At 37.9% G+C, this 57671-nt stretch carries 50 protein-coding genes and 2 tRNA genes (2 of these 52 only partly in view); 28 read left to right on the top strand and 24 right to left on the bottom strand.

Going from position 1 to position 57671, the window contains the following annotated elements:
* The 4 genes in view from H4J38_RS08040 to rlmKL are tightly spaced (at most 25 nt apart) and all read right to left on the bottom strand, a layout consistent with a single transcriptional unit that may run on beyond the window.
* Nucleotides 1–1045, bottom strand: partial view of a DUF3466 family protein gene (locus H4J38_RS08040; protein WP_182131193.1) — the 5' portion only. The gene continues 728 nt to the left of window position 1, outside the view; 1045 of the gene's 1773 nt are visible here — the first part of the coding sequence; its start codon is at nucleotides 1043–1045; the stop codon falls past the left edge of the window.
* 25 nt (nucleotides 1046–1070) lie between these two features.
* Complete coding sequence (locus H4J38_RS08035; protein ID WP_182131191.1) at nucleotides 1071–2972, bottom strand: ATP-binding cassette domain-containing protein; 1902 nt, start codon at nucleotides 2970–2972, stop codon at nucleotides 1071–1073.
* A gap of 3 nt (nucleotides 2973–2975) precedes the next feature.
* A complete protein-coding gene (locus H4J38_RS08030) occupies nucleotides 2976–3206 on the bottom strand; it encodes a glutaredoxin family protein (RefSeq protein WP_182131189.1) in 231 nt (76 codons plus the stop codon).
* A 1-nt stretch (nucleotide 3207) separates the two neighbouring features.
* On the bottom strand, nucleotides 3208–5337 hold the full coding sequence (gene rlmKL / locus H4J38_RS08025; protein ID WP_182131187.1) for a bifunctional 23S rRNA (guanine(2069)-N(7))-methyltransferase RlmK/23S rRNA (guanine(2445)-N(2))-methyltransferase RlmL: 2130 nt from the start codon (nucleotides 5335–5337) through the stop codon (nucleotides 3208–3210).
* Between the two features lie 323 nt (nucleotides 5338–5660).
* Between rlmKL and H4J38_RS08020 the strand changes: the two genes are divergently transcribed.
* Nucleotides 5661–5737: transfer RNA gene (locus H4J38_RS08020), tRNA-Met, on the top strand.
* 96 nt (nucleotides 5738–5833) lie between these two features.
* A tRNA-Met gene (locus tag H4J38_RS08015) sits at nucleotides 5834–5910 on the top strand.
* Between the two features lie 256 nt (nucleotides 5911–6166).
* Here the strand turns inward: H4J38_RS08015 and H4J38_RS08010 are convergent.
* Complete coding sequence (locus tag H4J38_RS08010) at nucleotides 6167–6364, bottom strand: hypothetical protein (protein WP_182131185.1); 198 nt, start codon at nucleotides 6362–6364, stop codon at nucleotides 6167–6169.
* A 459-nt stretch (nucleotides 6365–6823) separates the two neighbouring features.
* Between H4J38_RS08010 and H4J38_RS08005 the strand changes: the two genes are divergently transcribed.
* The 21 genes from H4J38_RS08005 to H4J38_RS07905 all read left to right on the top strand — a co-directional run bounded on the left by H4J38_RS08005 (nucleotide 6824) and on the right by H4J38_RS07905 (nucleotide 24909).
* Nucleotides 6824–7681 carry an AraC family transcriptional regulator gene (locus H4J38_RS08005; RefSeq protein ID WP_182131183.1) on the top strand — a complete coding sequence of 286 codons (858 nt, stop codon included), beginning with the start codon at nucleotides 6824–6826 and terminating at the stop codon, nucleotides 7679–7681.
* Nucleotides 7682–7736: 55 nt separating this feature from the next.
* Complete coding sequence (locus H4J38_RS08000; RefSeq protein WP_182131181.1) at nucleotides 7737–9272, top strand: L,D-transpeptidase family protein; 1536 nt, start codon at nucleotides 7737–7739, stop codon at nucleotides 9270–9272.
* A gap of 254 nt (nucleotides 9273–9526) precedes the next feature.
* A complete protein-coding gene (locus tag H4J38_RS17170; protein ID WP_259365444.1) occupies nucleotides 9527–9790 on the top strand; it encodes a Flp family type IVb pilin in 264 nt (87 codons plus the stop codon).
* A 57-nt stretch (nucleotides 9791–9847) separates the two neighbouring features.
* Complete coding sequence (locus H4J38_RS07990) at nucleotides 9848–10390, top strand: prepilin peptidase (RefSeq protein ID WP_182131179.1); 543 nt, start codon at nucleotides 9848–9850, stop codon at nucleotides 10388–10390.
* A 69-nt stretch (nucleotides 10391–10459) separates the two neighbouring features.
* Complete coding sequence (locus H4J38_RS07985) at nucleotides 10460–12007, top strand: AAA family ATPase (protein ID WP_182131177.1); 1548 nt, start codon at nucleotides 10460–10462, stop codon at nucleotides 12005–12007.
* A gap of 75 nt (nucleotides 12008–12082) precedes the next feature.
* Entirely contained in the window at nucleotides 12083–12907 is an 825-nt protein-coding gene (cpaB, locus tag H4J38_RS07980; RefSeq protein WP_182131175.1) for a Flp pilus assembly protein CpaB, read from the top strand.
* A gap of 37 nt (nucleotides 12908–12944) precedes the next feature.
* Entirely contained in the window at nucleotides 12945–14408 is a 1464-nt protein-coding gene (locus H4J38_RS07975) for a type II and III secretion system protein family protein (protein WP_182131173.1), read from the top strand.
* 2 nt (nucleotides 14409–14410) lie between these two features.
* The gene (locus H4J38_RS07970) at nucleotides 14411–14737 is read left to right on the top strand and encodes a hypothetical protein (protein WP_259365443.1); all 327 of its coding nucleotides are present in this window, start codon (nucleotides 14411–14413) and stop codon (nucleotides 14735–14737) included.
* 11 nt (nucleotides 14738–14748) lie between these two features.
* The gene (locus H4J38_RS07965; protein WP_182131171.1) at nucleotides 14749–16050 is read left to right on the top strand and encodes a Tad domain-containing protein; all 1302 of its coding nucleotides are present in this window, start codon (nucleotides 14749–14751) and stop codon (nucleotides 16048–16050) included.
* A 9-nt stretch (nucleotides 16051–16059) separates the two neighbouring features.
* Nucleotides 16060–16518 carry a TadE family protein gene (locus tag H4J38_RS07960; RefSeq protein ID WP_182131169.1) on the top strand — a complete coding sequence of 153 codons (459 nt, stop codon included), beginning with the start codon at nucleotides 16060–16062 and terminating at the stop codon, nucleotides 16516–16518.
* 56 nt (nucleotides 16519–16574) lie between these two features.
* Nucleotides 16575–17030 (top strand): TadE/TadG family type IV pilus assembly protein, encoded by a 456-nt coding sequence (locus H4J38_RS07955; protein WP_310733455.1) that lies wholly within the window; start codon nucleotides 16575–16577, stop codon nucleotides 17028–17030.
* Between the two features lie 98 nt (nucleotides 17031–17128).
* Nucleotides 17129–18397 carry an AAA family ATPase gene (locus tag H4J38_RS07950; RefSeq protein ID WP_182131165.1) on the top strand — a complete coding sequence of 423 codons (1269 nt, stop codon included), beginning with the start codon at nucleotides 17129–17131 and terminating at the stop codon, nucleotides 18395–18397.
* On the top strand, nucleotides 18369–19694 hold the full coding sequence (locus tag H4J38_RS07945; protein ID WP_182131163.1) for a CpaF family protein: 1326 nt from the start codon (nucleotides 18369–18371) through the stop codon (nucleotides 19692–19694). The genes H4J38_RS07950 and H4J38_RS07945 overlap by 29 nt, the downstream gene beginning before the upstream one ends.
* Before the next feature lie 11 nt (nucleotides 19695–19705).
* Nucleotides 19706–20674 carry a type II secretion system F family protein gene (locus tag H4J38_RS07940; RefSeq protein ID WP_182131161.1) on the top strand — a complete coding sequence of 323 codons (969 nt, stop codon included), beginning with the start codon at nucleotides 19706–19708 and terminating at the stop codon, nucleotides 20672–20674.
* 3 nt (nucleotides 20675–20677) lie between these two features.
* On the top strand, nucleotides 20678–21649 hold the full coding sequence (locus H4J38_RS07935; RefSeq protein ID WP_182131159.1) for a type II secretion system F family protein: 972 nt from the start codon (nucleotides 20678–20680) through the stop codon (nucleotides 21647–21649).
* 2 nt (nucleotides 21650–21651) lie between these two features.
* On the top strand, nucleotides 21652–22629 hold the full coding sequence (locus H4J38_RS07930; RefSeq protein WP_182131157.1) for a lipopolysaccharide assembly protein LapB: 978 nt from the start codon (nucleotides 21652–21654) through the stop codon (nucleotides 22627–22629).
* 474 nt (nucleotides 22630–23103) lie between these two features.
* A complete protein-coding gene (locus H4J38_RS07925) occupies nucleotides 23104–23325 on the top strand; it encodes a transposase (RefSeq protein WP_259365442.1) in 222 nt (73 codons plus the stop codon).
* 137 nt (nucleotides 23326–23462) lie between these two features.
* Entirely contained in the window at nucleotides 23463–23954 is a 492-nt protein-coding gene (moaC, locus tag H4J38_RS07920; protein WP_182131155.1) for a cyclic pyranopterin monophosphate synthase MoaC, read from the top strand.
* A gap of 11 nt (nucleotides 23955–23965) precedes the next feature.
* Nucleotides 23966–24214 carry a molybdopterin synthase sulfur carrier subunit gene (gene moaD / locus H4J38_RS07915; RefSeq protein WP_182131284.1) on the top strand — a complete coding sequence of 83 codons (249 nt, stop codon included), beginning with the start codon at nucleotides 23966–23968 and terminating at the stop codon, nucleotides 24212–24214.
* 1 nt (nucleotide 24215) lies between these two features.
* Nucleotides 24216–24686, top strand: coding sequence for a molybdopterin synthase catalytic subunit MoaE (gene moaE, locus H4J38_RS07910; protein ID WP_182131153.1), 471 nt, complete (start codon nucleotides 24216–24218; stop codon nucleotides 24684–24686).
* A gap of 16 nt (nucleotides 24687–24702) precedes the next feature.
* A complete protein-coding gene (locus tag H4J38_RS07905; RefSeq protein ID WP_182131151.1) occupies nucleotides 24703–24909 on the top strand; it encodes a DUF1653 domain-containing protein in 207 nt (68 codons plus the stop codon).
* A gap of 388 nt (nucleotides 24910–25297) precedes the next feature.
* On the opposite strand, the gene prsT is transcribed toward H4J38_RS07905, so the two are convergent.
* Nucleotides 25298–28090: an XrtA/PEP-CTERM system TPR-repeat protein PrsT gene (prsT, locus tag H4J38_RS07900; RefSeq protein ID WP_182131149.1), complete on the bottom strand. Its 2793-nt coding sequence runs from the start codon at nucleotides 28088–28090 to the stop codon at nucleotides 25298–25300.
* Between the two features lie 235 nt (nucleotides 28091–28325).
* Here prsT and H4J38_RS07895 point away from each other — a divergent pair, with 235 nt between their 5' ends.
* The gene (locus H4J38_RS07895; RefSeq protein ID WP_182131147.1) at nucleotides 28326–29063 is read left to right on the top strand and encodes a PEP-CTERM sorting domain-containing protein; all 738 of its coding nucleotides are present in this window, start codon (nucleotides 28326–28328) and stop codon (nucleotides 29061–29063) included.
* Nucleotides 29064–29284: 221 nt separating this feature from the next.
* Here the strand turns inward: H4J38_RS07895 and H4J38_RS07890 are convergent, their stop codons facing one another.
* Nucleotides 29285–30253 carry an NAD(P)H-quinone oxidoreductase gene (locus tag H4J38_RS07890; RefSeq protein ID WP_182131145.1) on the bottom strand — a complete coding sequence of 323 codons (969 nt, stop codon included), beginning with the start codon at nucleotides 30251–30253 and terminating at the stop codon, nucleotides 29285–29287.
* A 96-nt stretch (nucleotides 30254–30349) separates the two neighbouring features.
* Entirely contained in the window at nucleotides 30350–30619 is a 270-nt protein-coding gene (locus H4J38_RS07885) for an acylphosphatase (RefSeq protein ID WP_182131143.1), read from the bottom strand.
* A gap of 158 nt (nucleotides 30620–30777) precedes the next feature.
* Between H4J38_RS07885 and H4J38_RS07880 the strand changes: the two genes are divergently transcribed.
* Nucleotides 30778–31968, top strand: coding sequence for a class I SAM-dependent methyltransferase (locus tag H4J38_RS07880; protein ID WP_182131141.1), 1191 nt, complete (start codon nucleotides 30778–30780; stop codon nucleotides 31966–31968).
* Nucleotides 31969–32042: 74 nt separating this feature from the next.
* Here H4J38_RS07880 and H4J38_RS07875 read toward each other — a convergent pair whose 3' ends face one another.
* The 6 genes from H4J38_RS07875 to H4J38_RS07850 all read right to left on the bottom strand — a co-directional run bounded on the left by H4J38_RS07875 (nucleotide 32043) and on the right by H4J38_RS07850 (nucleotide 39663).
* Nucleotides 32043–32342, bottom strand: a complete 300-nt coding sequence (locus H4J38_RS07875) for a PilZ domain-containing protein (RefSeq protein ID WP_182131139.1) — start codon at nucleotides 32340–32342, stop codon at nucleotides 32043–32045.
* A gap of 82 nt (nucleotides 32343–32424) precedes the next feature.
* Nucleotides 32425–36411 (bottom strand): ATP-dependent RNA helicase HrpA, encoded by a 3987-nt coding sequence (gene hrpA, locus H4J38_RS07870; RefSeq protein ID WP_220465477.1) that lies wholly within the window; start codon nucleotides 36409–36411, stop codon nucleotides 32425–32427.
* A gap of 214 nt (nucleotides 36412–36625) precedes the next feature.
* Nucleotides 36626–37045, bottom strand: a complete 420-nt coding sequence (locus tag H4J38_RS07865) for a CBS domain-containing protein (protein ID WP_182131137.1) — start codon at nucleotides 37043–37045, stop codon at nucleotides 36626–36628.
* A 145-nt stretch (nucleotides 37046–37190) separates the two neighbouring features.
* On the bottom strand, nucleotides 37191–37973 hold the full coding sequence (locus H4J38_RS07860) for a hypothetical protein (RefSeq protein WP_182131135.1): 783 nt from the start codon (nucleotides 37971–37973) through the stop codon (nucleotides 37191–37193).
* 129 nt (nucleotides 37974–38102) lie between these two features.
* On the bottom strand, nucleotides 38103–38624 hold the full coding sequence (locus tag H4J38_RS07855) for a CreA family protein (RefSeq protein ID WP_182131133.1): 522 nt from the start codon (nucleotides 38622–38624) through the stop codon (nucleotides 38103–38105).
* Nucleotides 38617–39663, bottom strand: a complete 1047-nt coding sequence (locus H4J38_RS07850) for an isoaspartyl peptidase/L-asparaginase family protein (protein ID WP_404842600.1) — start codon at nucleotides 39661–39663, stop codon at nucleotides 38617–38619. Before H4J38_RS07850 ends, H4J38_RS07855 begins: the two co-directional genes overlap by 8 nt.
* Nucleotides 39664–39875: 212 nt before the next feature.
* Between H4J38_RS07850 and H4J38_RS07845 the strand changes: the two genes are divergently transcribed.
* Entirely contained in the window at nucleotides 39876–40685 is an 810-nt protein-coding gene (locus H4J38_RS07845) for a crotonase/enoyl-CoA hydratase family protein (protein WP_182131131.1), read from the top strand.
* Nucleotides 40686–41242: 557 nt separating this feature from the next.
* Nucleotides 41243–43234 carry a methyl-accepting chemotaxis protein gene (locus H4J38_RS07840; RefSeq protein WP_259365441.1) on the top strand — a complete coding sequence of 664 codons (1992 nt, stop codon included), beginning with the start codon at nucleotides 41243–41245 and terminating at the stop codon, nucleotides 43232–43234.
* A 465-nt stretch (nucleotides 43235–43699) separates the two neighbouring features.
* Here the strand turns inward: H4J38_RS07840 and H4J38_RS07835 are convergent, their stop codons facing one another.
* Both H4J38_RS07835 and H4J38_RS07830 read right to left on the bottom strand, forming a co-directional pair.
* Nucleotides 43700–44212, bottom strand: coding sequence for an AAA family ATPase (locus H4J38_RS07835; RefSeq protein ID WP_182131129.1), 513 nt, complete (start codon nucleotides 44210–44212; stop codon nucleotides 43700–43702).
* A 37-nt stretch (nucleotides 44213–44249) separates the two neighbouring features.
* A complete protein-coding gene (locus H4J38_RS07830) occupies nucleotides 44250–45500 on the bottom strand; it encodes an RNA-guided endonuclease TnpB family protein (RefSeq protein WP_182131127.1) in 1251 nt (416 codons plus the stop codon).
* 92 nt (nucleotides 45501–45592) lie between these two features.
* On the opposite strand from H4J38_RS07830, the gene tnpA reads away from it, so the two are divergent.
* Nucleotides 45593–45934 (top strand): IS200/IS605 family transposase, encoded by a 342-nt coding sequence (gene tnpA, locus H4J38_RS07825; protein ID WP_220465476.1) that lies wholly within the window; start codon nucleotides 45593–45595, stop codon nucleotides 45932–45934.
* 75 nt (nucleotides 45935–46009) lie between these two features.
* Here the strand turns inward: tnpA and H4J38_RS07820 are convergent, their stop codons facing one another.
* The 8 genes from H4J38_RS07820 to H4J38_RS07785 form a co-directional block, all read right to left on the bottom strand.
* Nucleotides 46010–46210 (bottom strand): DUF2986 domain-containing protein, encoded by a 201-nt coding sequence (locus H4J38_RS07820; RefSeq protein WP_182131125.1) that lies wholly within the window; start codon nucleotides 46208–46210, stop codon nucleotides 46010–46012.
* 98 nt (nucleotides 46211–46308) lie between these two features.
* Nucleotides 46309–46569 (bottom strand): DUF5062 family protein, encoded by a 261-nt coding sequence (locus H4J38_RS07815; RefSeq protein WP_182131123.1) that lies wholly within the window; start codon nucleotides 46567–46569, stop codon nucleotides 46309–46311.
* Between the two features lie 149 nt (nucleotides 46570–46718).
* The gene (locus H4J38_RS07810) at nucleotides 46719–47105 is read right to left on the bottom strand and encodes a VOC family protein (RefSeq protein WP_182131121.1); all 387 of its coding nucleotides are present in this window, start codon (nucleotides 47103–47105) and stop codon (nucleotides 46719–46721) included.
* A 22-nt stretch (nucleotides 47106–47127) separates the two neighbouring features.
* Nucleotides 47128–47697 carry a DUF3087 family protein gene (locus H4J38_RS07805; RefSeq protein ID WP_182131119.1) on the bottom strand — a complete coding sequence of 190 codons (570 nt, stop codon included), beginning with the start codon at nucleotides 47695–47697 and terminating at the stop codon, nucleotides 47128–47130.
* Between the two features lie 54 nt (nucleotides 47698–47751).
* The gene (gene recD, locus H4J38_RS07800; protein WP_182131117.1) at nucleotides 47752–49854 is read right to left on the bottom strand and encodes an exodeoxyribonuclease V subunit alpha; all 2103 of its coding nucleotides are present in this window, start codon (nucleotides 49852–49854) and stop codon (nucleotides 47752–47754) included.
* The gene (recB, locus tag H4J38_RS07795) at nucleotides 49847–53638 is read right to left on the bottom strand and encodes an exodeoxyribonuclease V subunit beta (protein WP_182131115.1); all 3792 of its coding nucleotides are present in this window, start codon (nucleotides 53636–53638) and stop codon (nucleotides 49847–49849) included. The genes recD and recB overlap by 8 nt, the downstream gene beginning before the upstream one ends.
* Nucleotides 53635–57405, bottom strand: a complete 3771-nt coding sequence (gene recC, locus H4J38_RS07790) for an exodeoxyribonuclease V subunit gamma (RefSeq protein ID WP_259365440.1) — start codon at nucleotides 57403–57405, stop codon at nucleotides 53635–53637. Before recC ends, recB begins: the two co-directional genes overlap by 4 nt.
* A 117-nt stretch (nucleotides 57406–57522) precedes the next feature.
* On the bottom strand, nucleotides 57523–57671 hold the 3' portion of the coding sequence (locus H4J38_RS07785; RefSeq protein WP_182131276.1) for an SRPBCC domain-containing protein. Its footprint extends 214 nt past the window's final position; the window shows 149 of its 363 coding nt (coding positions 215–363); the start codon falls outside the window, past its right edge; its stop codon occupies nucleotides 57523–57525.

Raw genomic sequence — 57671 nt, 5'->3', positions numbered from 1 at the left:
AACCATGAGCATAACCAACGGCAACACCTTGATTGTTTATAGCTTGAGCATAATTAACATACTCACGAACATCATCAACATGAGGAGTAACTAACTGCCCTAATATTTCTGAGTTAATAATACCGTTTTCATCAATAGTCCACTTTATCGCTTGAGTATTATAAATTTCGTTAATAACCTGCTGTACACAAGCTTTATACGGCAAATCATCAAGTACATTGGGATCAGCACAACCACCAGTTTCATCATTGAAAAAATCAATGGCATTTTGATCAATACTTGTACTGGCATAACCAACCGCAAAATGGGAATCACTAATATCTAATATCGCTGACTCACCACCAAAACGTTGTTCTTCAGGTAAATCTGTCTCACTAGGCGGAATTATTTGGGTAATAGTAGCACCACCATCCGAAGAGAAAAAACCACGCGTGGTAAATTCACGTAACCAGTGAGTAACTTCTTCCCCATCACTTTTAGTAAAATCTAACGGCAAATAAGGCGCAGAGGCATTTCCGTAAACCCAACCTTCATTGGTAATACCGTTAATATATTCTTTCGTTGAACGAGTGAAAATATCTGTGCCTTCAAGTTTTTCATCAAAAACATTAAATAATTCAGTTTGACCATTAAAATTAGTCATGGCAAAAATATCGCCTACTTCTTGGTACAAACTATTATTTGCTCTTGATTTTAAAAACCTAATAACCCAGGCAAGATCATTAGCGGTAGGGTTGCCAGCACGTAAAGCGGTTTCATCTTCAATATTTTCTAAGTCGTGAACGGCTTTGTGACTGTTATCAGCTAAAAGGACAATAAAGTCATAGTCTTCTTCGTCAAAATATTGAAACTGTACAGGAAAGTTATAGATATCAGTGCCAGAGATAGCAGCTTCACCATTATTATTTTCTTGTTGTGAATAGGTATACTTTAATGATGAAACATTACCTTTATCAATAACTTGGTATGTTGCGGCATTAACGGCGGATAATCCTAATGCACTAGTGATACCTAATGCTAAAATTGATTTAAAAAATTTGTTCATGTAGCTACTTAACTCACTTTCGTTATTAATTATCTAATTCTTGCCATCTAGCGTAGGCAACTTCGAGTTTCGACTCACTAATCGCTAACTCGTTCAATATTTTATTGCTTTGCTCTTGGCTTTGATTGAAAAAGTCAGCGTGATTCACCTTTTGTTGCAGTTCATCGATTAAGGTTTCAAGCTCATCAATAAGGCCAGGTAAATCTTCTAATTCTTTTTTCTCTTTAAATGAGCGCTTTTTCTTAACTTGCGTATTAACCTTGCTATCAGCCTTTTCAACTGCAGCACTTTTAATAACTGGCTTGCTCATTGTTTCACGTTGCTTGTCTTTATAAGCTAAGTAATCATCAACATCATCATAACCACCAACGATTTGTGTTACTTGGCCGGTGCCATCAAAGTACAGGCAGCTACTAACACAATTATTAACAAAGTCACGATCATGGCTAACTAAAATAACCGTTCCTGCATAATTTGCAACGACTTCTTCCAATAATTCTAAGGTTTCAATATCCAAATCATTAGTCGGCTCATCCAGAATCAACAAGTTACTTGGGCGTAAAAACAACCGAGCAAGTAATAAACGATTTTTTTCACCACCAGATAATGCTCTAACAGGCGTACGTGCACGCTTTGGGCTAAAGAGGAAATCTTGTAAGTAACCCAGTACATGTCGTGGTTTACCATTTACCACAACTTCTTGCTTACCTTCGCCAACAATCTCTTGTACTGTTTTCTTGAGATCAAGCGCATCGCGATGTTGATCAAAATAAGCAATATCTAAATTAACCCCTGAACGCATTTTACCGCTAGTGGCTTCAAGATTCCCCATGATCATTTTGATCAATGTCGACTTACCCGTACCGTTGGCACCAATAAATGCTATGCGATCATTTCGAGTGATTAATAAATCCAAATCTTTGATGATAACCTTGTCATCAAAAGCAATGGTTAAATTTTCTGCTTCAAATACCAGCTTACCTGAGCGATCGCCTTGAGTAATATTCATTGTGCTTTGGTTGCGCACTTCTCGGCGAGCTTGGCGTTCACCTCTCAATTTTTCAAGTGCTCTTACTCGACCTTCATTGCGAGTGCGACGTGCTTTTACACCTTGTCTGATCCAAACTTCTTCTTCAGCCAGTTTCTTATCAAATAGCGAATTTTGTTGTGATTCAACCTGCAAGTCATGAGCTTTTTGTTCTATATACAGGTCATAATTCCCTGGATAGCTTTTCAAAACACCACGATCAAGATCTATGATGCGAGTTGATACGCCACGAATAAACGCTCTATCATGACTAATAAACAGTATGGTGCCGGCAAAGTCTTTTAAGAATGACTCAAGCCATAGAACACTTTTAATATCTAAATGGTTAGTTGGTTCGTCTAGCAGTAAAATATCAGGTGCTGTCACTAATGCTTTAGCTAACGCTAACTTACGTAACCAACCACCTGAAAGGTCACAAATTTTATCATCTGGATTTAAAGCCAAAGTTGTCATCACTTGTTCGATACGCTGTTCATCTAGCCAAGCGTTAGCTACTTCAAGTTGTTCTTGAATCGTAGCCATTTTAGCAAGGTTTTTTTCTGATGGGTCTTCGGTAACGTCATGAATAATTGCATGATAACGTCTAATTAAATCAGCATTTTCCTTTACGCCTTGGGCGATAAAATCAAAAACACTTATATCTGAAGATTCTGGTGGATCTTGCCCTAACATGGCAACTTGCATAGTGCTAGATTTAAGCACTTGGCCATCATCTAAGGTTTGAAAACCCATTAATACTTTCATTAATGTTGATTTTCCAGCACCATTTCTACCGACTAAACAAATTCGTTCGCCCGTTTGTACACTCAAGTCCGCTTTATCTAAGACCTTGTCTTCACCGAAGGCTAATTCACCTTGGGAAATACGAATTAATTCCATAAACTACAATAACTCCAAAATTTGTTTCTGTTCAAATGGCCAAAATAATTTTTCATGATCTGATAAACGCTCTAACACAGGAATACTAATACGGTACAACTCAAGTAATTTTTCATCATCGAGAATATCTACCACGCAAATATCTGCTGCTGGCATTACTGCCAAGCATAATGCCAAAGCATCTTCACATAAATGACAGCCTTCGCTGCCATAAAGATTAAATTTTACCGACATGCTAACTCGCCTTACGCGTGATCAGCCAACTGTTGTGAATGTGTTTATTACGCTGAAAATCTTTATCTCGCGTTTTATCGCTAATCTCTTGCACGTTAAAACCTAAGGCAGCAATAGCGTCAAAATCCATTTTAAAATTACGCTTATTATTGGTAAAAATTAACTCGCCACCATCGCTAAGTGAATTCACCCCATCAGTAATTAAACCCACGTGATCGCGTTGCACGTCAAAACTTTCGCCCATACGCTTTGAGTTGGAAAATGTTGGAGGGTCAATAAACACCACATCAAATTTTTGCTCGTTTTTCTTCAACCACTGCAAACAATCAGCTTGAATAAAGTCATATTTATGACCACTGAGATTATTTAATACAAAATTATCTTGCGCCCAACTTAAATAAGTATTCGACATATCAACCGTTGTGACCGTGTTTGCGCCATGTAATGCAGCTTGCAAAGAAACCGAACCGGTATAAGCAAATAAATTCAATAATGATTTGCCCTTGGACTTTTTCGCGACAATTTGACGAGTTTTACGGTGATCCAGAAATAGGCCAGTATCTAAGTAATCCCAAAGGTTCACTTTTAACTTCGCACCGTGTTCATGCACCACCATAGACTTTTTGGTTTGTTCAACACGTTGGTACTGCTCTTTACCTTTTTGTTTAGCTCGGGTTTTAATAATAACTTTATCAGTAGGGACGCCAAGTACTTTAGGAGCAAAATAAACCACTTCTTGTAATCTTTTCGCTACTTTTTCTGGATCAATAATAGCGGGCGCTGTGTATTCATGAATAACAAGATGATCGCCATAAACATCAACAGCAACATTATACTCAGGAATGTCAGCATCATATAAGCGGTAACACTCAATGTTTTCTTGCTTAAGCCAGCCTTTTAAATTCTTTTTATTTTTCAATAATCGATTACCAAAATCCGAGTCTTTTTGCTCAAATTCAGTATTAACATTACTACTCGATACTTGCTTGTCATCTAAATTATACAGCGCAAATTGACAATCTAATGGACCATTTTTAAACTTATAACGTTTTAAGGTAACCATTTTCATCATGGCTAACAGTTCAACATTTGCGGTTAAAACAGCCACACGCCAATTAACAAATTGCGCTTTAAACGTCTGTCCTAACAAGGCAAAGCTTTCTACCAACTCCGGTAATTCACCAATTCGTTCGCCGTATGGCGGGTTAAATAAAATAGTACCTTTAGGCCCAAAGCCATTTTTCATGTCATTGGCATTTTTACAAGAAAACTCAATAAACCGTTGCACGCCAGCATTTTTAGCATTTTGCTGTGCGGTTTTTAATACACGACTATCAAGGTCAACACCGAATACTTTAGCTTTAAGTTGCGTTAAACCAACATGTGATTGCTCAATAGCGGCCGATTTGGCAGCTTTCCAAGCAACTGGCTGATGGCCTAACCAAAAATCAAAACCCCATTGTGCTCTATCAATACCGGGTGCATAACCAGCTGCCATTAATACAGCCTCTATTACTATTGTTCCAGAGCCACACATAGGATCGACTAAAGGTTTTGTTGTATCTTCTAACCAGCCAGAACGGGTAATAATCGCAGCGGCTAAATGTTCTTTCAGTGGTGCAGCGCCCGAGTGTTCTCTGTAACCCCTTTTGAACAAACTACGACCAGAAAAATCTAGATAAATAACAACTTTTTCTTTTAACAACCTTGCTTGAAAACTCACTTGTGGCGTAGATTTATCAACGGAAGGACGTTCTTGCTCTAAATCGCGAAAATGATCAACAACAGCATCTTTAACCGTTAACGCACCGAATTGACTATTTCTTATTTCGTCGCTTGTACCGACAAAATCGACAGCAAAAGTGCTATCAACAGAAAATAGATCTGACCAAGTTATAGATTTTGCTGCGGCATACAGCTCATCTTTATTCCTAGCGTCACCTTCACCCAACTTCAAAAGTATGCGAGTTGATAAACGAGAGCGCAGACAAATGTGGTATGCATGCTCAATAGTTGAAGTGAAATATACGCCTTCAGGCTTTTGAACAACTTGTTCGGCTTTCAAATCTTTAAGTTCTTGCGCCAGTAATATTTCTATACCTGGAGAGGTTAATGCTAAAAATTGCTGCATATAGGTTTTCCAATCTAATTTATGCCGCGATTATAAACAAAGACACGTGCTACTTATAGGCATTTTACAAATTAGCGCAAACTATCTAAGAAGTTGTCGGGTTTTATTAGAAATTTAGTCGTATTTCAATTAATCGGCTGAAATACGAGTCATTCAAGAGCAAAAAAACAGCAAGTGCAAAATAAAAGGGAATAATGCATAAAATAAACTTAAAACAGGTTGCAAATCAGATCATGTATCCTTATTATACGCCTCGCTTTCAGGGAGCAATTTATTGCACCTTAGAAGTATTCTTAAGCAAGAATTAAAACTAGCTAATCGGACGCGGGATGGAGCAGTCTGGTAGCTCGTCGGGCTCATAACCCGAAGGTCGTAGGTTCAAATCCTGCTCCCGCAACCAATTCTTTTAGAATGAATAAAAACTTCTAAGACTTTAACAAATTCTTGAGTTTGAATTAAAACAACTTGGCTTGTCTAATTTATTAGACCATTCGGACGCGGGATGGAGCAGTCTGGTAGCTCGTCGGGCTCATAACCCGAAGGTCGTAGGTTCAAATCCTGCTCCCGCAACCAACTTTACCTCATAAAATTCAACAATTTAAACCAATCTAATTTATTACATCACCCTAATTTTATCAAAATCAGTGTAACGTGACATAAAATTACGTCACGTAAAATTGATTACTAATTTAAATGTATGGATTAAATATTTTTTCACTTGTCCTTCGTTTTACTTATCTATACAAAACACCAAAAAACAGGTAAAAACTTGTTTATGACCTCAGTGAGACATTGCGTCTCGTTTTGCTCTTTTTTGACTCCGCATAAATCAAACAAAAAGCGCATGTCCAATAATGCGCACCTGAACATGCTTCCATTGCAATAAGGCAAGGCGGTAATTGAGAAAAATAGCCAACACGTCTCGTCTTTTTAACATTTTATTTTTGACTATTTTCCCTGCTTGATTACAGCCGATAAAATGAAAAACATTTTTTGTTATATCTAAACCTACTTTTGTAATATTCATAACGGCCTCTTCCTCTGTTAACTTTATTTTCAAAACTAAGTTTGGCACATTACGATGCCGTTAGGAGGAGGAGACCATTTCATCGTTACCATTCAAGATGCAGGTTTCAGAGTGCTTGAGCAATTTCAATTCAAGGCGCTGTGATGAAATAATGGTTGTTCAGGAGAGTCTGCTCCTGCATTCTCTAATAAGCTACATCCATGTAGCGCCCTTATAAATCAAGGCAACAATGGAGTGATGTTGCTCAAGCGCTAACTTCTACAAAGTGTGAAATGCGACTAAATAAATTCGAAATAATATTTTACCAAGCTATTATAATAATGAAAGACCTTATCATTGCATGTTTTCAATAGTGCTAAATAGCCCTCAAAGTTTAGCCATTTTTCGGTGGCGCTTTATTTCAGGTGGCGTGGGATGTGCTTTAACGACCCAAGATAAAATGATAATTAAGGAATAATTATGATAGCTCATCAACCAAAAGAATATTTTGGTATTGTAGGTAATAATCAAGAAATCGTTAACGTGATTTACGAAGGTTTAGCGAGCAAGATACACTCAAAAATTATTACTTCGCTAAACGTTATAGCACAACCTAATACCGCTTTAGGCGCCATAGCGTATTTAATGGACTATCCGTCCGAGCTGCATAAGAACAATTTAGAATACATTTATCGAAATTGCCCACAAAAGTCACTTTATATCGTCAGCAATCAAATCTCTATTCCTATGTTACATCATGCCCTTAGATTGAGAGTCAGGGATGTATTTAAGATACCACTTGATATTAAGACAATCGACAAGCTTGCACTGGAATTGAGTCAAACGACTAAAATTGACTGTATTGAACAGCCTTTTTTACCCCCTTGTTCTATTCTGTCAACACAAGCGTTAATAACTCATCCATTAGAAGCTTTATTTACAATAATTGAAGAAAATTTTGTTGCTCCTCCCTCGTTACTCGACGTTTCGAGAAGCATGTTTTTAAGCCCCAGTCGAATTAGTCACCTGTTTAAAGATCTGTGTGGTATTGGCTACTGTCAGTATATTTTATGCCGACGTTTAGAAGAAAGTGAATATTTACTTTCTCTACAAAATGCTATAATAACCAATATTTCCTTTCAATTAGGGTTTTCAAATCCATCACATTTTTGTCGAAATTTTAAAGAACATCTTGGCCTAACACCAACGGCTTGCATTAACAACGAAAAAGGCATTGAGTTAAGTTGTCTGTATCAACGTTATCTAAAACTAAGAATGGAACTGTTCGTAGTATCAAGTGCTAAACAAAGTAAACTTAGTCGTTTAGCTAGTCGTTAAGCAGAGTCCAATAGACGATATTGCAATTGAAACCAGCATAGTTAATGGAGATAAAATGAAAATAAAAGCCGTTTTGTCCATAATTATACTGTTGAGTACTCATGCTCTTGCCAATGAAAAAAGTATTCATATTAATGAGCAAATTGCTAAGCAGATGTTTATTGGAGCAGCCGACAATCGTTTTGCGCTGCTAAATAATGAGCAACCCAACTATCAGCATCTTATCGCTAGCTTGGGTCAACAATATCTGTGGTTTGATAACAATAAACTTAATTTGTCAGGGCTTTCATTAGTGAGCTTACTTAATGATTTGGGCATTAAAGGTTTACCTTTTGAAATTATTGATAGTTCAATTAACTTTTCTGAGGCTGATCAACAGCTAAGTCAACAATTGTTTTATATCGCCAACTTATTTAATGGCTATCAGCTCAAACCGGTAGAAAACCCCACTAAAGAGATTATTCAAGCAGTAAAAAATAATAACTTAGCAAGCTATGTCGACCAGTTATTACCACAATTTGATCAAGTCGTTCGACTGAGATCTGCCATTGCGTATTATCGACAATTATCAAAAAGTACCTGGCCAAGGCTTGATAAAAAGCTAAGCTTTACATTAGGTCAAGGGCATCAAGAGATCGTTAAAGTACGTCAAATGTTGTCTGCTTTAGGTGATCTGGAAAAAGGGCATTACTCAAGGTACCGTCAGCATATTTTTGATCCTGAAATTATCATTGCGCTGAAAAAATTTCAGGCACGGCACGGTTTAAAAACTAATGGTAAATTAAACGCGCAAACTATTTCTGCACTTAATATAACACCTGAAAAACGCATAAAAATCATGCAAATAAACTTGTGGCGCTGGTTATCATTACCAAGTATTCCTCCTCAGCGTTATGTGATAGTTAACATCCCCTCTTATCAATTGTCCTTAATTGAAAGCCAGCAAGAAAGCTTAACAATGAAAGTGATCGTAGGTGATATTGAACATCCTACGCCAATAATGGTGACTCAAGTCAATAGTGTCACCATCAATCCTACTTGGACGCCAACCTATAATATTGTTCATAAAGAATTACTGCCAGAAAATACCAGCAACCCAGGCTCGCTAAGAAGGCAAAATTTTAAGTTAACGAAAGGTTATGGCAATAAACGCATTTTTCAACCCGTATTTGATGACAGTGGATCAATATTAAAGGCCCTCGGTAACTATCAATTAGTACAGGCATCAGGTAAAAATAATGCCTTAGGAAAATATAGATTTAATATTAAAAATTTTCATTCCGTTTATTTACACGACACCCCCGCCAAAAATCTTTTTAATAAAACCAATAGAGCCCTGAGTCATGGTTGCGTTAGGTTACAATCGGCAGACAAACTTGCTAAGCACTTTTTAGTTATGCAAGAGGGATCTCAGCAAGGGTTAGCTAAAAAACAGCAAGTTAACAAGGCAATCCACTCAACCAATACTCAACACTTTGCGCTAGCACAGTCAATTCCAGTTTATCTGACCTACCAAACCGTTTTAGTAACCGCGGCGGGAAAACTGCAATGGCAAACTGACATTTATCAGTTAGATGCAAAAACTCCTTAAATTCGCAATCTAGTACTAAAATTAGCAATAGGGTGTTAGCCAAGCAATAAAATCTCGCCTATCTTTTTAACACGCTCATTGATGTTGTTGAGTGAATTAGCAAGGATCAGCTTTATTGCCACCTATGTTGTTATCAATTTTTTAATTGCACTGTAAATGCACAGCATAACTTCATTAGATAAAACATTCCTCGCTTGGTTAATACTTAATACTTAATACTTAATACTTAATACTAATTTATTGGAGAATATATTATGGACAAATTAACAAGTTTTATTAAAAATTTTATTGAAGATGAAAGTGGATTAACCGCCGTTGAATATGCCATTGCCGGTGGTTTGGTGGTTGGCGGCATGGTTACGGCATTTATTGCTTTAGGCAATAATGCTACAGGACAAATTAATGAACTGGCCTGTGCCGCTAATGGGCAAACCTTTACACCTGCTACAGCTGGAACACCTGAAACTTCAGACGGTGCAGGTGATGCTATAGCTGGAACAGATGCATCTTGTGGTTAATTTACTCTTTATTGATGATTATTAAATAGAATGCTTTTACTTATAAGTACACTGATTTTGTTATCAAGTGCCTTATATCTTGATCTGCGCTATCAACGCATTCCTAATAAACTGTGTTTATATGCCTTTGTATTGGCACTGCTGCTGCAAAGCATCAATGGTCAATGGCAAGGTTTAGCACAAGCGTTATTGGGCGCAGGTTTGGCATTCGCCTTGTTATTACCCGCCTATGTTTTTCGCTGGTTAGCGGCTGGCGATGTAAAACTAATGATCGCCGTAGGTGCGCTGTCAGGACCACAACTACTTTTGTGGTCGGTGCTGTACGGCATTATTTTTGGCACATTTACTAGCTTTGCGCTGGCGCTTTATAAAGTGGGTTGGTCAGGCATGAAAAAAATGATGAAAAAGCATTTTGTTCATGCTGGTGTTAATGGCGGCGTTAAAGCAGGAGTTGATGGTGCTGACATTCATGGTGTTGCAGTACCTGTATTACAAGTACCCTATGCCCCCGCGCTGGCGCTTGGTTGGTTAATGGCGTGTTATCTCGACCCTAGCATAATGTTATTAGTGAATAATTTTGGTGCTAGTTATTTTTATTAATGTTTTGTTTATTAACACTTTATTAAAAATAGCTTTTTGATACTTACCGGTAAGTTAAAAGGAATAATGATGGACTCATCCTCAAGTTTTACCAATAAGTCAATAAGCACTAAGCGCTTAGATGTAGCCATGGGCGCGAGTACCGAGGTTACACGTTCAACTTTTACCAAGGTACTATTAGATAGTCATGTGGCTATTGAAGCTGATTCGTCAACTGATATGAGTGATTTAGGTACTTTAGAAACACTTTCTGCAACTGAATCAGAGTCATCAAATTCAGAGCCATTAAATTTAGAAAAATCAACTAAGCCACAGCAAACGCATAAAAATCAGCTTAAACAAGACGCAACCCCTTATTCTAAAAGACCATGCACAGTAGAAGATACTGGTTTATCTGAGCAGCTGTTATTAAAATTATTAATCAAACATATTTTAGTTGAGCATGTTATTAGCGTACGGCAATTAGCCAATAAAATGGCCTTAAGTGGCGGTATTATTCAAACACTATTAGATCAGGCTAAAACAATAAACTGGTTGGAAAATCGACAGTCAGATAAACAAGGCACAATGCGTTATGCCCTCAGTGCGTTAGGAATTTTAGAGGCAGAAAAATCCTTTAGTCACGATGGCTATTTAGGTGTTGCGCCAGTGCCATTAGCGCAATACTGTGATATTTGTATTAAACAAACTAGCCGTAATACCCTAGTGATAAAAGAACGATTACAGCAGCGCTTTAGCAAGCTGATGTTTTCACCTGAGCTAATTTCTACTATAGGGCCGGCGCTTAACTCCACTAAACCGATATTAATATATGGCGCACCTGGGGTTGGCAAAAGTTACCTGTGCAGACATTTAAATTTAATTTTTGGTGATGATGTCTTAATTCCAATGGCCATTGAAATTAACAATATCATTATTCAAGTATACGACCCACAAGTTCATGTACTCAGTGATAATGTTCAGCAAGCTAATAATGATGCAACACAATTAGTCTCGTTAGAGCAAGGTTATGATCCCCGTTGGCACTTATGTCAAAGGCCGTTAATAATCACTGGTGGTGAATTAACCGCAGCTATGTTGGAGGTTAATTTTGACGCCACCAGTCGTACTTATAAAGCGCCGCTCCAACTAAAAGCTAATAATGGTATTTTATTATTAGACGACTTAGGCCGACAAAAAATTTCCCCTGTGCAACTGTTTAATCGTTGGATTATTCCCTTAGAAGAGCGCCGTGACTTTCTTTCTTTACCAAATGGTTTGCACTTTGAAATTCCTTTTGAACTTATTTTGCTTTTCTCTACTAATTTAGCGCCGAAAGAGCTGGTTGATGACGCTTTTTTACGTCGTTTGGGCTACAAAATAAAATTTGAAGCCTTGTCTTTTGAACTTTATAAAAAACTTTGGTTTATAACCTGCGCTGAATATCAACTTGAATGTGATGAAAGTATTTTTAATTATTTGATTGAGCAACACCACTATGTTGATCAAAAAGATTTTTTACCTTGCTTACCTCGAGATTTATTAAGCATTGTCAGTGATCAAATAAAATTTAATCAATTAGCACCACAAGTTACTCAAGCACTTATATGTTTTGCTTGGCAGCATTACTTTGTATGAGCTGCTTTGTTTAAAGCTCAATTATTATTAATTACCAAAAATTCGTAATCAATACCGCAATTTAAGGAATAAATAATGAACAGAAATACGATAGCTTTTATCACCCTATCCGCGGTGTTTGGTTTAGGCGCGGTATTTATTGCAAAAAACTGGCTTGAAAATAGCCAACAGGAATTAACTGAAGAACAGGTCAACGTGGTTATGACTACAGTGAACATTCCTGCAGGTACCATAATTGAGACAAAACATGTTCGTTTAGCTGTTTTTCCAAAATCGATGTCGCCAGAAAAAACCATTAATAACCTAGAAGATACCGTAGGTAAAGTGGCTAAAAACCAACTCTATATTGGTGACATTGTTCGGGCAGAAAGATTAGCAAACCAAGGTGACGGTAGCTATTTGGCCAGTTTGATTAGTAAAAATATGCGTGCTGTCACTATTCGTGTCAACGATGTGGTGGGCGTTGCCGGCTTTATATTACCAGGCAATACCGTGGATATTCTTAATACTTTCCAACAAAGTGGTACCGCAACTACTGAGGTCATTCTTTCTCAAATAAAAATATTAGCCGTTGATCAACGTGCTGCCAGTGGTGAAAACAAACCACAATTAGTACGCGCTGTTACGGTAGAGGTTAATTTAACACAAGCCGAAATATTAATGAACGCCAGAAGGAATGGTTATTTACAGCTTGCATTACGTAATCCTATCGATAATAAAGAGGTCTTAATTGCCAGTGAGCAGCAAGATGAAGATGTTTTACCTCCCGAGCCAATAGTAAAAGTAAAAGCGGAGTCAGCCATTAATACAGTCCTTAAAACAGTCCCAAAAATACTCGAAAGGCAGAAGGTTGAGTTAATCCGAGGCATCAAAAAACAAACGGTTCAGGTTGATATTTAATTGATATCTGAGTATCAATAATAATAAGGATATGGTCATGAAAACAGGAATACATAACAAGAAGGTCTTTATCAGTTTGTCTTTGTTGTTGGTAATGGCACAACTACTCATAGTTAATACTGTAGCAGCTGGCGGGCCAACCAGCGTTGTCTCAGATGTTTTTAAGGTACCTATTTTTAAATCGAAAAATTTAACAATAAAACAAACTGTTAGCCGTGTTTCTATTGGTAATGAGCAAATTGCAGATATTTTGATATTACGGGCTAAAGAGCTTTATATTGTTGGTAAAAAGCTCGGCACAACCAACGTAATGGTCTGGGACGAAGAAGATAAGTTAGTCGATGTAATTAACCTAGAAGTGACCCATGACTTAGTAAGCCTGCGCCAGCGATTGCATCATTTTATGCCCGATGATGAGCTTAGCGTACAAACCTCTCAAGGTCAGTTGGTGATCAGCGGGCAAACATCGTCATTAGAGAAAATGAATACAGCGGTTGAATTAGCGCGAGGTTATGCTGAGGCGGCATCTGTTGGTAAAAGAAGCAGTGAAGTATTGAATATGATCTCCATAGGTGGTGGTCATCAAGTGATGTTAGAAGTAACTGTTGCTGAGGTAAGCACAGAGGTATCACGTAAATTTGATTCAAAAATGTCGTTAACTTTTAGTGGCTCAGATGGTACTGGCGGTATTATCAATGGTATAGGCGCGGCTGGTGGCGCAAGCCTGAGTAGCGGTTTTTTTGGCTCGTTGACCAGTGGCGATATGCAGTTTGATTTTGCCTTAGATGTAGCCAAACAAAATGGTTTAGCCAAAATACTAGCAGAGCCTAACATTACCGCTTTAAGTGGTCAAAAGGCAGAGTTTTTAGCGGGTGGGGAGTTTCCTGTTCCTGTTCCTAGTGAGGACGGTACAACCATACAATTTAAAGATTTCGGTGTTGGCGTCAGTTTTGTACCAACTATTTTAGACTCGGGTAAGATCAATCTTAACCTTAAAGTGCTCGTTAGCGAGTTAAGCAACTCTCATGGCGTTGGGGTAACGCCGCAAGGTTCAACCTCAACCTTAGTGGTGCCGTCTATTGTTAAAAGAACCTCTGAAACTACGGTGGAACTTGCCGATGGTCAAACCATTGCCATTGGTGGTTTGTTAAGCGATACCCTGCGCGATAGTGTTAATAAACTGCCCGGTTTAGGAGATTTACCTATATTAGGGCAATTATTTAGCAGTCATGAGTTCATCAGCGGGCAAACTGAACTGGTTATTATGGTAACGCCGCGTTTAGTCAGACCTTTCAATAAAAAAGGCATTGTTCTACCAACCGATGGTTTTGTGCCTGTTTCTGATCTCGAGTTTTACCTACTTGGTAAAATGACTGAACAAAAAACGTCTCAATCAAGGGGATCTCCTAATCAAGAGATGAGTGTTAGCGATACTATTTTAACCAATGATGGTGGTACTAATCAGCGTTATGGCCATCAATTAAAACCTAGTGAGGATTGATGATGAAAATTAATAGCTTAGTGACTAATTTTTTAGTAACCAATGCATTAGCAAGTAAAGCGATAGTGGTAAAGTCTTTAGTAAAGTATGCCCTGCTAACGTTTACTTGTTTATTGGCTTTAGGTTGTGCACAGCAGCCAGATTATATTTTGGCTGCCTCGAATAAACAGATTAAACAAGTTCAAATACTTGATCCTAATGCTCCTGAGCGTAATGACGGCATTATGGCGACTTTGGATGGTACCTATGGCAAAAACGTTGTCAAAAAGTACCAAAGAAGTATTTATGACATGAAGTCTTCTCGTCAAATGGTACTAACTGGTCAATAAGGTACTTCATCATGTTGAGAGCTTATTATTTAGTTAAAAACAATAACATTAGGAAACCGCTCAGGTATCAATCGGGTAATGTGTTAGTGCTTTTTGTTATCAGTTTGCTGGTCCTTCTTATTATGGCGTCACTGGCGTTAGATGGAGGACATTTATTATTAAACAAAGGTAGATTACAAAATTTAGTTGACGCCGCCGCATTGCATGCAGCAAAAGAAATAGATCAAGGCGCTACACGCGCTGATGCCTCGGCTGCTGCGGTCAATTTACTGAATATTAACCTTACACATTCAGATCAATCTGAATTAGCGCGCGCTATAGATTTAGGTGATACCGATGATAATAGCACCGCCGTTTTAACGATAGAATATTCTGAATTCCCTGATCCCTTTGCTGTAGCGGGCACCGACATAGATGCGCCCTATGTCAAAGTTTCACTTAGCCAGCTTAGTCTTGATAACTTCTTGGCAAATGTTTTCAGTTTTAATAAACGCATTTCAGCCACCGCGATGGCAGGTCCAAGTACAGCCATAAGAAATTGTTTTACCAATTTAGTGCCTATGATGGTTTGTGGCTCAAGTGATACCTCCCCTTTTGGCTTAATACACAATAGTTTATACGTGATGAAAATAGGTTCAAATACTGACTCTGCTATTGGTGCTGGCAATTTTCAACTCATTCGTCTTGAAAATAATTCCGGTGGTGCGGATATTCGCACGGCAATGGCCGGAGAAGAAAATATAGCTAAGACCTGTTTTAGCACAGGTGTTGATAATGCCTCGGTGCCAACTGAACCAGGAAACTCTGTCGGTCCTGTTGCACAAGGTATTAATACTCGAATGGGTACGTGGAATGGTCCAGTAAACTCAATAGATCATCCCAGAGATGAGAACATTTGTCAGGGGGCTAAAGTTAATATCAATGATGATGGTTCACTTGTCGCCGAAGACATACATAATGCTTATCGTGCTGCAACTTATGTTACTGATAATGTCGGGACGGCTGACAAGAGTTGTACTTCACCACTAACGGGAGATATTAAGCGCACAAATGCAACAGCGGGACGGCGTATCATGAATGTTGTTATAGGTGATTGCACGGGTGAATCCAATGGCGCTAATAATATTGATTTTTTAGGCGTGGGTTGCTTTTTCTTAACGCAATCGGTAGAGCAAAAAGGTCAAGAGTCGTATGTTGTTGGTGAGTTTCTTTTTGATTGCCCTGGGGGGGGAGATGCCTCACTGGAGGCTGCGGATACACCAGGGCCATATAAAATGGTGCTATACCATGTCCCCGGCAGTAAGGATTCTTAGGAGTTTATTATGAAAAATATAGGCACTCACTTTAAAAAACAACAAGGTTTAGCTGCAATAGAATTTACCCTAGTATTACCTTTTTTATTACTACTAATTTTTGCTAGTGCTGAATTTGGTCGTTTGCTCTACCAGTATAATGCGCTAAACAAAACAGTTCGAGATGCTAGCCGTCATTTAAGTAGTAACGTCAAGTTTGGTGATACCGGCAATATTACGATAAAAGACAGTGTTTCTGCAGAAGTTAAGAGCCTAATTCAATTTGGGCAAATTTCAAGCGCGAATGCTTTATTTCCTAACCTTAGTGATGAGGATATTAGCTTAGCGATTAGTGGCGACTTTATTGTTGTTACCGTGAATTATGATTGGCAACCTATATTTTCACAAACGTTCACAACATTTGGTCTAGGTAACGATATCGATTTGAGTTTTCCACTGGTATCAACTTACACCATGAGGGCTCTGTGATTATGTTTCCTCTAAATAAATCAATTAATTTTAACAAGCAACGAGGGGTATATACGGTGGAATTTGCCATTGTTGGTGGCTTGTTTTTTATTCTCTTATTTGCTGTGTTCGAAGTTGGTCGATTATTTTTTGTTTGGAATGTACTCACCGAAGCATCAAGGCGTGGGGCTCGTTTGGCCACGGTTTGTTATTTTGATACTGCCACTATAAGTGCTTATGAGCCGATGCGAAGAGCTGCAATGTTTGACAATATTACCCTAGCGCCAGGATTAACTTGGTCAAACCTGAAAATAAGTTATTTACGGCTTGATGGCAGTGTGGTTGATGCTGCTGACGATTTAAATGATATCAAATTGGTTAGGGCTGAAATTGATAAATATGAACACCAGCTTATTATTCCTGGTCTTTTTATAACACTTGACTCCCCAAAGTTTGCCACCACACTTCCTAGAGAGAGTTTAGGCGTGACACGAGAAAAAACTACTTTATGTTTACCCACGTCATCACCCTAGGCTATTAATAATGCCAGTTGTTTAGGCAATATTAAGGAGGTTGATAAATGATAACAAGTGGTTAAGGATTAACAAAAAAATGCATTTAAGGAAATCATATGAGCATAAAAAAAATCAGTAATATTATTGACTTACCAGATAGTAAGCCGCTAGAACAAGAGGAAGTTATCACAAAAAAACAAAGTTTACCTCTTCATATTAATGCATTGGTCATTTGTACTTCAGATGACACAAAATTTGCGCTAGCGAATCAATTTTCTTTAATTAATAACTTACACATTGAATTTAGTAAACAATTACCCAAGCAGTTCAGTCAGTTTGACCTAGTTATGTTAGCTATGGGTAAAGATAGCACCAACATTAAAATAGTCATTGAACAATTGGCTAAAGAGCATATACCCACTTTACTTTTGGGTGATGACATTGAACATGATGTCATACGAACCGCTATGCAATTTAATGTTCAGGACGTGATCACCTTAGCAACGGTTGAGCAGGAGTTAGTTAATACCTTGACAGTTTGCGCTAATAAAATATTAAAACAAAAAAAAGTGGCTCCTATAATCAGTATTATTAATGGGAAATCTGGCTCTGGTGCAAGTTTTATTAGCGGATGTTTAGGGGAGATTACCGCCGATCTTTGCCAAGATGAAATTGTTCTCCTTGATGCAGATCTTCATTACGGTTCACTAGCAGACTCGCTTAATTTTAAAGCCGATTACTTTTTAAATGATGCATTAAATGACATTGAAAGTCTGGATAATACCGCGATAAAGTCAATGATGACCAAACGAAAAAACTTGAGTTTACTTACAAGTAAAACCTACGCACAACTGGATAGTGAGCAAAATAAAAACTTCGTTCATTTAGAACAATTACTTTGGAAAATCAAACTGAATCATGATCTTGTGTTAGCTGATCTCTCTCGAGGTTTAGACGTTCTCACGCTGCCATTAGTTTTATTATCAAGTCAAATTTTGATTGTTGTTCAACAAAATATTGTCAGCCTTAGGGAAACAAAAGCGCTTATTCACCAACTTACCGACAGGATGGGTATCAATAAATCTTTGATAAAAATCATTGTTAATCGTCATTCAAAACAAGTCACTAATATTACGCTTGATGATATCAAAAATGTACTAGCCATCAATGACATTTTTTGTGTGAGCAATAATTATCAATTGGCGAGTTCTTGTACTGATTTAGGTTCTCCATTATCAAAGTTATCTGATAATAAAATTATTCATAAAGATATTTGTTGCATTATTGAACAAATTTTCCCTGTTGATATAGCTGTTGAAAAAGCAGGTTTTTTCAGTAACATTTTAAGGAAGGCACATGACTTTATTAGATATGAAAGCAGATGATCCTTTTAGTATTTTAACAAGCGACGATATGCAAACCAAACAAGATATTTTTGGAAAAATACTGACCTTATTAGATTTGTCTGTATTGGAAACTATGGAACACGAAGTGGCCAAAAGACATATTACCGATCTATGCTGCAGTTTGTTAAGCGAATTACCTAGACCGATGAATTTAAATGTTCGTCAGATATTAATTAAGTTGATTATCGATGAAATATTAGGTCTTGGTCCGTTAGAAACGCTCTTAGATGATCCAACGATTGCTGATATTTTGGTTAATCGTTTCGACAGTATTTATGTAGAACGCCAAGGGAAATTGGAAAAGGTTAAAGTGCAGTTTTATGATGATAAACATCTGCTTAATATCATTGACCGTATCGTATCTAATGTGGGTCGTCGAGTTGATGAATCATCACCTATGGTTGATGCTCGGCTAAAAGATGGCAGTCGAGTAAATGCCATTATTCCGCCGTTGGCTTTAGATGGTCCCTCGTTATCTATTCGTCGCTTTACCGTTGATAAATTATCGGCAGAGCAACTTATTGATTATGGAACGATGAATGCCGAGATGGGGAAATTAATAGAAGCCGTTGTTATTGGTAAACTTAATGTGCTTATTTCAGGTGGTACGGGTAGTGGTAAAACCACATTACTCAATATTTTATCAAGCTATATTCCTAGTGATGAACGCATTATAACGATAGAAGATTCTGCTGAATTACAACTTCAGCAACCTCATATAGTACGTTTAGAAACTCGCCCAGCGAACATAGAAGGTAAAGGTGAAATATCACAACGTGATCTAGTAAAGAACTGTTTAAGAATGCGCCCAGACCGTATTGTTATTGGAGAAGTTAGGGGGGCAGAAGCCATAGATATGTTAGCTGCGATGAATACTGGACATGAGGGGTCATTAACTACTTTACATGCGAATAATCCAAGAGATGCGTTAGGTCGTCTTGAAAATATGATTTGTATGGGAGGCTTTGAAATGCCCATACATAACATTAGAGCACAAATTTCATCTGCGATAGATGTGGTAGTCCAACTACAACGCCAAGAAGATGGTTGTCGCCGTATTACCAGTATTCAAGAGGTTACCGGCATGGAGGGCGATGTCATTACCATGTCTGAAATTTTTACCTTTCGGCGTAAAAATAGAGGTGCCCAAGGAGAAGTCATAGGACAGTATGAAGCCACTGGGGTTATACCACTATTTCATCAACAATTATCCACTAAAGGTATTGAATTACCCCATAAGTTGTTTGGGATCGATGTATCAGCCATGGATTTTTAATAGGAGCGATCATGAGTCCTCAACTAATCTTTTTACTTTTGGTATTTGCCGCAGTAGTGCTTTTGTCTCAAACTTTGTTTGTTTCGGTTTATAGCCCACAACGTGCAGACACCAAGCAATTAAAAAAACACTTACTTTCTCTGGCACTAAAAGATAAAAATATTGAAAAAAACCTGTTACTCAATAGTAAGGTGAGGAAATTACCTCCTTTTCGACGATGGCTTGAGTCTTTATCTTGGGTTTCAGATTTGACCTATAAAATGGAACTATCGGGCTCTAAGTTGTTAGGTCATCAATACTTAGCTATTGCGTTAGTTGTCAGTATTGTCAGTGGTATTGTTATTTGGTTGTTGAGTCATGACGGGTTATTTAGCCTACTGTGTTTGTTTTTAATTTTGTTAGGGTTTCATATCAAATTAAATCGAGATATGAATAATCGAATGGAAAAAATTGAAGAGCAATTTCCTGAGGCAATGGACGTACTTAAAAGAGGTCTTCAAGCGGGTTATGCTTTTAGTGATGCAATAAAACTTGTTTTTGAAGAAATGGATGGTCATTTAGCTGATGAATTTAAAATATTGTTTAACCGAATTAATTTTGGTAATGACACAAAAACAGCATTGCTCAACTTTGTTAAGCGTGTACCAAGTACTTCGGCGATGGCTTTTTCTAGTGTGGTAGCAATACAAAAATCAACAGGCGGAAATCTTGCCGAGAACATAGATAAATTATCGAAAGTTATACGTCAAAGGTTTACCTTTAAGAGGAAGATTAAAACCTTGTCTGCCGAGGGGCGCCTTTCGGGTTGGGTTCTTGTGTTGATGCCTTTTGTACTTTTTGCTGTATTGTACTTATCTTCACCTAGCTATGTCTCTGAACTAACTTCTACTCCAGCAGGATTAAACCTGCTTAAGTGGGGGGGAGCAGGTATGTTGGTGGGTATTTGGTGGATTAATAAACTGATCCAAATAGAGGTATAAAGCATGGACTATTTACAAGGGTTACTCTCGAGCTTTATCTCAGATCAAGAAATGGTAAAATGGGTTATATATTTGGTCGCAGCAAGTGCAGGAGTTACCCTAGCAATTACCTGTTATTATTTGTTTTCAGGTATATACTCACCCGTCCGGATGCAAATAGATAAGCTTACAAAGCAACCATCAACAGCTAATTATGAGGATTATTCTTCAACACTTGAACATAACCTAAATAAATTAAATCATATTCCATTCATTCACAGTAGTTTCTCTGGTGATATGGAAACTAAAAAAACATTAATTCATGCGGGATTTCACTCGGAAAACTCCTTAAAAATATTTAATGCCATTAAATTAATATCATTATTTTTAGGTATAGTGATATCAACTGTAATCGTCCAATTATTTTCCGGTTTATCACAGCTAGTGACCATTTATTTGTTTGCTCTCATCATGGGTTTGAGCTATATACTGCCAGCGTTGGTTTTACATAAGCTCGCTAAAAAACGTATGCAAAGCCTGCGTAAATTTTTTCCTGATGCTCTTGATTTACTGATTGTTTGTTGTGAAGCAGGTTTAGGTTTATTAGAAGCGTTTCAACGTGTTAAGAGTGAACTTGAATTTGTTCACCCCTCCTTGGCCCATGAAATAGGTTTAGTCTGTAGTAAAGTGCGTGTTGGACTTTCGATGCAGCAAGCGTTGCAAGAGTTTAGTGACCGAACAGGTTTAGAAGATATCAGGGGCTTAAATTCAGTGATAGTTCAAAGTCTGAAATTAGGTACCGGTGTTGCCGAAACCATTCGTGTTTATGCAGAAGAGTATCGTGATAAACGTTTACAGGCAGCAGAGGAGAATGCCGCTAAATTAGGCGTAAAAATGATTTTTCCTATGATGTTTTGTATTTGGCCATCTTTCTTTATTGTTGCGATAGGTCCTGCAGTATTGAAAGTAATGAATGTTTGGGAAAAGGCTTTTTAATTATGAAAAATTTTATTAAAAAATATTTAGTTAACATAAGTATGTTTTTGCTATTTTCTTTAGCGGCGTCAGGTTGTACAAGTACATCTAGTCAAAGTGATTTACATGCAAAGTCCAAAAATGTAATACAGTCTAAAGCTGAATTAATGACAATAGCAAAAAATGAAGAGAATAATAATCAATTTGAAAAGGCTATTTTTAATTATATTCAAGTACTGGAAATGGATGGAAAAGATACAGAAATATTATACAAAATTGGAAGTTTACAAAATAAGCTGCATAACACTGACTTAGCCATTCGTGCCTTTAATAAAGCATTAGAGGTTGATCCAGACTATATTCCAGCCTTAGCTCAAATGGGGATTTATTATTTAGAAAGAAAAAATATGGATAAGGCGAGATCATTTCTTAAGCGCACTGTCATGTTAGATCAGCAGCGACTGCACAATACTAATGTTTCAACGAGTTTTATAGAGCTTGACCAACAGTCACCACTGTTGGCCTACAACGTTTATGCGGTAATTAACGATCTCGATAGCCGACATGAGTATGCTCAAAAAATTTTTTACTTGCTGTTAAAAACGCAGAAAAATTCTGCGCTAGTTTACACTAATTTAGGGTATTCCTTCTATTTAATAAATAATTACACTGTCGCAAAAAACTATTATAAAAAAGCACTTGATGCTGATTCCAACTTTGAGCGGGCGAAATTAAATTTAGGGCTAATTTATGTACGTAATGGTCAATACAATAAAGCGGTACAACTATTTAAACAAGTGATGACACATGCTGAAGCGTACAATGATATCGGTTACTTTTTAATGTTAGATGGCAGATATAAAGAGGCGGAATATTTTTTCCAAACGGCTATTGAATATTCTCCATCCTATTTTGAAAAAGGTAATATTAACTTAGAAAATGTTCAGATATATTTAAGTGCTGAGAATACATATGATACAGCATTACAACCCCCGTTATAAGAACATTGGTTTCAAGTTGGCTAGTTGTTAACACTCAAGTTACGGGATTAAAAAATAGAGCAGCAACTTAGTTAACACTCTGATTTAAATAATGTTGATGCCTCTATATGGTAAAATACTTGTTGTCTAGATAAAGTAAAAAAACACAAGAGACATCAAATAAATTCTGCCACAGCAAAACTTAATTTACCATCGTTAACCGCTGACTTACTCGAACAATCTAAAGTCAATATTGATAATACTTTCAGCTCGGCATTGAAGGCGCTTGGTTTAAAGCCATGCTACACCAAGTAAAGTTCACCAAACGCTCTGGCACGCCAGTGAATTAAGTCGTCTACCTTTTAATGCTTTTGGTTTGGTTAAAGGTAGATTCAGTAGCCATGTTTTCTCGGTATGCATTATTAATGCTTTTCTGCGACTAAAAAAGGTGCACTATATGATTTACTCAACCGAGAAGACCTTGATTGGCTAAAGTTGCAATTAGTCACCGCGAAAAAGGACCTTAAAACCAAGCCCAATAACAGATTAAATGTGTTTGTGATTGATGATACCGTAAAAATAAGGCGCGGAAAAAAGATGCCAGGTGTTTCAAGCCGCTTCGACTATTTAACGGGCCAGTGTGTTATGGGGCAACAAATACTCACATTAGGTGTTGCTAGCGATGAACAATTCGTTCCCGTTGATAATGAAATTTAATAAATACTTTCGTCATATCTGCGTAATGCTAAATCAACTTTCTTAATTTAAACCTCTAAGTAAGCGCTAAGATAATGTAATATAAACGGTGTATTTACAAAAAGCTGAATAGCTAACCATGAAGAGATTATTTATTGATGAGCAACGAGTTCACTCATATTAATGCCGATGGCGATGCCCATATGGTAGACGTTACTGAAAAAAAAGTTACTGAGCGTACTGCTATTGCTCAAGCCTACATTGAAATGTCAGCGCAAACTTTAGCGATGATTGTTGAAGGAAAGCACCACAAAGGTGATGTTTTTGCTACCGCAAGAATTGCTGGCATTATGGCGGCAAAAAAAACCAGTGAACTAATACCGCTTTGTCACCCACTTATGCTAACAAAAATTGAGGTTGATATAGTTGCAGAGCCAGATATAAATCGCGTAAAAATCACCGCGCTTTGTAAACTCTCCGGTAAAACAGGTGTAGAAATGGAAGCATTAACCGCAGCTTCAACCGCAGCACTTACCATTTACGACATGTGCAAAGCCGTACAAAAAGACATGATAATTACTAATATTCATTTACGTGAAAAACAGGGTGGTAAATCTGGAAGCTATTTTCACAATCCTGCAACGAAATAAAGGAGTTTATGATGATAAAAGTATTATTTTTTGCCCGCCTTCGCGAACAATTATCAACAGATAGCATACAAATATCTGTAACCGAAGATATGACCACAGACAACATTCGTCAGCAACTCGCTGAAACCGATGATTTATGGGCTAAAGTTATGGCCGCTGACAGTTTACTTGTTGCTGTTAATCAGCAGATCACTGACTGGTCACATAGCGTTAATGATGGTGATGAAGTTGCCTTTTTCCCTCCAGTTACTGGCGGCTAATATGATTTACGTACAACAAAACGATTTTGTCGTTGCCGATGAATATCAAAAACTCGCTAATGACCACCAAGATGGCGCCGTAGTCACTTTTGTCGGAAAAGTCAGAGACTTTAACGAAGGGCTTGGTGTGCAAGGTTTATCTTTAGAGCACTACCCTGGCATGACAGAAAAAGTATTAAATAACATAGAGGCTGAAGCGCGTGAACATTGGCCACTGAATAAAGTGACCATTATACATCGGGTTGGCGATTTAAAGCTTGGTGAACAAATTGTATTTATTGGTGTAACCAGCCCACATCGCAAAGCTGCCTTTGCCGCTTGCGAGTTTCTTATCGACTTTTTGAAAACCAAAGCACCATTTTGGAAAAAAGAGCTCACCACGCAAGGCAGTAAATGGTTAGACGCCAAAATCAGCGATAATGAAGTTTCACAACAATGGTCGAAAAAGCTAACAAACGAACAAACCAACTAACAATATTGAGATATTCATGCTAAAAACCGGACGTTATCAACATTTCAAAGGTAATTTTTACCAAGTACTAAATATAGCAACACACAGCGAAACAAAAGAAGCTATGGTTGTTTATCAACCTGAATATGGTGAACGAGCGATTTGGGTTAGGCCACTGACTATGTTTGATGAAACCATTGAAAGAGATGGTAAGCAGATAAAACGTTTCCAATATGTTGATTAGTTAATTCCCCCCTCTATTGGCAAAAAGCTGCAGAGCTTACGAACAATTTCATAAGAAAATAGCATTTAATATCAATATTCTGAGGTAGTATGAGAAAAATAATTCTATCTCTATCGCTCAACATTGATAGTTTAGTGTTTATCAAGACAGGTCTGCATATCCAATAGCTTGTTGAGTAGCTTTGCTTATCCCTAACTGAGGTTAACTAGGTAGCAGAAAATTTTTAATCCGAAAAAAGGCGCTTATCACAAACGCCATTTTGTTATCGACTAGCTATAATCCTTAAAATAAAAATTAACAGATACTCTGTCAGTTTTGTCTTAAACTAATGGCTGTTCCATTGAATACCCCCAAACTTAGCCTTAATCACTAATTTAATTGCTATAAATTAAGATTTCCCCCAAAGTTCAAGCGTTTCTAACGCTTGGTTTTTATCTGTAAAGTCATTTTGGCTATTTACTACTTCGCGCAATAAGTTAAAGGCTTCTTTGTCTTGACCAAGTGCTTTTAGTGTTAACGCCATATGATATTTAATTTCGACATTTGAAGAATCGATAGCGAGTGCTTTACGCAGTAGAGGCAGCGCTTGAACATACTCATTTGTTAAATAATATATCCACCCTAGGGTATCAAGTGAATCAGGGGCATCGTCGACTAACGCCAAAGAACGAGTCGCGAACTCTTTTGCTTTACCAAACTTCAATTGTGACATCGCAATGTAGGCAGCATTATTAAGCCACATAGGTTGGTCTTCATCTAATTTAAGTATTTGAACGTAAATTTCTTCTGCTTTTAACCATTGTTTATTCTTCATATATATTTCAGCTAATGTACTAAGTAATAATAAATTATTAGTATCAGTACTTAATGCTGATTCAATCAGTGCTATTGCTTTTTTCTGCTGGTTTATAGCCTGATAAACCAAGGCTAAGCCCGATATGGTACTTATCTGCTGCGACTGTTTAATTTTTAAATAAGTGTCTTTAGCTTTTTCATACTCTTTGTTAAGAAAATAAGTATGCGCTAATACACTATAAAAACGATCTGATGTTTTAGCGCCGCCATCAAACGCTAATAACACGACAATAGCTTCGTTATAACGTGACTCCTGATTTAAATAACTTGCTAGCGCTAACATAGGCCCTAAAGAGGTTGGAGCCCAAGCAATAGATTTTTGATAAGCGGCAACCGTATCGGAGAACCTTCTAACACGTTGATTTGCTTTTGCAATATAAAAATATACTTGTGATTTGTTGCCATCAAACTTAAGTGCATCTCGGTAGCTTTCAATTGCTAATTGCACTTGTTTCGTATTCAGATATAAATGTCCCAACAATAAGTAAATTTTGTCAGTTTTCTCGTGAGAAAGAATAAATGCCTTAATCGCCTCAATTGCATCATCATAAGCGCCTTGTTTGGCTAAGCTTGATGCATAATTGATCATCAACACTTCACTACTAGGATCTTGTTTTAAAGCCTTTTCGTAAGTAAGCGTAGCATTACTATCTTCCCCCATGCGTTCAAAATGGTTTGCAAGGGCTTTCAATATATCTATATCGTTAGGTAATTGCACTAACGCGCTTTGCAACTGCAACAAACCTTTGTCGGGTTGCCCCATTGTACTTGTGACCTGGGCTAGGCTGATAATTGATTTAACATGTAAATGATTTAATTTAAGTGCTTTTTGAAACTGTAATTTTGCTTGCTCAAAACTACCAACCGACTGATAAACAAAACCTAAGTGGTGATGAAATTCTGGATTTTCAGGTTGTAATAAACTAAGGTTTTTAGCTACTTTTATTGCTTGTTCTGCTTTACCTGCTTGCAAGTAAGATTTAACGAGTAATAAGCCGGCAAGCACTTGCTGTTCACCAGTAAAATCGCCTTCTGTTAACAACTGTATCGCAGTAGCAGTTTGCTTAAGCGATAAATAAGCCTTTGCTAACTGAAGATCAACGCTGGCTGTAGGTTGTATAGATTTAACTTGTTTAAAATAAGCTAAGGCTGACTCATACTGTTGTAATTCAAGATAACAAACACCTAACAAAGTTAGAATTTGCCCCTTATCGCCATGTTGAATATTCGCTTTAACCAATTGGCTTTTTGCACCTTCAAAATCTCCTTGCCTCATTGATATTTGAGCTAATAGTATTTTAGCACTAACATTAAAATCATCTATTTCTAGGTACTGATTAAAATACTCTTTCGCGAGTTCATACTGATTCTGTTGGTAAAAAATAACCCCTGCTAAGTACAAGTATGAAGGACTAGAGCGTAAATCTTCTTTTGATATTTTCGATAATGTTTGCGCAATTTCTTCAATTAATTGCTTACTACTTTCTTCATCATTATCTTTAACGGCAATTGCCGCCTGAATAAATTTTGCGCGCGGTTCATTAGGTACTTTATTTAATATCTGTAAAGCATCTTTGTTCGCGGTACTGTAATTTTGCAACTCAAATAATAATGTTGCTCTTAATATTAATGCGTTGACATCTTCTGAATTTTCTAACAAAACACGATTAATATTAACTAACGCTTTGTCGTAATTACCAAGATTCTGCTCTACAGTCGCCTTTAAAAACCATGCTTTTTCTGGTGGAAATGGCGTAGCTAATACCTGTTCAACTAACGTATTCGCTTCTTCATATTGAAATCGATTTACTTTAAGCTGAGCCAAACCTAGGATAGCATCTAAATTACTAACATTTAGACTTAATGCCTGATTAAACGCCTCTTCTGATAACAATAACTGCCTTAATCCTAAGTGAGCTAAACCTTTTAATACATACATTTTTGCAGCATAAATTTGGTCAATATAATTATCTTCAAATATACTCAGTATTTCATTGTATTTATTTTGCATTAATAGCGTTTTACTGCGTAGCAAGGTAATTTTTTTATAATCACCACCAAGCCCTTCAATAATATTTAATTCAGTTTGTGCTAATGCTGCTTGTTCAACAGCCAAGAGTAACTCGACCATCAAAAAGCGCGCAGGTATATTATTTGGCTGGTCTTTTAGGAGGTTTTTTAAGTGGATTTTAGCTTCATCGTATTGATGCTGATTAAATTTTTTATCTGCCAATTCAAAAATTTCAGAAGCATTACTGGCTAAAGAGGTAAAAACAAAAGTGGTGCAAGTAAAAAATAAAATAAAATATCTAGTTAGTAATGTCATATCACTTTCAAATTTAAAAATTTATCTTTACATTATCCTCATTTATCCTGATAGAATGCAATTTAAAATATGAATAATTAATCTAAATTTAAATAAAGTGTCGGATTATTTTACACTATTTAAAACTCACGCTTACCAAAACTTAATAACACATTGTTTTATATCAGATAAATCAATGTGGTATGTTTTTTGCAAATTAACAAATATTAAGATACTTTTGAAACAAGGACATCAAGTGAACATTAATAAACGTATTACTGCTTACATAAAAGTTTTATTTACAAGCTGTTGCTTATTGCTGGCATTGCCAAGCTTTGCTAGCGTTACGCCAACTGACATACTCATGAGCCACTTCTTTGCTGGCGATAATGATTGCAATAATGAGTATTTCCAAGATCCTGGTGTTAGTTCATTTGATACTTGTAAAGTAGCTATCGGTGAATTTGGAGTTGATAAAGTCTATTTAGCAAATGTTATTGCAAAGTTTGATACTAATAATAATTCAAATTCCCCAACATTCACTGCAAGTACCAATTACAATGCACAACAAAGTCAGTGGACTTTTGATGGAGATAATGGACTTTCAGAAGAAGATAAAAATAGCAACTGGAGTTATACTGGTGGTTCTCCTGGCATACGCTTTTGGACAGCTAAAGCTGCCGGCGGTGGCAATAGTGGTGGTGGTTTTAACTTATTTTGGCTAGTTGATAATACAATAGAAGCTACCAATGCATGTAGTCCATCTACATTTACATTAGCTTGTCTTAACTTAGCGAAAACAGTCACAAGTGGTAGTTGGTCGACACCTAATGATAAAGGTTTATCGCATTTAACTTTTTTCGGTGGCCTTATCGAAGTATGCCAACAAAATTGTCCTCCTGTTACTGTACCTGAGCCACAAACTATCATGTTACTTGCTTTAGCAATGTTAGGCTTAGTTGCTAGAAAGCGTTCAACGGTAAAAAACTCGTAATACCGTAGTTTATCAATGTAAAAAAAAGCCCAAGATGTTGCATAACATCTTGGGCTTTTTACTTCTTAGGCTCTTTGCTTATGATTACCACAGCGAATACCCCAGAAAGTACCTCAGGGTTTCAGTATTTAAATATATAATTGCACTCTTAATTTAATTCCCTCAACTTAAGCTCTATCAATTTACACCTGCTAAATTTTAACTATCATTCAATAATGTACTCATTCTACATTCAAAATAAGCTTACCTACATTCTCATTATTGCCCATCACTTGATGGGCAATTTCCACATCAAACCATGAGTACTGTTGATATATAACAGGTGTTAGTGTTCCTTGTTCAAGGCACTGGTAAAAATTGTGAATAAAGGCGTTAATCAGTTTGGTTTTATATTCATTACTACGACTACGCAAGGTAGTCGCATGAATATTGACTCGTTTGATAAGCATTTTAGCCACATCAATATTTTCAGCAAACCTTCCGCCCAGCATTGACAACATAACGATATGACCATCTAGCGCACAAACATTAATATTTTTATTAACATATTCACCCGCTACAACATCTAAAATAACGTCAAAACTGTGTTTATTTTCTTTTGCCCAGCTAACAAAGTCAGTTTGTTGATAGTTTATCGCTTCATCTGCCCCTAGGGCTTTACACGCTGCCGCTTTTTCATCACTGCTAACGGTTACGCTAACATGACAGTTAATAGATTTGGCTAATTGTATAGCTGCTGTGCCAACACCGCTGGCACCTGCATGAATCAGCACCTTAGCATTAGGTTTTAACTCGGCTATCGTAAACAAGCACTGATAAGCAGTTAAAAACACTTCTGCTATTGCCGCGCCTTGTGCATAGGTTAAATTTTCAGGAAGTTTTATTAAGTGCTCTGTTTTAACTTTAACGAACTCTGCGTATGCACCACCTGGAACAATAGCGAAAACTTTATCACCAACATTCCAGTTCGCTTGATTATCACCAACGCCAACAAGCTCGCCACAAGCCTCAATACCTAATATAGGAGACTCACCTGCCGGAGCAGGATACAAACCTTGTTTTTGTAAAATATCAGCGCGATTAACCCCAATAGTCCTGACTTTGATTAAACATTCATCATCGGCTATTACTGGTTTTTCAATTTCGTCAAAACTTAACTGCTGTTGTTCACTTATAGCTATATAACGCAATTTACTTCCTTTTTATCCACGGGTTTTATAATGAATAGTTTGCCTTATTTAGCCTCAAATACCAAAGTGATAAATTTTATATCAAGGTGAAAATACTTAGCTAATCGCAAAAAAATGATGTTCTTGCCACGGCACTTGCTTAACATCAACATTTTCCACCTCTGCTTCTGGAGGGCCTTGTTCAAGCCATTTAATCATTTTCTCTATGTTGTGCTCTTCACCACACATTAGCACTTCAACATCACCGTCAGTTAAATTACGCGCATACCCGCTTAAACTATATTCAATAGCAACTTGCTGACTAGAGGCCCGGAAATAAACGCCTTGAACCTTGCCTTTCACATGTGCCATGTAACTTACATTCATAATATTCCACCTTAATATGCGCTTATTGTTATTGTTATTTATAACTTTCATTACCGGCCAACTGGTGAAATGAAAAATAGTTAACATAGAACATTGCACCCTAGTCTAGCATTGACTAAACTCGCGCAATTATTATTGTTAATTATAAGTATAGGCCTATGTCAGCAAGAATTTATTTAAAAGTTGCTCGTGAGAAATCATTACGCCGAAAACATCCTTGGATTTTTTCACAAGCGATCAACAAAATTAAAGGTAACCCTTTACTTGGTGACACGGTTGATGTCTTTGACAACAAAGGAAACTGGCTTGCTAAAGGCGCATATTCTCCTGAATCTCAAATTAGAATTCGTGTTTGGAGTTTTGATATTGATGAAGAAATTGATAGTAGTTTTTTTCGTAATAAATTGTTAAGTGCGCAAAAAAGACGTGATTGGTTTATTGAAAAAGGCGGTTTAACGGGCTACCGACTTATTGCTGGTGAGTCTGATGGGCTTCCTGGTATCACCATAGATAAATACGACGACTTTATTGTTTGCCAATTACTTAGCGCCGGTGCAGACTTTCATCGTTATACCTTAGTTGAGTGTCTTAAAGCGCTTTATCCGGGTTGTCATATCTATGAGCGTTCAGATGTTGACGTTCGTAAAAAAGAAGGCTTAGAGCCGGTAACAGGTTGGTTAACAGAGCCTCAAGAGTCAACCGAATGTATTATTGAAGAACACGGAATTAAAATTCATGTTGATGTTGCCAAAGGCCATAAAACTGGTTTCTATTTAGATCAACGCGAGTCACGTCTTGCTGCCGGCATATATGCCAAAGATAAGAGTGTATTAAACTGTTTCTCTTATACCGGTACTTTTGCCCTGCATTGTGCGGCAGGTGGAGCTAAAGAAGTGATCAATGTTGATGTTTCTGAATCAGCACTCGATCTAGCTCAGAAAAACGTTGAGCTTAATAATTTAGGCGATAAAAATATCTCTTTTGTTAAAGCGGATGTGTTTAAATTATTGCGTCAATACCGTGAAGAAAAACGAACCTTTGATATGATTATTCTCGACCCACCTAAATTTGTTGAGTCAAAAGCTCAACTCACGGGTGCTTGTCGCGGCTATAAAGATATCAATATGTTAGCAATGCAACTACTTAACCCTAATGGCACCTTGTTAACTTTTTCTTGCTCAGGGTTAATGGAATCAAACTTATTTCAAAAAGTGGTTGCTGATGCGGCATTAGATGCAAAAAGAAATGCTTATTTTGTAGATAGGTTACACCAAGCGGCTGATCACCCAGTGTCGTCAAACTACCCAGAAGGTTATTACCTAAAAGGCCTTGTTTGTCAGGTTGAATAACTTACTTAAATAATCACGGTTGTAGCTAGTATGTTTTTTCTAGCTACAGCTAGGGTATTGCCACTGATAATAACTTAATCAATCTCAGTAATATTAACACCAATTAAATAACAGTTTGCGCTCTCTTCCTTCACCCTGACCACTTTTCCTTTAGCGTCAAGAGGTTGTACAGCATTGTTGGCTGACTGAACGCGTATACGCACCGCCGTACTCATTTCGAGAGGGTGTTCCATCTCAATAGCGATCCCTGTTGCACTCAAATCACGGCAGGTAGCTGAAATTTTACTATTTGCCTCATCATCAATAATGGTCACTGTTACTTCACTGTTTAACATCATGCGATAAAAGTTGCGCTTATCATCGTAATTAACCATTACTACTCCAATGTGTTTTTATAGTTAGTACACTTTTATTTATACTCATCGTAACGATAACTGTCAAATCATTGTATTAAAATTATGCATATTCTTTCAGGTAATTCAATATTCGCTTAGCTGAGGTTGGAAACGGCGTTTTTAAATTTTGCGCAAAAAGTGAAACACGCAACTCTTCAACCATCCAAAAACCTTGCGCTAATGCTTTATTCAAAGGCTGACCTTTGGGTTGTTGAGCAACAACGCTGTCTAATGCTTTTTGTACCTTTTCAACTTCTATCATTTTCAGCCGGTCTTGATTTGGGTCTATTTGTAATTTTTCTAAGCGTCTTAGCATGGCCGTTAAATATCGAGCAATATCATCTAAGCGTTGATAACCTGCTTTAGTGATAAAGCCTTTAAAAACGAGGGTCTCTAATTGGCTTTTAATATCGCCATGTGATTGCACAACATTTAACGACATTTTGCCTTTCATTTTTTTACGTACATCATGCGCCAAACTTAATACTCGCTCGACTTTAATTGCAGCACTTAATACACAATCAGCAATTTCGGCGCGTACATGTTCTTTACAAGCATCAAACTCTGTTTTTGCTCGTGGTAAGTCACCATATTCGTTGACTAAGAATTGACAGCCCGCAACAATGCAATCATCTAACAAATCGTTTATCGAGCCAAATGGATTAAAATACAGCCCTAATTTAGCTTTATTAGGTAACTTCTCCTGCAAGTACTTTAGTGGCGAAGGTATGTTGAGTAATATAAGTCGACTAACACCATCAAGCATGGCTTGTTCTGCTAAACTTTCATGTTCAAATAGCTCAATTGCTACTGACTTATTTTTATCTACTAAAGCTGGAAATGCCTTAATAGTAATATTGGCGACTTTCTTTTCGTAGCTTTTGGGTAAATTTTTAAAATCCCATTGAGCAATATCGCTGCGTTCAATACCTTTATCAGCGACCTTTTTAATTGATGCTTGCACCCTACCTTGTAAGCTGTCTTTCAAATCATCAAGATTACGTCCTTCTTTAAGTAACTTGCCGTTTTCATTAACAATTTTAAAATTCATTAATAAATGTGGCACGAGCTCTGCGCCTTGCCAAGCGTTTTCAGGTAACCGAACGCCGGTCATTCTTAATAACTGTTTTTCAAGTGCTGCCGTTAACACTATGTCTGCGTGAGTTATTGCCGCTAAACATGCTTCAGCGTAGTTCGGCGCGGGCACAAAGTTACGCCTTAATGATTTAGGTAAACTTCTGATCAATGCTGTAATTAGCTCAAGTCGTAAGGCAGGAATTAACCAATCAAAACCTGTATTTTCTACTTGGTTTAATATGCCTACCGGAATCATGACACTAATACCGTCATCAGCATCGCCAGGATTAAAGTGATAACTCAGGGGTAAGGTCAAACTGCCTTGTTGCCAGGTTTCAGGGTATTCATTCGCCGATAACTTAACCGCGTTTTCTTTTAACAAAAAGGCTTTGGTAAAGTTTAATAACTTGGCATCAGATTGTTTTTGTTTTTTCCACCAAGCTAAAAAACTACGTTGGCAAATAGCGCTTTCTGGCAGTTTTTCATTATAAAAATCAACTAACTGCTGTTCTTCAATCAAGAAGTCTCTGCGTCGAGCTTTTTGCTCTAAAACTTCAATTTCGTCAACCAGTTGGCGATTTTCTTTTAAAAATGCTTCTTTAATCGTACTTTCGCCGTTAACTAAAGCTTCACGGATAAAAATTTCACGACAGGTTTCTGGCTCAATGTTATTAAAATTAACACTACGCTTACCGACAATAATCAGTCCATAAAGAGAAACTTGTTCAAACGCCATCACCGCGCCCTGCTTTTTCTCCCAATGTGGCTCACTGTAGCTACGTTTAACTAAATGCGGAGCTAAGGGCTCAATCCATAGCGGATCAATTTTCGCTGCCATACGCGCGAATAAACGGCTAGTTTCAACTAACTCTGCCGCCATTAACCATTTTGGTGATTTTTTAGCGAGGGCTGAGCCTGGGAAGATAAAGAATTTACTGCCGCGAGCACCTTTATATTCTCGATTTTCATCTTGTTGGCCTAAGTGACTTAGCAATCCTGACAAAATAGCTTGATGCACAATATCTAAATTCGGATTAGAAGCATCCTTTTCAGCCTCTTCAGACAAGTCTAATTCGATACGGCTCATCGGAATTTTTAGCTCACGCAAAGAATGCGTTAGCTGACTGTAAATGTCTTGCCACTCTCGAATACGCACATAAGACAAAAACTCTTTCTGACACAAACGGCGAAATTGATTATTGGTGAGAAGCTTTTGCTGTTCTTCAACATAATTCCACAGTTTTAATAAGCTAACAAAATCTGATTGTTTGTTTTTGAAACGCCCATGTTTTTCATCTGCTGCTTGTTGCTTCTCATGTGGACGTTCGCGTGGGTCTTGAATACTTAAGGCACTAACAATAATAAATATTTGTTCAATACAACCTAAGTCTGCCGCGGTTAAAATCATTTTTGCTAAACGCGGATCAATAGGAAATTTAGATAACGAGCGACCTATCGGCGTTAATTTCACCTGATTTGAGTTGGCATCTATCGCTGCCAATTCTTCTAATAATTTAACACCGTCATTAATATTGCGATTATCTGGTGGTTGTACAAACGGAAAGTTGGCAATTTCGCCTAAATCTAAGGCCAACATCTGCAATATAACGGTCGCTAAATTAGTGCGAAGTATTTCAGGGTCGGTGAATTCGGGGCGATTTAAAAAGTCTTCTTCAGCATAAAGGCGAATACAAACGCCTGATGATACACGGCCACAACGACCCGCTCGCTGATTTGCGCTGGCTTGTGAAATAGGCTCTATCGGCAAACGCTGCACTTTAGTACGGTAACTATAGCGAGAAATTCTCGCCGTGCCTGGGTCAATAACATATTTAATGCCCGGCACAGTTAAACTCGTTTCAGCAACGTTGGTGGCTAAAACAATATTACGACCATTATGCGGTTTAAATATTAAGTTTTGCTCGGCAACGGTTAATCGAGAATATAACGGTAATACATTGGTATGGCGTAAATTGGCTTTTTCTAGCGCCCGCGCGGTATCTCGAATTTCTCGTTCACCATTGAGAAAGACTAAAATATCGCCACTATCATCTGCTCCTAATTCATCAACCGCATTGAGAATGCCAGAAATAATATCAGCATCGCCGTCACTACCTTCGTTTAACTCGTTCAGTGGGCGATAACGCATTTCAACAGGGAATGTTCTGCCTGAAACTTCGATAATTGGCGCTGGAACACCTGTGGCACTGGCAAAATGTTGGGCAAACTTTTCAGGGTCAATGGTTGCCGAGGTAATAATCACTTTTAAATCAGGACGTTTAGGTAAAATTTGGCGTAAATAACCGAGAATAAAATCGATATTTAAACTGCGCTCATGCGCTTCATCAATAATTAAGGTGTCGTATTGGCGTAACAAGCGATCTTTTTGCATCTCTGCAAGTAAAATACCGTCGGTCATTAGTTTGATATAACTTTGTGGACCCACTTGATCGTTAAAGCGAACTTTATAACCTACCGCGTCACCTAACTTGGTATTAAGCTCGTCTGCTATTCGGTTTGCTACCGTTCTTGCTGCAATACGGCGAGGCTGAGTATGACCAATAATACCGTCAATTCCACGACCAAGCTGTATGCATATTTTCGGAATTTGAGTAGTTTTACCTGAGCCAGTTTCACCAGCAATAATAAGCACTTGGTTTTCTTTAATCGCTTTGGCAATAACATCTACATTTTGTGAAACCGGTAATCCTTCTGGGTAACTCACTTTAGGAGCGTTAGCGAGTCGAAGTTGTTTATTTTCTATTGATTGCTGAATCGATACCGCTATTGGCTGTAAGGCTTTTTCTTGCTTACTTTGATCAGTTATTTTTTTAACGGCCAATAGGCGTTTTCTAATCCGCGCTTTATCGGATAATTTCACTCGTTCTAAAAGATCAAAAAGTGACTTTAACGTGACGTTTTTATGGGTTTTTATAGCAGCAGTAGCATTAGCGAGGATTACAGTGGACAAAAGAGACTCAAAACAGATAACAAAAAAGCTATATTAGCAGGTAAGCAAGGGCAAATGAATACGTATACTCTTTGAAAGAGTCCGTTTTTACTATTTGTTGGATTATTTTTCAGAGCCTAATATATCAAGATTAGACAAAGGTAAAATTCAAGCGCTAACTAAGGTTAACGCTTTATTCTTTTTAAAATTAAAATCGTTCATTAGGTAATTGAATTTATTTAACTTTTTTATAACCTGAACGTAAATGTAGGTCGATAGCGCGCAGCACATCATTGCGAGATATTGTGCCAAGTAAATTTTCGTCATCGTCAACAACAGGATATACCTTAGGTTTATTTTTCAGCATTTGCTGACCTAGCTCAATAACACTGTCATAAGGCTTAACCGTTAAAACATCTTTGCGCATTAAATCGGCAACATCAGCAATATGCTCGTTATAGTAAATAGTTTCAATCATTTTAGATAAAACATCGCTTTCAGATAAAAAGCCAATTAATTGATTATTTTTATCGATGACAGGACCACCAATTTGCTTGGTTTTTAAAAACCGCAGCGCTGCTTCTTCTACCACCATATCTGGCGTGAAAGTCACTGGATAATGGTTCATATATTCTTTTACTTGTAATGATTCCATAGTGGATCCCTAAAAATTTAAATAAAACTTATACCCAAGTACTGATTACACATGATTTTTTTATATATCATTAACTGTAGACGCATTTGCAAATAAATCATCCATTTACAAAAAAATTTTTCAATTTTATAGCTTATTCAATCTATTAACTTACCAAAGCTAATAATGCCGGTTGTGTAGTCGATGAAAGCGATTGCTCAATACTTTTGTAAGCTCTGACAAAATCTTTTTTCAAATGTGACTTTAAATGACCTTTAACATTTTTCATAGGTTCTTTTTTCAGTACGCAAAACAGTGCTAATGCATATAAAGTTTCAGGTTCAGTTAATGCTGCTTTGCGGTTTAAACTGGCATTATTACATGAGCCGCAGCCACCTCTAAATTGGTATGCAGTGTTGGCGAAAATAACGCCAAAGCCCATAAAACAGGCAACAAGATCTATTGCTTGTGGTAAATATTCTTTACCGCCAGGCGGCAATACTTTATTTGAAACCACCAAAATACTGGCAAGAGCTTGGCTAATACCGGCAATTAAATCTTGTGGTTGATTCACTTGGTTTGGCGTAAATCCTAACATTAATGGCGCATTACTCATGCTGACATCAACTTCAGCATGTTCACCACGAATAATCTCTCCTAAACTTAAATCTTCAATGGCGGTAGCTGAGGTCGGCGTAGCGGAGGTAAGTTCTATCGGCCATTTTTGCATACCGGCATAATTTTTTGTGTTGATAAACATCGCTTGAGCCATTTCTTCAACACTGGTAACCGTACCAGGATAAAACTCATTGGTCGGTAGTATTAAGCGTGTGTCATCTTTAAGAACATTAATATCAAAATTTTCAATCGCCCATGCAAAAGTATCGAGTATCCAATTTTTGGTGTTCTCGTCAATAATTGCTTTCGGGCTAAACAGTTTTGCCAACATAATTTTTACTACTTTTTAAATCTATAGCTTTTTGCCTTATATGCCGTAAATTAAAATACGGTGAGTAATGCCAAAAGCGAATAGGGTTTATAACAAACAGGTTGTGCTAAATCATCATCAGGTTAATAATTAGTTTTTAACATTTTGAGCCAATGCCCATTGCCAAGCCTTAGTATTATATAAAGGCACCGTTGATAATGAATGATGATGACTGCCCGACGACTCTTTCGTTGAATAAGACAGATAAATAAGAGTTTTATTTTCCGCATCATAAATACGTCTAACTTTTAAGCTTTTAAATAAAATGCTTTTTGACTCTTTAAAGACTACTTCACCATTCTTTGAGCGATCAATTTGTGCAAGATGTTCAGCTGTTATTTCACCCGTTTGTCGACAGGCTATACTCATATCAGAGGGATCAGAAAAGTCTAAATCTGCTTCTACATGGCTAATATGGCATGTTACTCCCGTTAAAATAGGGTCTTGATTAGCTTTGATAACCACGTCTTTAGTGGTAAATAGCCCTAAGCTGACTTTACCCACATCATCTGAACAACCCACAAGCACTAAGCCAAAGACTAAACCTAGACAAGTTTTAGAGGTTAGTAATTTTTTTGGCGCTATTATTAGCTTTCTACGTTTTTTAATCATCTTTAAATATTCCAACAAATTCTTCACCATTTGACGATTTGCTCGCACGATACATACCCGTGCTATTAAATGGCATCGCAATGTTACCCGCTACATCTATAGCAATAACTCCGCCAGAGCCGCCCGCTTTAACTAAAACATCATTTATAACAACATCAGCCGCTTTTTCAAGACTAATACCTTGGTATTGCATGCGCGCACAAATGTCTGCGGCTACATGATAGCGAATAAAGTATTCGCCATGACCAGTAGCTGAAACAGCACAGCTGTCATTATTCGCGTATGTTCCTGCTCCTATAATAGGCGCATCGCCAATACGACCAAAACGTTTAGCTGTCATACCGCCCGTACTAGTACCAGCGGTTATAGTACCTGTTTTATCAAGCGCTACGGCTCCAACGGTACCAAATTTATATTCATTATTCAGTGTTTTATGTGCGGCTTGAAAATCTTTCAGTGCTTTTTCTTTCTCTGCCAGCTGCTTTTTCGCTTTTAATAACGACTGGTATCTCGCATCGGTATCAAAAAAACTGTTTTCAACACTTTCTAAGCCTTGTTGTTTTGCAAAAACTTCAGCACCTTCACCACTAAGCATGACATGAACTGATTTTTCCATCACAGCTTCAGCTAACGCTATGGGGCTTTTTACTGTTTTCACACCTGATACTGCGCCGGCATTTAAGGTTTTACCATTCATAATTGACGCATCAAGCTCATGCTCACCATCAAAAGTGTAAACAGCGCCTTTGCCAGCATTGAACAATGGCGAGTTCTCTAATATTTGAATAGCGGCAATAACAGCCGCTTGGCTAGATTTTCCATCAGCTAACATGGCATAACCCGTGTCACGCGCTTGTTTAAGCTTGCTCTCGTAAGCATTACGTTTTTCTTTGGTCATTTTACTTTTATTTATCGTACCTGCACCGCCATGTATGGCGATAGCGAAAGCTTGCTCTTGATGAGCTTGCGCCGCATCAAGCATAAATAGTTGTGCGCTTGCTAGTGTTAAGATCGTCGATAAAGTAATTTTATTTTTCATATAATTTTGCCGTTATTTTTATGTGGTTTTGACGCTATAATTGTATTTTTAATCGCTATAAATACAATGTGCGATAAATTATCGGTATTTACAAGCTTTCAGCGCTTACAAAGCCCACTCAATGTAGACATTAATAACCTCTTTCGCTATGGTACTGGTCATACCATTATATTATCTTTATAGGCCAATCGCTTATAACGCTAAGGACTTGCATGACAGAACAACGCGTAAGTGTAGAGATCACAAATAACATCGCCCACGTAAAACTCAATCGCGCTGACAAGCTTAATGCGCTAGATATGCCGATGTTTATTGCCATTCGTAGCACCATTAAAACATTGCGTAAAAACCGTGAAATTCGTGCAGTTATCGTATCAGGTAATGGTGACGATTTTTGTTCCGGCTTAGATGTAAAATCCATCATGAAATCGCCAATGAACATGCTAAAACTACTGTTTAAGGTTTTACCTTGGCGATCTAACTTAGCGCAAGTGGTTTCAACCGGTTGGCAAGCTATTCCTGTACCTGTTATTTGTGCTATTCACGGCCGCTGTTGGGGAGGTGGTTTGCAAATAGCCTTAGGTGCAGACTTTAGATTTGCTACACCTGACAGCTCTCTCTCTATTCTTGAAGGTAAGTGGGGATTAATACCTGATATGGGTGGCACAATAGCACTGCGCGACCTTATGGCGATAGATCAAGCGAAAAAGTTAGCCATGACAGCAGAAATGTTTACTGGCCAACAAGCATTAGCCTTAAATTTAGTGACCGAAATAACAACAACACCACTAGCCGATGCACAAACTCTCGCCCTTTCCTTAATATCACAATCTCCAGATGCGATAGCGGCAAATAAAAGGTTGTATAACAAAAGCTGGAAAGGCAGTAAAGGTTTGGCGCTGTTTCGAGAATCTTATTACCAGATTAGAATTTTAATAGGTAAGAATGTGCATCGAAAGATTTATAACCAAACTCATGACGTTGAACAGCACAAGCCATTTTTAACGCGTAAGAAATGGTAGATTAGACACTATTTAGATCAGTAATGATTGTGCATTAGCGTTCCGAATAATATCGCTGTTTTATAATGTGGTTCAACCAAAGTTTGGTGTCTGCAAGAGCTTAAACGAAGCGTCTATTTTCCGATATTATAGTCATTAGACTAACTGACTTTACCGATAGCTAATGCCACATTCGAGACATTAACGAATATTTAGTAAGCAATACTTCGGATCAGATATTCTATCGATAACGCCACGTTAAGTAACAAGAATTGTGAACGGAGTGAAACAACCAACTTTTTCTGTTTAAACTTATTGTTAGTTAGCTATAAACAAAAGGTATTGATATGGACTTAAATATTTGACTTGATTTAGATCTTTGGGAAATGACCAAGAATATCCAGATCAAACGTGAATATAAGCGGCATTATAATTTGAATTATCAAATACCCATACCAAAAAACAGCATAGCCATAGAGAGATGATCGAATTTACTTTGTTAGTAAACTTTATCGTGTTATATCGATATAAAAATCCAGTAAAAGGAGCTTGGTCTCAGCGTTACTCTCAGTTATATTATGATTACATTTACCGCTAGTTATCGACATTCTATGAATATTCGCTCTAAATTAACCTTGAGTTTTGCAGCTACAGTTATTTTACCCATTATTGCTATCGCGATTGTTAGTATTTCAATGACAATCTCCAAGTCTTCAACAAGTTTTGTGGAACGCACTCAGAGTGAATTAAGACAAGTAGACAACGGCTTTCAACTGTTTTTTCAACAAATTAAAGCTAACGTGAAATTTTTAGCTGAAAATAAATTGACCAGTCAACTTCCTGATAATACTCATACTTATATTGACTCTGACCATATGATGGAGCCGAAAAATGACTCTGCCGAAGAATTAGCTTTATATAAGCTGTATGAAGAATTTGGTACTTCACACCCAGATTTACTTTACGTTTACACAGGTACTAAAGATGGTGGTTTTGTTCAATATCCATTGGAAGAGCTTGGAGGTTATGATCCAAGACAACGTCCTTGGTATAAACAGGCATTAGCTTCTCCCGACGGGCCAATTATTACTGAAGCATATCAAGATGTCATAGGAAAACCCGTAGTAACTTCTGCGTTAGTGGTTAAAAATAACCAAGGTGATATTGTCGGTGTACAAGGTCTAGATGTGACCCTTTCAACCTTAACGGATATATTGAGTAATACAAAACTAGGTGAAAGCGGTTACCTCATTCTTATTGATGATTCAGGAACCGTATTAGCTGATGCAAAAACACCAGAGAATAACTTCAAAAATATTAAAGATCTTTCCTCACCATTATTTTCTATATTACAAAAAACGCCAGATTTACATCATTTTTCTACAGAGCACTTAGGTGCAGGTGTTAATGTTGCTAGTTATTATTCAAAAGCATTAAAGTGGCGCTTTATTGGTGTTATTCATAGCGATGAAATTTTCGCACCTGCTTATAGTATGAGTCAGACCATTACCGTGATTGCCTTAATAATGGTTACATTATTTATTGCCATAGGATTTTGGTTAGCCAATCGTATAGTTCAGCCGATTAACCGTGTTGCTGAAGGGTTACGTGATATTGCACAAGGTGATGGAAATTTAACTAAGCGATTAGAGATTATTGGTAAAGATGAAGTGAGTGAGTTGGCTCAATGGTTTAATCAATTCTTAGATTCAATTCATCAGCTTGTTGTTGATATTAAAACCTGTGCATCGACATTGAATATGGCGGCTAATGAATCGGGTATACAAATTGCTGATGTAAAAGCAGTGAGCCATCAACAAGAAGAATCTATAGATAATGTTAATAACCTTATCGCAACTATGGCAGATATCGCACATCAAACATCAAACGACTGCCAAGACAGCTCAACCACGATTATGAAAACTGAAGAGTATTCGAAAAAGGGAATTTCTTTAATCTCAGTCACGGTAAGTGAAGTGAGCTTATTAAATGAATCGTTAAGTGAATCATCTCAATCGATGAAGTCACTTGAACTGGAAAGCGAGAATATTACAAAAATATTAGATGTTATTAGGAGCATTGCTGAGCAAACTAATCTGTTAGCACTTAATGCGGCTATTGAAGCGGCAAGAGCTGGTGAACAAGGGCGAGGTTTTGCTGTAGTCGCAGATGAAGTGAGAACACTAGCGCAACGCTCGCGAGGCGCTACTGAAGAAATTGATACCGTACTGATGAACTTGCTGGAAAAAACACGTGTTGTTTCTCAACAAATGGGCGTTAATGTCGACCAATCGAAACAGACTATCGAAAAAATTGAACAAGCAAACCAATCATTTAACGAAATAAGTTCTTTAGTTGGACAAATGAAGGAAAATATTTCACGTATTACTCAAGCCGCAGATCAACAGTGCAGTTCATCAGACTTGATCAACGACAATATTAGTGGCATTAATCAATCAGCAAAAGGTATTGTTAATACTGCTGATACATTGGCCGATGGTTCGAATGACTTACTTATTTTATCAAAAGATTTAACAAATTTAGTTGGTCGTTTTAAAGTCAGAAGTTAACACTTAGTCTTAGTATTGCATGATGAGCCAGTATATTTTAAGCATATATACTGGTTTTTTATTTGAAGTGATAAGCCTCGGTATTTTTGGTAAATCATTATAAAAATGACTTCTCTTTTAGATTAATTTATTCCCTCATACCTACGAAAGCTAGTCGTTCATCACTCTAGCCTGAATTAACGACTATGTTGTCTTTCGATGTTGGTGAATTATACTTAATTGTACAATAACTATTGAAGCACAATAACCTTAAAACCACTCAAATTTATACTCATGTTATAGGTCAACATACTTCTGGAATTTGAAGTTAATGTCTGCAATATGAACAAAGTGATCATCAATTCAAATACCAATAACGACCGTAATGTGCCCACTGTCACCTCAGTAATCAACAATATTTACGACCGCTTTGCTAGGTCAGTATAAGTAATGACACAACAATATATTAAGACAGGTAGACGATATCTACTGATTATCTATATATATGAATTTATTACCTTTAAACTCATCATATAGCTTTTGATGTGCAGCTTTTGAAAAAGTATCAGTGCGATATTCATATTGCGAGATCCAATCAACTAGTATAGCTAGATTAGCATCTTGATCGGCTTTGGTTTTATATTTATGGGGTTCCCATGGACGATTTTTTGCGTTATTGATACAAAGTTCAATCGGTAGATTTAAGAATATAATTTCGCTGCACTTTTCTAGCGTGCGGATAAGTAAATCACTGTAACAACCTTCTATCACCCATTCGTTATTCTGCTTAATAAAACTGTCTATTTCGCTAACAGAAACACCGACACTTTGACGCTGCGGCATGGGTGAATTTTCTGTGATTGGAAGCCATGCTAAGGTGTCTAAATCTAAATGGGCAAGTCGATGTTGTTCAGCGAGTGTTTTTGCCAAGGTAGATTTACCTGATGCAGAATTGCCAAAAATCACAATTCTTTTAACCTTGTTACTCGCTTCCGACATAGTAGTGAACTACCCCGCGACTTTCGCTTCGCTCTGATCACGGGGCTTCTGCAAACCTAAACTGGGCTGCTTCTTTTTTCTCAGATCCCACACCAAACTTTGATCGTTCAAAGACTTTCGTTTTAGAAGGTGATTTCTGCTGAAATTTGGGCAAAGCCCTGGCAACTATTCCACTCGCCATTAAATCTTTTTCGCCTGTATCTGCTACCGATTTAGCTGCCGCTAAATCTCGGCACTGTAGCACTCCACAGGCTTCACAGGTGAATTCACGCACGCTTAAATCGAACTTATGTTGATGTTGGCATTCGTGACAAATGCCTGAAGACTTCACAAAACGTCCAATCTCATGATACACAGCGCCATTTAATTCAGCCTTGTATTTGGTTAAATTCGTAATTAAACCCATCACGTTATCATTAACCATCTGACCGTTAAACTGCTGCATTCCCTTCACGTTTAAATCCTCAAACACTATGATATCACTGGTCTTGGCTATCGAAAATGACAATAAGTGAGCGAACGCTAATCGTTGGCGAGAGATTTTTCCGTGAAGTTTATTTAAACGTGTTTTTGATTTTTGCCAGCGCTTTGAGCCTTTATTTCTCCGACTCAACTGGACTTGGATTTGCTTTAATTGTATAGCTGACTTCTTTAAAAACTTTGGGTTTTTTTCGTACCGACCATCAGAGCCAACAACCGTATGCTGGCTGTTTATGTCATAACCCACAAGTGACGAAACCACTTGTTTTGCGCTCTTACATTCAACTTCTTGAGTCAGTGAAATGTACCACTTACCATGCTTTAATTGGACGGTAGCCGTCTTGATTTTACTGACTAATTTACGATGTAGAACAATAGGCACTTTGCCGATTTTTGGGAGACTAACATTGCCTTTTTCAATTCGGATACAATTAGAATTATTAACGCACCGAAAACTATCATCGTGGAGTTTTTTCTGCTTAAAGGTGACTTTGAATGTAGGAAATTTCTGCAAACGACCTTTGCTGAACGAGTTCTTTAAAGCTGTTTCTAAATCTCGCGCCACTTGTTGAGAGGCGGCAGAATCAAAGGCTTTTAGCCATATGAATTCTTCAAACTTTTTTAAATCACGGATCAATCCAGCCATTTCGTGGTAAAATAAAAAGGTCTTATCATACCGATAACGACGCATATTTTCAGACAACAACAGATTCCACAATCCACGAGCATACGAGCCAAACTCGATAAGTTTAGCTTCCTGTTCTGCTGTAGGTTTAAGCCTGTAATTGTATCTGAGCGTCTTTTTCATATACTGTATAGACTACTGTATAAGAAGAGGTTGTCAAGTGGAATGTCAAAGTAACTCACATTGTAAGTATCTAATTGCCCTGCATTTAATTCTTGTCGTTAAATACCGAAAACCCCCTACTTATTGGAGGCATGGGAGAATTTATTAAGGCATCTGTTTTAGGTATTTCCGAAGTATCAGACTTTTCTGTTGAGGAAATTGAAATTGACAAAGATCATATCCATATCCTTTTGAGGATATCACCAAAATACGCTGTCGGTCAGCATGTGAGAAGGATTAAGCAACAAACTAACAAGCTAGTTTGGCAGAAATATCCTGCTCTAAAAAGGCAGTTTTGGTTTAAAAAAACGTTTTGGTCTGACGGATATTTTGTCTGTTCAGTCGGAAACGCTTCTGCCGAAACAATTCGAAAGTACATCCAAGAACAAGGTTAGTATATCGATTCATCCCCGCGACTTTCGCTCCGCTCGGATCACGGGGTTTTCTCGACAGATTAGATAAATTAGTCCTTATTTTGTTTCGCTATTAGAAATGCTATCCGTATTACATTCATCCGAGTCTTCAGCTAAATTAGCTTCAGCTTCTTTTGCTGCAATAGCGGCACGTTCAGCCTTTGATACGTATTTAGGCTTGCTCGAATTTTGCAATTTAGCATTCATTTTTTTAAGCTTAGATTTTAAGGTTTGGTTAATTTTCTTTTTACGGTTCATATAACGAGTATTCTTCTCTTAATTACTTAGAACTGCGGACTAATTCAACCCGCTAGTTGTCGTGAATTCTATGTTTAGTTAATCGCTCAGGTGTTGGGCTATTTAAGTAAAGGATGATCTGCCGGTAGTTGTTTGGCAATCCATAACGCTAACTTATGCTTCATGCTTGCTAGGTCTTCACCATCTTTTGGCAAAGGCTGAATAAGTTTATCATTGACGAGTAAACGATATAAACTTTCAATTTTTTCCTTCGCAGCATTAGTGCCTGAAAAACCTTTATAACCCCGGTTTTTCGCATAACCCTCACCAATAACAATGGCTTTTTTCAATAATTCTGCTTCATTTTTTAACTTCTTCATTTCGAGTGTTCTTTCCTATTATATTTATTTTATAACTAGCTCAGGTTTAATCTTGTGGTTTAATCTTGTGGTTTAAACCTGAGCATTAGTGATCATTTTCTTCAAACTTGATATTGCTGCTTTAAGCACACAAATACTCATATTAAGATTTATGCTGCCGACATATCAACACGAAAGGCATTAAGCTTATTGCCGTCTAAATCTCTAAAGTAACCGGCATAAAAACCATCCATTTCACCACGTGGGCCAGGTGCGCCTTCGCATGTTGCGCCTAGCTCTATGGCTTTTTGGTAAAAGGCGTCTACTTCATCAGTTGAGTCAAGCATGATAGCGACCATAACACCATTGCCCACTGTTGCTGGCTGACCGTCAAAGGGTTTAGTGACTGAAACGCCCGGAGATTCTGGTGACTTACACCAAGCAACAAATTGTTCTGTTTCTAGAAATCGTCCTGCGCCGATGGTGGCAAATAGCTCATCATAAAATGCTACCGCTCGGTCTAAATTATTGGTGCCTAAAGTAACGTAACCTATCATGGCAAATCCCTCATATTAATTTTTAATAATCAGCCAACATTGATTTATCAAACTGGTCGGTTGATATGGTTAAATGTAGATTTTCGATTCGTGTGTTCAATTCACTAATGTCAGTATTGAGTTTAGACATTGTTAGTGTATTGTCATCTAATAAATAAATTTGCTTTAAACTAGCATAATAAAAATTCAAAATAACTAAGGCATTTACATCGTCATTTGTCGCTGCAGTTTTGATTTTTTTCAATTTACGATATATCGCATTTTGCTGCTGCTTAATTTGCCAAACATAATACACTTCACTGAAAAAACCACTAAAGCGTAATCGGTGCAAGGCAAAAACACAGGTTAATAACGCCAATAATACGCCGAAAAAATTATATCTAAAATTACTTTCTGTCGCCGAAACTTCATTTGCTATTTCACCCGCAGCCACATTAGCTGGGTCAGCCATTAATTTCGCGCTATCAGCAAACAGCATGATCAAACTTTGCCCATATGCCAAAGCTAAGATGAGTAAACTGGCAATAAAGCCAACAATAATAATATTCAGATGTTTACGATAAACGGGTTTTTGAATGTCTTTTAACTTCATTTCTCAACTTACTTCTATATTTTCAATAAATAATAACGGTAACGGTATCTGGAACTATTCAATAGCTAGCCCAGAGTGACGTTTAACTTGCTGACTTACGCCGCTTTGCCAAACACTCTGACTACTGGCGATGCTTAACTGCTGCTTTGCTCGGGTGATACCAGTATATAATAATTCACGCGACAATAATCTATTGTCTTTCTGCTCAGGCAGCACCATAGCGACATGTTCAAACTCACTACCTTGGGTTTTATGGATGGTCATCGCGTAAACCGTTTCAAACTTAGGCAAACGCGAGGGCAAGATCCAGTCATAACCACCCTGTACATTCTCAAATACCGCCATTAAATGCCCTTGGCTATTACGCCAAAGTACACCAATATCGCCATTATAAACGCCTAAACGGTAGTCATTTTCGTTGATCATGATCGGCTGACTGGCATACAAGCTTGTATTTGACTCAAAACGATTAAACGGAATAACACCTTTATTACGTAAAATATCAATAACTAAAGCATTCAGGCTTTCAACCCCTTGTGGACCTTTACGAGTCGACGATAGAATTCGAAACTTTGCCAATAATGCGAAAGCATCTTCAACCTTGCTACATTGAGATAAGCCTAGGTAATACTCTTCAACAAGTGGTGTTAGCCAAGTTTCAACGTTGCCTGATAATAATGTTAATTGTTTGTCGTTGCTAACGGCTTCGTCTTGAGATGAACTATCAAGTGCTTCACTTTGCTTTAATAACTGCCAACTTTCTTGATATTGACCATTTATTACATAATTCGCGACTCGGCCTATACCGCCTTCACCATCGAATCGACGACTTTTCATTAAAAAAGTTACGCAATCGGCAGCGCTATATTGTGCGGAATTTGCATCGGCAGTTTGATCTTTAGTAAGCGACTGATACCCCGTTACTTGTGCTAAATATTGATGGTTCAAAGCGCTATAACCTAGGTGAGGACGCGGCGCAAAATCAGCTAAAACACTGCCAACCGCAACTGAAGGTAATTGGTCGGCATCACCGAGTAAAATCACTTTAGTATTGATTGGCAACGCCCGAAAAATTCTTGCCATCATAGGTAAGTCGACCATAGACACTTCATCGATGAGCAAAATATCTATATCGAGTAAATTATCTTGATGATGACGAAAGTTTACCTGCTCCGGAATAACGCCAAGTAATCTATGTATGGTTTTTGCTTGTTCTGGAATAAGGTCTAATACTTCGTCATCAATACTGCCGCGAAAAGCTTTTACCGCACTGGTGATAGATTCTGATAAGCGCTGTGCTGCTTTACCGGTAGGCGCCACTAAAGAAATGTTTGGTGCTGTAAACTGACTCTCCTTTTGGCTTTCGAAATTTACGCGGGCAAGCATCACTAGCGCAGCCAGCAGTTTAGTTACCGTGTAAGTTTTACCTGTGCCGGGACCACCGGCAATAATGGCAAAATTTTTATTTATGGCATTGGCTACGGCAACGGCTTGCCAATCAATTTCGCTACTTTGTGTGTCGCTTTGTTGCGCTAGTTCTGGAAACAAAGTCGCTATAATGCTTTTAATATTACCAACATCATCAAATGTCTCACGGTTATTATCCGCTGAACCAGCTGACTTGCTACTAACAACTCGTCGCTCGCGAACAACTTGTTTTAATTCTTGTTCAAACTGATAGTAACGGCGCAAATACAAACGGTTATGACTGAATACTATCGGTTGCTGCTCAGATGGGGCTTGTTTATCAGAATCAGCTAAGGGTAATGTTGCCATTAACGCGGTGAGTGTCTCTAGATCAGAAAATAAAAAGCCTTTAGTGCTCGTGTCGCTTTGATTAATAGTGTCAATAAATAAGCGTTTGCCCGCGACTTGCGCAAGTGGCAAACAACTATGGCCGTCACGTAAACTTGCACTTAAGGCAATTAATAAGTGAAACCATTGCTGCTGTTCAGTCTCTTGGCGAGATGCTTTGATAGTTTCTTGGTTAGAAACGCTAGCCCCAGAAAAGTCCAGACATTGGCTTATTTCTTTCGCAAAAAAGTAGTCTACAGCAACCAGACCATCTATTTGACGTGCGGCATGCTGGAACGAGGCATAAATACTCTCTTGGTAGCTGGTAACTTTGCTTTCGCTGCTAATAACGAGTTCAGACATGAGTGGTTTCCCCCGCAAAAATACTATCTAGTAGCTCTAATTCTGCGAGCGTAATTTGACGATAATAAACACCACAACCTTGATGTTCGCTTTGATCGCTCATGCCACGTAAATACAAATAATAAATACCACCAAAGTGCTGCTCTGGGTCGTAATCTGCTAAGGCATATTTTAAATGCCGATGTAATGCCAAAGCATAAATAAGATATTGTAAATCATAATGATTCTTTTCAATATTATGACGCATTGCCACATCGTTATAGTCACTATACTCATCACCTAAATGGCTAGATTTATAATCACAAACATAATATTTACCATCGGCTTGAAAGATTAAATCAATAAAGCCATGCATCATGCCTTTAAGTTGTTGATAAGAGGGTAAATGCACTCGGTGTTGTCGCGCTATTTTACTATTCGCATTACTACTGGCTTCACTACTGACATGGTTGTTTCTATGTTCGGTCAACAGTTTGGTTAATTGGCTACTGCTTGCTGAGCGCATAGGGTAATAAAACTCGGTTTCACGCAGTGTGTCTTGAGACCCTAACTGTGCTAATGACAAAGTATCATCATGGCTAAGTGGCGTTTGTAATACTTCTTCTAACCATTCTACCAATAGTGCTTGGCCATGTTCTTGCTGAGTATTATCGCTACTCTCGGCAGAACTTCCTACAACATTATCTGCTGTGCTTTGTAAAGTATTACCCGTTTCGCAATCTATAGCGCCATATTTTACCAAAGGCCAATGACAACTTTTTTGCCAATCAGGGGCAGAGAAATCCGTTTGCTCTAAAATATCATGCAGCAAGTTACCGGTTTGTGCGCCTTTGGTTAGCGTGAAACGTAACGCTTTACTGCTATTCGTTGGTGCGTTGAACATATTATCTTGTTCATCACCCAGTATCGCTTCTTGATTGTCGCGATCTGGCGCTGACACACCGTTATGGCGTAAATTTTTGCTCAAGGCAGAAAATGAACTTAACCACCAGTCACGTTCAATTTTGCCAGTAAACTTAGCCACTTCTGGCTCAGCTGTAACATTAGTTTCATCACAGGTGCTTTCGATATTTGATGATACTGAAGGTTCTTCGGATAACTTTCCTTCGGGTAAATAGTTATCTAACACGTCAAGCGCAACCTCTTCTGGGTTGTCTTGTGCTAATTGCTGCAAACTTGTTGCGATGTCAGTTTCTGCAGACCATTTAAGGGTTTTACCTAGTGGCGACTTTTCATAGTTGTCAAAAGCAGTACTGAGAATATAACAACGTTTTTCTGCGCGAGTCACCGCTACATAGAGTAGACGAATAGCTTCGGCATAGGCTTCTGCTGCCATGCGCGTTCGCGCCTCTTCACTACCATCAAGGCTATGATGTAGCGCACCGCTTTCATCGTGATGCTCAATAAAAGTTACATTACGATTACCGAACTTGAGTGGGTCTTTGTTGCGCGTGGCAAACGGCACGAAAACTACCGGATATTCCATGCCTTTAGAGCCATGTTGCGTGATAATACGGATCAGGTTTTCATCACTTTCTAAACGCAGCTCTGCTTCAACTTCTGGATTGTCAATCTGGCTTTGTTGTTCAAACCAAAACAGCAACTCTTGTGGCTGACGATGTCGTTGACTTGCACCCTGCAATAATTCAAATAAATGCAATAAATTGGTTAGTATTCGATCGGCATTACTATTGGAAGAAATAGTATTAGAGGAAACAGTATCGGCAGAGCTGCTATCGACATCACTAACATCAATATGAAAATGTTGGTGCATCAACTGCAACGCCATGCTGATAAAGCCTTTAAACTGCCATTCATTTCGCAGCTTTTCAAAAATCACTTTTAATTGCTGCCACTGTTGTTCATCATGTTGCAACTGCAATAGCTTTTCACGATTAAAACCCATCAACGGGCTTGCTAATGCCGCAGTATATAAACGATCATTTTCTAAAAATAGAATACCTTTTAACAATTGTAGTAAATGTTTAGTTTCGTCGCTTTGTAATAAATTAGCGCGATTACTCATAAACACACTGGCTAAACCACATTCATTTAAGGCAAATTTAATATCTGCCGCTTCAGTACCATCGCGCACTAGTAGCGCAATATCACCGCTAGCCATATTAAGGTCTGGGCAAGCTAATAAACGCACGATTTCATTGGCGCACCAAGCGGCCATATTTGTACGATAACTTTGTTTAACCGACTTATCTTTACCGTCTTTGCCTTTAGACTCTAATTCAACATTAAAATGCACAAACTGCAAAGCATTAAATTCACTGTCTAAAAACACTTTCTCGTGCGCCTTTGGCGAGGCTTTAACCGGTAAATAAGGAATTTGATAGCCAAAAACATCCACCGCGTCGTCTGATAATTTATTACCGTAAAACAGTCGATTATAGCCGGTAATCATAGCTGCACTTGAGCGCCAATTCGTATCCATTAACCATTGGTAATCACAATCGTTTCGTGCTGAAAGATAAGCGAAAATATCGCCACCACGAAAGCCATAAATCGCTTGTTTCGGATCGCCAATCATATAAAGTGCGGCGCTTGGCTGATGATAATAAATAGCTTTTAATATCGAGAACTGTTGTGGGTCGGTATCTTGAAATTCATCAATAAGCGCAACTGGAAATTGAGAAAATATACTATCAGCTAAAACCTGTGTGGACTTATTTCCAGGCTCATGCCCTAATTCAATTTCTCGTTCCTTGGTTAGGCAATCATTTAGTGTACTAATTAAATCGTCAAAGCCCATAACATTGGCTTGTAACTTTTTACGGGTGATTTCCGCTCGAATATGATAAATGCCCTTTCTCACCACGAGTAAGGCATGCGCGCGATTAAGTTGTTTAGCTAATTCTGGATGCTGTTTTTTAACGGTATTAACTGCAGTGAAAATTTCAACTAACTCACTTTTAACTTTTGAGCGGGCATAACGCCTGCCATCAATAAAGGCATCAGGTATTTTTCCATGCTGGCCCGTTACATCGGCTGACAGCTTAGCTAACCAATTTAATAATAAATCTAACTCTTGCTGACGTTTTTCTCGCTCATCGCCCTTTTTAACATCAATTAGCGACTCAGTTAACATGGCTTTATGTTCGTTCAAACTCGCAATAGCTTGTTCAACTAAAGCTTTAAATTCAACACTTATGTTTGCAGGATCTTGCACGTTCAACTGGTTTTGTGTCGTTAATGCTTTTGAAAACTGATTAATAAAAGTGCCGGGTTCTGGCCAGAACTCAGTCACTAACTTAAAGGCTTGGCTGTTATTTTCTGTGTCTAATGCCAGCACCCGATACCAGTCTTGGCAGGCTTCTAAGGTAATATCTTGGGTGTCTGTTTCCATTTGGGCATTAAAACTAATACCACTAGCAAAAGCATATTGGTTTAGTACGCGTTTACAAAAACCATGAATGGTAAAAATAGCAGCTTCGTCAATATACAACAGCGCTTGGCTTAACCGAGCTTTTACTTCTCGACTGCCAATATTCTTGTTAGCCAGATTCACACTTAAGGTTTTAAAGTAGTCATCGCTAACAATTAAATTGTCCCAACTGTGCAAACTTTCTCGAATAAAATCGTCAATACGACCACGAATTTCTTCTGTCGCATCTTTGGTGAATGTCATCACCAAAATTTGTTCAATCGGTAACTCTCGCTCTAATAATAAACGTAAGAATATTCGGGTGATATTGTGAGTTTTACCTGTACCCGCACTGGCTTCAATTAAATGTTTACCTTGCAGGGCTATGGTATTTGCGTTTAAATTTTTCATTTTTTAGCTCCCTGCTTTACACTTTGCTTTACTGTCTGCAAGGCATCGAACATCGGCTGATACAAGGTCAATAACCTTGGCGATATTTCGTCATAATCAGGGCACTGAGGCCAAAAATATTGTACATAGGCATCATCGCCAAAGGCTTGGAAACTGTTACTGTCAGACCAAAATTGTTCGAACTGCGTTTGCTCAAACACTTTACTCTTACGTATTTTTTCACCAATATCGCCATTAAGTAATAGTGGCTGATGTTGCCCTAAATAAAACGACGTAATTAAACGTAATAATTGCCCTTTGGCATCTTCAATATCACTAAAGTAAAATTGGCTTGGTTTCTGGCTTTTGGTGTCAAAATAGTAACCATGTGTAGCGCTAATATTGGCAAATATGTCCGCGTTTTCATTTGCTTCATCCGCTTGTGCTATTTGAATAATTAACTGATGCAAATATAAGGTAAATAAGTCTTTCGCTTTCGCGCTACTGCTGCGATAAAACAATGCTTTGTTATCAACAATCGTCAGTTTGCAATTTAGTGTTAAACGTTTAGGTAATACCTTTGTTAATATTTCTAAGTCACTGTTTGAATACAAGCCATCAGCAAGCAAGGTTTGATTGGTTAAGATATTGGCTAAATCAAGCATGACGTTGCAATCGATAGGAGCAATAGTTAAGCCGTTATTTTGCGTTAATTCCGTGATAATAAACTGACTAAAGTCTTCACTGTCTTTTTGCCAGCCTTTTATCAACTCATCGGTGCTGGGTAAGTCGGGCAAGTTGCCTGAAAGTTTAGCGCTGAGTAATATGTCGTCACAACTTTGCTTGCTTTGCGTGGGAGCTAAGTAATAGTTGAGTAATTCTTGCCTAAGTAAATAGCTATCGAGGTGGTTAGGCACAAACGGCTCCACGTCATTAATTACCGTATTAGTATTATCTAAATATAAATAAAGCGCGTGTTGAGCATAATAGCGCGAAGGATGCTGATAAAAACGAATAACATCAGTGGCAGATAAAATTTCATCACTAATCACAACGTTATTTTCTGAGGCTATTGCAGCGCCATTTATAACAGTAGGTTCAATATCCACTTTTGCTCGACGCAAATGAAGCCAGTTAGCGTCAAAACTCGCAAATCTGCCAAGATAATTTTTTTCGCTAAACGCCTGCATGGGTAATTGCCTCACTTGGCTTAGTGTATTCGTTTTAGCTCCAGCTTCAGCATTTAAACCCAGTAGTTGCCAGCCATAACCGCGGGCAAGATATTCCATCAGCTCTTTTAATACTAACGACGGCTGACGGTCTTTATTATTTCGAATATTTTTCCCTTGATAGCTTAAATACAAAGCTTGGCGAGCAGAAATTATCGCCTCTAGGAATAGATATCTGTCGTCACCTCGACGAGATCTGTCACCCAACTGCGCCGGTGTTGTGGTCATTAAATCAAAACTTAACGGTTGGCGTTGACGTGGAAATTCTCCATCGTTCAAACCTAATACCGCAATAATTTTAAAAGGAATACTGCGCATCGGTAACATAGAGCAAAAAGTGACTTGTCCGATCATAAACTGTCGACCGGGATCTGGTTGACTGAAATGACTGTTCAAAAAATCGCGAATAACCGCCAAGCTAATATTGCTGGTATAAGCCGCGTGCTGACAATATTCCACTAACGACTCAACTGCGCTGCGCACCACATTAAGACCATTATCGTTTTCATCGTCGAAGAGTTGCTGTAATAAATCAAACAAAAACTGCTGCCATTGCGCCGCTGTGCGCGCTTTCGACATGCTAATAGCGGTTAGTTGCAACTGTTCAATAATTAACATCAGTTTGCCAAGTAACTCACTATCGCTACCTTCAATGGTGGGCAATAACATCTGGTTTTGGTAAATAACGCTATGGTCAGCAAAAGCAAAGCCCCGCATTAAGCGCGTAAAACCTTGTTGCCAGGTAAAGCTGTCACTGGTGCCGTTCAGTTTTTCGCTTTCTTGAGCTTCGCTTTGCGCTAACACTTGTTGCTTATGGGCTTTATCTAAGCCCCAATGCACGCATGAAACTTCAAGCCAATGGGTGATTTTTTCAATATCGTCAAGGTTAATGCCAAAGCGAGCTTGCATCGCAGGTAAACGTAATAAAGCAATTAAGCTCGATACTTGAAAGCGACTATCAGGCAAGGTTAATAACTGTGAAAACGCGGCAACTAACGGCTCGGCGTCTTTACTGATGCGATCAGCAATTGAACACGGCAAAGGTGGCACTTCATCAGCAATATCTTGCCAACCGCGGGTAAATACCGCATTTACATAAGGCGCGTATTGCTCAACTTGCGGACACATCACTAAAACGTCTTTTGGCGTTAAGCTTTTATCCTGATTAAATTGATGCAATAACCAATCGTGCAAACCTTGCACTTCTCGCAAAGCACTGTGCGCACTGGTAATTAAAATTGAACCATCAACTTTAGGCGATTGATTATCATGGTTTTGAGACTCAGGAGAACGCGCATCAGTGAGGGATAGAATATCTTGCTGGACACTGGCTAAAATATTAGCTTGTGCGATGGCTTCTGCGCTAGGGTTAGCTTGGTCTGCACTCATTGAGTCTTCACTTGCTAAATCTGCTACAGCTGACTCAAATACATCAATATTGATAGTACTGTATTGATACAATAAGGCCATAAACTCTCTGCCTTGCTGACCTAAGTTGGCTAATAGAGGATTGCCCACTTGTCGGTTTATATCGGCTAAATCTGTATTTTCTACATCAGAGTCTTTTGTTTTAGTACTTTCTACTTTCGTACTTTCTTTTTCAGTAAAGAAGCCCAATTGTTGATTGTTTTCGCTGCAACTTTCATCTGAAGATTTAAATTCAGCGGAAAAATCAGTGCCTTTAAGCCAAGCTTCAATAGCATTTTTTTCAGTAACCACATCACCCCAATAAGCATAACAAGGGTTTAAATGGAAAAAGTGTACATCTATTTGTTCACTCAGGGCATTAATGAATTCAAGCCAAAGTGGTGCCATGGCATTGATGCCAAAAAACGATAAACGATGCGGTAAAGCTTGTGCTTTTAATCTATCGACATTGTTTAAGTTTTTTATTGCTAGCGCGACTAGTTCACGGGGGTCATAAGGTTGTTCGCGTACCAGTAAATGCCAAAGTTTACCTTGCCAAACAGCATTGCTTGCTTCTGTTTCTTCAACATGTTCACCTTCTTCGATACTATCTGATGCAGCTGCACTCGTTTGGTGATCAAAAGCAGTAAACTCACCTTGATGCCAAGCGTGGATCCATTCAGGCCGAAATATTAAGTATTGCTCATATAAATCCGCTAACTGACAAGCTAATTGATAACGCTTTAACTGCTCAGCTTCGCTATATGAATTATTAGCAGTATTGTTTAAATCAGCCTGCCAATAATCACTAGCCACTTGAAACGCGCTATCTTCAATCACTTCATTAGAGGCTAATAAAGTATCAATACGCCAAGCGAGTACTTCTCTTGAATAAGGTGATTGCTCGGGCACGTCTTCATCGCTGGCTAAATTTCGAATTAAATTCCACAAAAATTGCGACGGCAAAGCGTAGCTCATATTCATGCTGATGCCCCGCTGTTCGGCCAGCGACATATTAAGCCAATGTTGCATGCCAGCATTTTGCACTATTACGGTGTCTTGAGCGAAAACAGGAAGTGGGGAAAGTTGCTGGATTTTATCAAGCAATACTAACAAATTTTCCATTTTATTAGCGGGATAAAGATAGAACAAATGCGCGCCTTTTTAGCCATTTTTCTTATAACTAAATTTAACCACATCAAGCCTGATAACACTAGCGGTTGTTGTGCCATAGACATTGAATTTTATTGAAAAAAACGTTTGCCATAATTAAGAATGATCAATGGATATATCATTTGGGAACGGTCGCCCTTGATTCGTTTCAATAGCATCTTTAAGACTCAGTAAAAACACCGCCCATTTAGTACTGCAATGCGCCATAAAGTCTGAAGATTCTTGCCAGTTAGCATGGGTAAAGC

Source organism: Colwellia sp. BRX10-3, assembly GCF_014077505.1.
GTDB lineage: Bacteria > Pseudomonadota > Gammaproteobacteria > Enterobacterales > Alteromonadaceae > Cognaticolwellia.
The sequence above is the reverse complement of the archived record's forward strand: the minus strand, read 5'-3'. Positions and strand labels throughout refer to the sequence as shown.

Excerpts from the sequence above, each read along its gene's own strand:
- H4J38_RS08035 (WP_182131191.1), bottom strand. The coding sequence starts at position 2,972 with ATGGAATTAATTCGTATTTCCCAAGGTGAATTAGCCTTCGGTGAAGAC.
- H4J38_RS08030 (WP_182131189.1), bottom strand. The coding sequence starts at position 3,206 with ATGTCGGTAAAATTTAATCTTTATGGCAGCGAAGGCTGTCATTTATGT.
- rlmKL (WP_182131187.1), bottom strand. The coding sequence starts at position 5,337 with ATGCAGCAATTTTTAGCATTAACCTCTCCAGGTATAGAAATATTACTG.
- H4J38_RS08010 (WP_182131185.1), bottom strand. The coding sequence starts at position 6,364 with ATGAATATTACAAAAGTAGGTTTAGATATAACAAAAAATGTTTTTCAT.
- H4J38_RS08005 (WP_182131183.1), top strand. The coding sequence starts at position 6,824 with ATGATAGCTCATCAACCAAAAGAATATTTTGGTATTGTAGGTAATAAT.
- H4J38_RS08000 (WP_182131181.1), top strand. The coding sequence starts at position 7,737 with ATGAAAATAAAAGCCGTTTTGTCCATAATTATACTGTTGAGTACTCAT.
- H4J38_RS17170 (WP_259365444.1), top strand. The coding sequence starts at position 9,527 with ATGGACAAATTAACAAGTTTTATTAAAAATTTTATTGAAGATGAAAGT.
- H4J38_RS07985 (WP_182131177.1), top strand. The coding sequence starts at position 10,460 with ATGGACTCATCCTCAAGTTTTACCAATAAGTCAATAAGCACTAAGCGC.
- cpaB (WP_182131175.1), top strand. The coding sequence starts at position 12,083 with ATGAACAGAAATACGATAGCTTTTATCACCCTATCCGCGGTGTTTGGT.
- H4J38_RS07975 (WP_182131173.1), top strand. The coding sequence starts at position 12,945 with ATGAAAACAGGAATACATAACAAGAAGGTCTTTATCAGTTTGTCTTTG.
- H4J38_RS07970 (WP_259365443.1), top strand. The coding sequence starts at position 14,411 with ATGAAAATTAATAGCTTAGTGACTAATTTTTTAGTAACCAATGCATTA.
- H4J38_RS07965 (WP_182131171.1), top strand. The coding sequence starts at position 14,749 with ATGTTGAGAGCTTATTATTTAGTTAAAAACAATAACATTAGGAAACCG.
- H4J38_RS07960 (WP_182131169.1), top strand. The coding sequence starts at position 16,060 with ATGAAAAATATAGGCACTCACTTTAAAAAACAACAAGGTTTAGCTGCA.
- H4J38_RS07950 (WP_182131165.1), top strand. The coding sequence starts at position 17,129 with ATGAGCATAAAAAAAATCAGTAATATTATTGACTTACCAGATAGTAAG.
- H4J38_RS07945 (WP_182131163.1), top strand. The coding sequence starts at position 18,369 with ATGACTTTATTAGATATGAAAGCAGATGATCCTTTTAGTATTTTAACA.
- H4J38_RS07940 (WP_182131161.1), top strand. The coding sequence starts at position 19,706 with ATGAGTCCTCAACTAATCTTTTTACTTTTGGTATTTGCCGCAGTAGTG.
- H4J38_RS07935 (WP_182131159.1), top strand. The coding sequence starts at position 20,678 with ATGGACTATTTACAAGGGTTACTCTCGAGCTTTATCTCAGATCAAGAA.
- H4J38_RS07930 (WP_182131157.1), top strand. The coding sequence starts at position 21,652 with ATGAAAAATTTTATTAAAAAATATTTAGTTAACATAAGTATGTTTTTG.
- moaC (WP_182131155.1), top strand. The coding sequence starts at position 23,463 with ATGAGCAACGAGTTCACTCATATTAATGCCGATGGCGATGCCCATATG.
- moaD (WP_182131284.1), top strand. The coding sequence starts at position 23,966 with ATGATAAAAGTATTATTTTTTGCCCGCCTTCGCGAACAATTATCAACA.
- moaE (WP_182131153.1), top strand. The coding sequence starts at position 24,216 with ATGATTTACGTACAACAAAACGATTTTGTCGTTGCCGATGAATATCAA.
- H4J38_RS07905 (WP_182131151.1), top strand. The coding sequence starts at position 24,703 with ATGCTAAAAACCGGACGTTATCAACATTTCAAAGGTAATTTTTACCAA.
- prsT (WP_182131149.1), bottom strand. The coding sequence starts at position 28,090 with ATGACATTACTAACTAGATATTTTATTTTATTTTTTACTTGCACCACT.
- H4J38_RS07885 (WP_182131143.1), bottom strand. The coding sequence starts at position 30,619 with ATGAATGTAAGTTACATGGCACATGTGAAAGGCAAGGTTCAAGGCGTT.
- H4J38_RS07880 (WP_182131141.1), top strand. The coding sequence starts at position 30,778 with ATGTCAGCAAGAATTTATTTAAAAGTTGCTCGTGAGAAATCATTACGC.
- H4J38_RS07875 (WP_182131139.1), bottom strand. The coding sequence starts at position 32,342 with ATGGTTAATTACGATGATAAGCGCAACTTTTATCGCATGATGTTAAAC.
- H4J38_RS07865 (WP_182131137.1), bottom strand. The coding sequence starts at position 37,045 with ATGGAATCATTACAAGTAAAAGAATATATGAACCATTATCCAGTGACT.
- H4J38_RS07860 (WP_182131135.1), bottom strand. The coding sequence starts at position 37,973 with ATGTTGGCAAAACTGTTTAGCCCGAAAGCAATTATTGACGAGAACACC.
- H4J38_RS07855 (WP_182131133.1), bottom strand. The coding sequence starts at position 38,624 with ATGATTAAAAAACGTAGAAAGCTAATAATAGCGCCAAAAAAATTACTA.
- H4J38_RS07850 (WP_404842600.1), bottom strand. The coding sequence starts at position 39,663 with ATGAAAAATAAAATTACTTTATCGACGATCTTAACACTAGCAAGCGCA.
- H4J38_RS07845 (WP_182131131.1), top strand. The coding sequence starts at position 39,876 with ATGACAGAACAACGCGTAAGTGTAGAGATCACAAATAACATCGCCCAC.
- H4J38_RS07840 (WP_259365441.1), top strand. The coding sequence starts at position 41,243 with ATGATTACATTTACCGCTAGTTATCGACATTCTATGAATATTCGCTCT.
- H4J38_RS07835 (WP_182131129.1), bottom strand. The coding sequence starts at position 44,212 with ATGTCGGAAGCGAGTAACAAGGTTAAAAGAATTGTGATTTTTGGCAAT.
- H4J38_RS07830 (WP_182131127.1), bottom strand. The coding sequence starts at position 45,500 with ATGAAAAAGACGCTCAGATACAATTACAGGCTTAAACCTACAGCAGAA.
- H4J38_RS07820 (WP_182131125.1), bottom strand. The coding sequence starts at position 46,210 with ATGAACCGTAAAAAGAAAATTAACCAAACCTTAAAATCTAAGCTTAAA.
- H4J38_RS07815 (WP_182131123.1), bottom strand. The coding sequence starts at position 46,569 with ATGAAGAAGTTAAAAAATGAAGCAGAATTATTGAAAAAAGCCATTGTT.
- H4J38_RS07810 (WP_182131121.1), bottom strand. The coding sequence starts at position 47,105 with ATGATAGGTTACGTTACTTTAGGCACCAATAATTTAGACCGAGCGGTA.
- H4J38_RS07805 (WP_182131119.1), bottom strand. The coding sequence starts at position 47,697 with ATGAAGTTAAAAGACATTCAAAAACCCGTTTATCGTAAACATCTGAAT.
- recD (WP_182131117.1), bottom strand. The coding sequence starts at position 49,854 with ATGTCTGAACTCGTTATTAGCAGCGAAAGCAAAGTTACCAGCTACCAA.
- recB (WP_182131115.1), bottom strand. The coding sequence starts at position 53,638 with ATGAAAAATTTAAACGCAAATACCATAGCCCTGCAAGGTAAACATTTA.